This is a genomic window from Nodosilinea nodulosa PCC 7104, from assembly GCF_000309385.1.
In the GTDB taxonomy this organism is placed as follows: Bacteria; Cyanobacteriota; Cyanobacteriia; order Phormidesmidales; family Phormidesmidaceae; genus Nodosilinea; species Nodosilinea nodulosa.
Window position 1 is genome coordinate 5,035,938 of record NZ_JH976537.1, and the last position, 55,018, is coordinate 5,090,955.

The window sequence follows — 55,018 nt, forward strand, 5'->3', positions numbered from 1 at the left end:
TGCCATCTCGAGACTGACCATTATTTGGGCGGATGGGGGCTTTGATGGCCCTGCTTTCATGATGTGGGTGATGGATACCTGTCGTTTGGATTCTCCAAGTCGTGCTGCGACCTCAACAAACTAAAGGGTTCGTGCTGCTCAAGAAACGCTGGGTGGTGGAGCGTACCCTCGGTTGGCTGATGGGGTGCCGACGTTTGGTGCGAGATTATGAACTGCTACCCGAAACCTCAGAGACCCTCATCTACCTGGCCATGATCCGTATTATGGTCAGGCGGTTGGCATAATTTTTGACCCCTCAGATCTTTTAAAACGTCCTCTTATGTCAGTGCCATTCATCTATAGCTTCACCCGAAATCAGCCACATTCCAAACCGCCGTCATGATCGCACCCCAAGGCTTTGAGTTTCTCAAAGAAACCCCTAGGTCTAGTAACTGGGGGTTTCTTTGTACTATCCTCGTCAAAACATCAGAATAAATTATCTGATTGGCGAGGCTAAAATGATGCCAGGAGGCGGGCTTGAACCGCCGACACGAGGATTTTCAGTCCTCGACTCATCCTTGATGTGCAAGGGTTTCAGCCTTACAGTTACTTGTTTACCCCAAACTTACCCCAATAAATAAAAGTTCGGGTATCTTTCAAGCAATTTTGGCCAAGTTGGCTCAAGTAGAACATTTGTTCGACTGCTATGCTCACAACTTGCGGATCCACGCTCTCCTGCGGATAGTACAATTGCACTTTTTTATGGTTGCCCGAACTAACCCATTCAGTTCGGGCGGCGTTAGACAAGTAACGACGGCCATATATTTTCTCTCTAATGTCCATATCTCTGCCCTATTCCCCCCCTAGACTCAGACTCATCAACTGAGATGAGGAGGCTAGCAGGGCCATGACTCATGACCAGGGATTAGAGGACTTGCTTGCGAGTCCGATATTTTTGCAAGGTCTTTCGCCGCAGGAGGCTGAGATTTTCCAGGCAATGTGCGGGGAGCTGAGTGGCCTGGCCACCCAAATCGCCGGTTCCATTACGGCTCAATCTTCTTCAGGGGCACCTGTGGATCTGATGGCGTTTTCCAGAACATCTCCGCCGCTGTGGAGGATGAGACGGAGAAAGCATCTCTGTGGGAACAGTTCGAGGAGAAGATTCAGGGAGCACAAGTCACGTTGGCTGAAATTGGCCAACATCCGGTTTCCCTTGAGGAACTGGAAAGAGCAAAACATCAAGTTGGAGAATTGCTGCGACTGATTGACCAAATAGATCAGCCAGACACAGGGGTCGCTGAAGAGCATCCGTCTTCCTTCTGGAATAGGCTCTCGGGCCGGATTAAGGCAGTTCTCTTCTACAACCTGTTTTAGGGAGGAGCAATGAAACTGCTTCGGAAGCGCCTGACCCCGCTCTTTTACGGATTGGCACTGTGCTTGCCTTTGGGGCTCAAGCTGGGGGTTCCTGTGATAATCGTTCAAGGGGAGCGGCTGGGCCTGTTCGCCGATAGGTCAGGTGTCGATACTTCAGGCTCCGACTATACGGTTGATGAGGTTCACGGCTTTTTGTTAACAGCCCACCAACCGGGGCAACCGCCGGTTCAATTTCGACTCGTCGGACTGGCGGAGTCTGATGAGCGTTGGCAACGTGAAGCGACCGGGATTCTCTCGATGTTGCTGGAGGCTTCGCGAAATCAAGTCAAGGTCACATTACTCGATTCTGATCCAGCAGCAGCACTGCCGATCGCGCTCGTGCAACTCCCTACGGGCACCTATATCCAAGACATTGTGCTATCAGATGGCGTGGCTAAACTCGACTCAGCCACGCTTGGACAGATGCCGAGAGCAGCCGCAGCAGCCCTTCAACAGGCCCAAGCCTTTGCTCAAGGGCAGCACAAAAATATCTGGGCGAAAACAACCCTATCCAGTGGGCATCATGATTCAGACCCATACGTTTAACGTTTCCTCTAGCTGGCTGACGGCAACTCGAACCCTGAGTGTCGCCGTTTTACTGGCGCTGGGGCTCCGGACGTTTGTGGCGGAGACCCGCTTTATCCCCTCTGATTCCATGGTGCCGACATTGTCGGTGGGAGATCATCTCATCGTCGAAAAACTGAGCTACCACGTTCATCCCCCCCAGCGCGGGGATGTGGTGGTCTTCAAAGCACCTCCAGAATTGCTGGCGCAGAACCTCCACGATGACCTGATCAAGCGCATTATCGGCTTGCCAGGGGATGTGGTCGAGGTCAAGGCTGGGAAAGTCTTTGTCAATGGTAAAGCCTCCAAAGAATCCTACCTGGTGGCATCTCCAAATTATGGAATCGGGCCGATCACGGTGCCGGAGGGGAAGTACTTTGTTCTGGGCGACAACCGGAACCATAGCTATGACTCCCACTACTGGGGTTTTGTCCCGGCTGAGGACATCATCGGTCATGCGCTCTGGTGCTATTACCCGCTGACGCACTGGGGCAAGGTGGCGTCTTGAGGCCGTTCTGGGGTTGAGATCGGGAGCCAGAACCGGAATGTAGTTCCGATGCCCAATTCGCTCTCGACCTCGATATGCCCTCCCTGTAACTCCACCAGCCGCTGGGTGATGGCCAAGCCGATGCCACTGCTGCCCGCATTGACGTTGCGGGATCTGTCGCCCCGCCAGAACCGTTCAAACACCCGAGGCAGGTTTTCAGGGGCAATGCCCTCCCCGGTGTCGCTAACAGCTACCCAAAACTCATTGGCCTGAGTCCAAAGGTGAACGGTGACAGCGCCCGATGCGGCATGAGCGATCGCATTACTGACTAGATTGATCAAGATTTGCTTGACGCGATCGCGGTCGGCAAAGACCTCGGGCAGGTTATCCGAGCAATCCAGTTGAAGCTGACATTGGGCCAATACGGCCTGCTCACTGAGCATTTGGAGAACGTCACGCAGCACCGGTAAGGGCTGAAAGCTTTCCAGGTAAAGGGGAAGATGTCCGGCCTCGACTTTAGAGAGTTCCAGCATGTCCTGAATTAAGCGTTCCAGTCGCTCCATCTCGGTCAGCATTGGCTGAGTGATGTCAGGCGACACCGCTAAGCCATCCTCGAACATCTCCACGTAGCCGTAAATGACGGTCATCGGGGTGCGGAGTTCATGGACGAGATCCGCCATCAGTTCCTGTCGGCGTTCTTCAACCCCTTGAAGGCTAGCGATCAGGCTGTTGATGCCCAGGCTGAGCCGATGAATTTCGGGAATATGGCTAGCGGGAACCCTTGTGGCTAAGTCTCCAGCCGCCGCTTGGCGAACGGCCCATTCAATTTTGCCGAGGGGGCAAACAACCAATTGGCCAACTGTACAGCCCCAAGCCGTTAAAGCGAGGACTGTAATCACTACAGAGAATAGGGTGCCTTGATTGTTGACCCGGTGAAATCGAGTGAGAATATCTTGGTTTGAGAAGGCCTCCCGTTCGCGAATGCCTTTTTCCAGATCAATGCCTTGTTGAAGATGGTAAACCTCGCGGGTGAAGGCGAAGGATTTGTAGAAGTGAGAAATCGCTGTAATCAGGCCCACACTGAGCGCCCCGACCAGAATATGGGATAGCAACAGCCGCATCCGCAGGTTCAGCGATGGCCTGCGGACGCCAGGCTTACTGTGGGTCATGGCTGTCATTGAAGCTGTAGCCCACCCCAGACACGGTGCGGATGAACTGGGGCCGCTTGACTTCCAGGCTGAGCTTTTTGCGGATCCGCTTGATGTAGGAATCGACGGTACGCTCGTCCCCGAGGTAATCGATGCCCCACACCTGATCGAGCAGTTGAGTGCGGCTCCAGACCCGACCCGTGCTTTTGGCGAGCGTTACCAGCAAATCAAATTCCACAGCGCTCAAGGTGACTGACTGAGGCTGCTCAGGTTCCCACTTGGCCCAGACCTCGCGCTTAGCGGTGTCGATGAGGAAGTGGGGCGTCTCAATGGGATCGCATTCGGATGCCTGCTGCCGCATCTCGCGACGCAGCAAGGCGCGGATACGCACCAGCAGTTCACGGGGACTGAATGGCTTGGCCAGATAATCATCAACACCGGTTGAAAAACCGATAATTCGGTCCATTTCATCGGCTTTTGCGGTCAGCATCAAAATATAGGGATCTTTAGCGGCTTTAGACTGGCGAATGCGGGTGCAGACTTCTAACCCGTCCATTCCCGGCATTCGTAAATCGAGTAAAACGACATCGGGTTGATAGGTTTGAAAGGCTAACAGTCCTTGGGGACCATCGTGGGTGACGTGGCAGATATAACCATCAGATTCTACGCACGTCCGAATCATTGAAGCCACATTGACTTCATCCTCAATGACGAGAATTTGCATGGGTATTGAAGGTTGGTGTGAAGAGTAGTGTTGAAGCGAAACTGAGATCAGGCGCTGCCGCTGAGGCGATGAGATGGCATAGCACAGGAGCTCTCTGGGGCGATGGCCATCGCTCAGGGCATAGCGTCTAATTGGATCCTCACTTATTCTTTTGATCCCGTGAATATTCGGAGCCTAAACTTTTACAATTCGCAATAATTAGGCCGGTTTGGGTGTCACAGAATTGGCTGATCGTTTCCACGGATGAGTCATAACGGAGCTTTAGTCTCTTGAGTAAATCAGGTTCAAACCCTGATGGGTTATTCCTTCCACTCAATGAGAGAACTTCCATGACTTCACCATTTATCGCCCTAAATCCTGACTATACAAACGACAAAATTGGCGAGATTCCGTTGGCCTATTCGCTGCCTTTGAATGCTCACGCTACCGATACGCCACCGGCTTTGAAACAGCGCTGGAATCTATCGACGCTCGTTTCGGTGGCCTTCCGGCAACGGCTCAAGAAGTTGACCCCCTGGCTGCTTTCGGGCAGTGTTCTCAGTCTGGAGCTGATTTTGCACCAACCCGCCTTCATGCTGGGGGTAAGCCTGTTTGGCCTGGCTAGCATGACCGTGAAAGCCCTGCTGCGCAGCAATCCGGCGGTCCAAAAACTGTTCAAGCGGGTGGGGCTGAGCGCTCAATCCCTGCCGGTGCTCTCCATAGCCTTCGGCGGTGGGGTTTGGCTCAGTGCAGCAACGCCCAGCCAGGCGCTGTTCTTTCAGGCGGCAGAGCAGTTCTTCACCACTCAGTTTCCGGATGCAGCGACGGCTATTCCGATCGTCTTTGCTGTGCTGCGGGCGCTGTTTGTGCTCTACATCGGCGTCTCCTTAATCCGGGTGATCAACTCAGTGAGGAATGATGACGATTGGGTGCGAGCCGTTGCCTAGAAACTGGAACTCACCTGAGTTTCAGGGGATTAGGCGCAAGGTCTTTAGACCTTGACAACTGAATGGCCATGTAGGTGTAAGTCCTACCCCGTGGGTGCAACGGTGACAGCACTTCCCCCACTCGTGCGACTGGCTCTCAAGCGGGTGAAGCGGGGATGAACGGCAGCCCTTCCGAGAACCGTACTCGGCAATCTGTCTAGCAAAGAATCTATGGGTAGCGAAAGCGAAGATGCGTCAGAACCATCGTTACGTCAAGTGGGCTACGACGGTTAGCAGCCCAGGCCAAAACGGCAAGGCAAACGGGAACTGGCGATTCCAGTCTCGACCAGTCTGCACTTCCCATTAACCCGGTGGAGAGCATCGCCCTAAGGATTCAAACAATGGTCATTCGGAACGGAATAACCCGCTGAGGCGCTCTCTGGTTCACCCCAGAGTCGGCAGCCACGCTACAAGCCCTCAGCGGGCGGGATTGTATCAAAAGCAAAGGCCTGGGGTAATGCCCAGGATAGGCCAACAGATACACGATGAACTGATGGTAATGAATCAAGTCACAGTCCAAACGTCTAAGACTGGGGCCAACGTGCCCACAGTGGAATGGAAGACCCTCCCCTGGCGACAGCTAGAGGCGAAGGTGTTCAAGCTGCAAACGAGGATTTACCGAGCTGAACAGAATGGTGATGTGAAAACCGTTCACAAACTGCAAAAGACCCTGATGCGGTCATGGGCAGCTCGCTGCCTGGCGGTGCGTAAGGTCACCCAGGACAACCGGGGCAAGCAGACAGCCGGGATTGATGGCGTCAAATCCCTCACCCCAGCTCAACGCTTGCAACTGGCCCAAAACCTCTCCTTGAGCGACAAATCAGCCCCGGTTCGACGGGTGCTGATTCCCAAGCCAGGGAAAACGGAAAAACGGCCCCTCGGGATTCCGACTATGACCGAACGAGCCCGCCAGGCCCTGGTCAAACTAGCACTGGAACCCCAGTGGGAGGCCAAATTTGAGCCTCACTCCTACGGTTTCAGACCCGGTCGCTCAGCACAAGACGCCCTCAGGGCGATTCAACAGGCGACCCAGCAGAAAGCCAAATACGTGCTGGATGCGGATATCGCCAAGTGCTTCTATTGGACATCTTGATACTCCGTTCAAAAACGTAGCTTCTCGAGCTTTTCAGATAACAGATCCTGAAATTGAGTCAGCGTGTCAGGTGCATCCGGAAACAAATATAGCTTCGTCTCTGCATCGCGCGTGACAGCAATTTGGCCAGTATTAATACGATGGTAAATCCAATGGGGTGAGATTCTAAGACTGGCCGCAATCTGAGGAATCGTCAGGTAGCCGGGCACCTGACGGGGATGAGACTGACTACGTTTCCTGAAGATGCGGTGTCTGAGGCGGATCGTTCTGACCGTACTCATCAATAAAGTTGGGGCCAGAGGAGAGCGAAATCCTTCTTGAGTCGAATGGCACTGACATAAGAGAGCAGAAAAGGCTTCAAGCGCTTGATCTGTAAAGATCGAAGCGTCGAAGCCCAAAACCATGTCTCTATGATGCCGAATCGTGCGGATGTCCTCAAGGAGAAATACCAAAACAGTATCGGTCTACCCTTTGCCAAGGTTCTACCGGAAGCCGAAGTCCAGGCTGTAGTGGACGAACAAGGCATCGCCTATCGCCAAGTGCTCTACACCCCAATGGTAGTGCTGTGGAGTTGGATCTCCCAAGTTCTTGATGTCGATGGCAGTCTCAGCCATGCGGTCAAGCGGGTGGTGGCCTGGATGAGCCTGGCGGGCTTAGAGCCGCCGTCAGCCGATACCGGGGGGTACAGTAAAGCGCGTAAGCGCCTGAGCGAGTCCATTTTCCCACCCCTACTAAAGCGAGTGACGAGGGCGTTACAACGGAAAGTATCCCCGGAACAACGGTGGTGTGGTCGCCGAGTCAAGGCCTTTGATGCCACGACGGTCTTGATGAGTGATACCAAGGCCAATCAAGCGGCGTATCCCCAACACAGCAATCAGAAGACGGGCTGTGGCTTTCCGCTGTTGAAGCTTCAGGTGTGGTTTTGCGTGACTACGGGAGCGGTCTTGGAGGTAGCGATGGCTCCTTTTCGGGTGAGTGAGTGGCGCTTAGCCCGCCAACTTTACCAGACCCTGCGCCCAGAGGATGTGGTGGTGGCCGATTCGGCCTATGGCACCTATGTGGATCTGGCCTGGGTCGCGCTGACGGGAGCCGATGCCGTTTTTCGCAAGCACCATCAGCGCCGCTGCGATTTCAGGCGTGGCAAAAAGCTTGGGATTGGCGACCACATTGTCCGGTGGCAACGCCCCAAGCAATGCCCCGACGCCCTCTCGCCTGAGGAGTTTGAAGCCTTACCCGAGTCGATTGAGGTACGCGAAGTCTTTCTCTCCATTCAGACGCCTGGGTTTCGACCGACCAACATCGTAGTGGTGACCACCCTGATGGACGCCAAGCGGTATCGCAAAGCTAAATTGGCCGAACTCTATCACCTCCGCTGGCAGGCCACCGAAGTCAATCTCAGGCATCTCAAGACCACCTTAGCTATGGAGATGATTGCCGCCAAAACGCCCGCTATGGTGACCAAAAGCATTTGGGTTCATCTGTTGACCTACAATCTGCTGCGAACCCTCATGTGGGAGGCGACTGCCGACTCTGAGGTCGACGCGTTACGGCTCTCCCTTCAGGGCACTCGGCAACAATTTAATCACTTCCGACCCGAGTTTCTCCATCTCGCTCCATCCCAGCAACAGCGAGGCTACCAGGCCTTGTTAAGCGCTGTGCAAGAGCTGATTGTTCCCTTTCGCCCCAACCGTTCAGAACCCCGAGTCGTCAAACGTCGTCCCAAACCGTTCCCGAGAATGCAGGAACCCCGCTCAGTCCTGAAAGCTAAGCTGGTAGCTTGATAGGGCTTACGTCAGTGACATTCTTCTTGAGTCAACTGTTCCGCTATGGTTTCGTCATCCAAACCCTGTTGGCTGAGAGTGACAACCCGGCCATCTAGCTCCTGAGCATTACTGAGATCCGAGAGTGCCCCAACAGGAACCGGGAGATCTGCCGTTGTGGTCTCTCCCCCTTTCCAAATGATTCGGGTGCGCACCTGGTCTCGGGCAAGCCGATGAATCACGACTTTATCAATCAGGCACCGCAGCAGAGCTTTCTTTTGCACGCGGCTCAAGACGTCGCCTTGCCAAAGGCCAGGGAGCTTTTTCCCAATATCGAGAAAGGCAGTTTTCAAAGCAGGAGGAAGGCTGCGCTCGGGTTGTAGAACTTGGCGTTTGTCATACTTGTCTTCGGCTTGTTGCAGATCATGCAATGCGCCTTCCCACCGTCTTTCCAATTCTGCGGCCACCAGGCGATTGTCGGGGTCGACTTGGTTATACTGACGCTCGGCTAGCGCCACTTGATAGCGCAGCCGTTTTAACTGCTGCTGGTGACCGTGTTCGAGGCTATCTGAGGCCTTTTTTTGGGTCTCAAGGGCGGCTGAGTAAGCATCGAGTTCCAGAGGCGAAAGGGCGGCCAAAAAGGCTTCCACCACATAGTGGTCAATCGGATCTGCCGGAATGTATTGGCACACCAGCACCCGATATTGTTGTCGCAGATAATTGCAGATATATCGAGTGCCGGTCTTGTATTGGACGACCAGTTTATGACCACATTCTCCGCAATATACTAACCCATGCAACAACGCGGCACCCGGCCTGGGAATGCCCCGGCTTTTGTTGCGGTCATACTCCGCATAGTTCTCTTTTAGCTGAGCTTGAATCTGCTCGTAGACCTCCCAGCTAACGTAGGCGGGATATTTGTCGTTCACCCGAATCCTCCACTCCGGTTGGGGTAATTGTTTTTGTTTGGCTTGAGAAGAGGCCGGGCCGTCCCGGACGGTTCGACTTCGACCATAGACAAAGGCCCCGGCATAGGCCGGATTTTTGAGCATGGAGAGAATGGCCGCAATACTCGGATCACGCCAAGTAATGTCACCAAAGCGATTTTGGCGGGGAAGGCACAAGCCTTGGGCCCTGAAGGTGCAGACCACCTGGCTGGCGGCCTTCACCTTGAGAAAGGTGTCAAATACTAGCGTAATCCGGTCTTGGATTTCCTGGTTGGGGTGTTTATGAACCACACCCTGCTCATCGCGCACTAGCCCGACGGGTAACCGCAAGGCTAACTCCCCTCGCTGGGCTTTGTTGAGGATTCCAGCCCGCAGCCGAGAGCGAATCGTGTGCAACTCGAGTTCTGAAATTTGCCCTTTCAATCCCAGTAACAACCGTCCGTTGGCGCTGCCAGGGTCATACACGCCGTCGCGGTCGGCAATCAAACAGTTGCGGTATCCACATAAATCCAACAGCGGATACCAATCGGAGCAGTTGCGCGATAAGCGAGTCACGTCGTAGGAGAGGATAATGCCCACCTGCCCTAAGGTGACTTGAGCAATCAATTCCTTAAAGCCAGCACGATGCTCAGCGGTCGCAGCCGTCATGCCCAAGTCACTATCGATAATTTCGATTTGGGTATCAGCCCAGCCTAGATCAACGGCTCTTTGTCGTAGGGCATATTGGAGCTTCAGACTTTCTTGATTGCTCAAGATTTGATGGGGACTGGATTGGCGGATGTAGATGAGGGCCTTCAGCTTCAGGTGATAAGACGTCACTAGCTCGGAGGTGGTCATGGATAATGTCCTCAAAAATGGTCATGAGGTCTGTGATGATGGTGGCCTGCAGGGCTGGAGATAGGCGGCTCCAGACCTGATGAGGAGAAATCGACATCGGCGTCACCCTGGTGAACAACCGTGACCAATTCGGTCACGCTCTCTAGCGTGAGCTTAGTTCCCAGGGATTCGCGCCGCGCGGCGAGATGGGTTGCCGACAGCGGTATTCGCAATTGCATATGGTCTTGGTAGATCACCGATGCATACCCGATCGCTCTGGGTGCAGTGGAGACGGACAGCAGCGTAAACCGTCGCCCAAAGAGCGGATGCATCGGGTCAGTAATTTCAATCTCTGCCAGTCCTTCCGGTTCTGCCGATGGGTTCTTGACAGGGGTATTAACTAACGGTCTCGTTCGACCTGCTTGTCTATGGGCCAATAAAACGACTGTTTAGCCCAACTCTGCGCGGCCTATAGGCTCTAGGCCAAGGTCTTCTTTGCAGAGGCTTGCGTTTTGCAGGCCCGAAACATGCCACAAAAAACCGGGGCTGTGCCCCGGCTTTGGTAAAGTCTGCGCGATCTCGATTTAACAGCCCTCTGGCCCACAGAAACTGTGGCCGTACAGCACCTCGGCGCTACAGATATAGGCGATGCCCGCATAATCGTTGAAAAACTTCAGTGCGACCTGATCCGCAATCTTCTCGGCCATATCCCGATTTTCGGTGAGCACCTCGAACTTTATATTCGACTCGGTGTCGGAGACGGTGGGTTGTCCTGACGAACGGACATTGCGACTGCCTTTACCGCCAGTCTCCAGCACCGTATATCCAGTCGCCCCGGCTTCATCGATGATCTGGGCAATTTTTTTCAGCAGCAATTTCTCTGTGATGATAACGAGCTTGTTGGCTTGCTTGGCCATGTAGGTTGTCTCCTTACGTGTATATTCGTTGAATTTGAACCACTGGGTTACTGGGCCACGGAAGCGCGGTCAGACCCGCGTCGTCTGGGTTTAGCCCCCCGTCATCGCCTCGGCCAGACCGACAAAGAGTGGTATGCACAGTGCGATCGCAACCGGCGTGCCGACAGCTGTGGACGCGCCGATGTAGGCCGACGGGTTGGCCGACGGGATGCCCGCTCGCAGCGTGGGCGGCCCGGAGATGTCTGAACTAGAGGCGGCAATGATGGCCAGGAGCGCGACGCCACCAGGGCTAAATCCGGTGGCGTAGTGGGCAATCATGCCGAGGCCGAAGGCGATAAACCCGTGCAGAAATGGCGCGACAAAGGCGTACAGGGCGTACCACTGGGCCACCTGGCGCAGCTCGTTGAGACGCGCCCAGGCCTCCATGCCCATGACCAGCATCAGAATTGAAAGCAGACCACGGAAGAGGGGCTCGTAGAAGCTTTCAAAGACACTTTCAGGCCGAGTTAAAATGCCCAGGGCGAGACCGAGCAGCAGCGCCGATAGGGCAGACCCCTGAAGACTTTCTTTCACAATAGGCCAGATTTTGACCTTATCGCTTTCAGAACCGCTTGGCTTGCTGAGGACAGCGACACCCCCGCCCTGCTCACCGTGATACGCTTCTTTGCTCAGATACTCCTCATTTTTGCGATACTTTTCGCGCTTCTGCTTGTTGCTATAGATACTGGCCAGGACAATCGCTGTTACGAGCGCGGGGATGTCCATAAAGGGATAGAGGGCGCCGGCCCAGGCCTCGTATTGAACGCCTTGCCCTTCCAGTACCGTGATGCCAGCGGCGAGGGTAGAGCCACTCACGGCTCCGAACAGGCCTCCGGTCGCCAGGGCATCGACGGTTCTGATACCCCGCAGCTTGGCCAACGTGTAGCTCGCGATGAAGACAATTAGAATCCCTGTTACCACGGCGAACAGCGCGGGCAGCAGCATCTCTGCCAGATTGGCGTTGCGAATCGCAATGCCGCCGCTCAGGCCAACCTTGATCAGCAGCATGAAGACGATGAACTTATAGATCGCATCGGGAATGGCTAGCTCGCTACCGAGGGCGGCAATGACGATACCGCCAATCAGAAAGCCGAGCGTCGGGGACTGCAGCTGCGCCCCAAATTTTGTCAAGAACTCGGACAAGAAATCCACGTTTAATTCCTCCTCTATCAGGGTTTAGGGGTCAAGACGGCGAACACGCATAGACATGAATCTATCCAGACTTCAATCTCGATGCAAATAAGTCTATCCTGGAATCTATCCTGATTTACCCGGTGTTGGGCGCGCTGATAAAGCAATGCCAAATCTAAGTCATAAGTTTTTCTTTATGAATGCAGCTTTTTGTGCCCAAAAAAAAGCGGGAACCGGAGTTCCCGCCTGTGCTGTGTGAGAGGGTGTGAGGCGCAACGCGTGGGCCGAAGACCGTCGTCAGTCTTCGTAGATGCGGCACTCCGGAGCGTCGGGGTGGGCATCACAGTAGCGATCGAAGGCCGAAGGCTGAACCGCCTGACGGCAATGGGCAGTCGAGAGTTCTTCGACGGTTTCCCAGGCGATCGCAACGTCTATAGTTTTGGTGCCGTATAGGGTGGTCAGGCGGCGGGCATGCTCTAGGGCCACCTGCAACCGAGAGATCAGGGTGGGTTGGAGAGCGGTCTTGGGGGTCGATAGGGCAGTGGTCAAACTCATGGTGGATGGTTTCCTGTGCTGTAGTGGAACTGTTTTTAGCCTAATGATAATTTCGGCAAATAGCAATGGGTTTTACATATAGTCTTTTGTTATCTATCATCAGGTTTTCTTACCATTTACGGCCGGGCAAAGACGGGTGGAGAAGGCCGGGGGGAATGGTTCACGGCTGCCAGGGCGTAGCAGTATCAAGCCTTTGCCGCTGTGGCCGGGGCGGCAAAGGCACCGTGGGTCGTCCCAGTGGGGCGACCTGAGCCGGGTCAATCGATTTGCAGCGGCGCCACCATGTCTGAATTGGGGCGCGGCGGCGCTGCTGTGGTTGGTGTTTGGGGCAAGTTGTAGCCGACGATCGCCAGCATGAGGCCCAGGGCAAGCCCAGCGACAAACATCCAGCCGTGGGAGGGTTCGACGGTGCAAAGCAGGCGGCGATCGCGATCGTAGACATGAATCGCCCAGCCTTCCTGGGTGGTGTGGTGAAGTTTAGGCATGGCAACCTCGGGGTAGGGGAACGGGGCGGCTAAGGCCGCTGGGCCGCTGTCTGGTGATTGATGGCGGGCATACCGTCGGCGGCTATCAACTCGCCCCGCTGCACTGTGGCATAGATCAGCACCTGGTCGCCTGCTGGGGACTGCTCAACCACGGTGCACTCTAGGTAGGCCAGGGCGTCGATGAGAATGGCGCAGTCGTTGGCGGCCAGTCCAAAGGGCAGTTGGTCGAAGGCGTCGGTAGAGTACCCCTGGGTCGAAAAATGGCGGCGCACGGCCCGGCCCTCCTTGAGAATGTTCAGCACAAAGCCGCTGCCGGGGCGAAACTGGCTGGTTTCAGGGGCCTCCTGCGGCAGGGTCAGCATCAGGCCGGGGGGGCTAAAGCTGGCCTGGGCCACCCCGGCGGTGAGCAGCCCCGCGTGACGGCCCTGCTGCTGCGTGGTGACAACGCAGAGAGAGCCGATAATTTGGCCCAGGGCCTGGGCGGTGCGATCGCCTTGGGCAGCGGCGATCGCCGGTCTTACCCCCTGCCGCTTCTGGCGCTTGCGCAGGCGCTGGGCAAACTGGGTGGCCGCCGCCGCACAGGCTTCCAGGGCCGCTCCGTCGGGGCTAAAGCGCACCCGCAGCGGCTCAAAGCCAAAGGGATAGCTGGCATCCTTGAGCTTGCGCTCCAGCTGGTCGATCGCCTCGCCGCTCCAGCCGTAGGAGCCAAACACGCCCACCAGCTTCGTTTTGGGCACACTGGCCAAAATCAGGCCCAGGGCGGTTTGCACTTGCACCGGGGCATGGCCGCCCAGGGTGGGCGAGCCCAAAATAAAGCCGTCACACTGGTTGAGGGTATCCACCAGGCGGTTGGGGTCAGCCTGTTCGCAGTTGATCGCCTCCACGGCAACCTGGGCCGCGTGGAGAGCCTGGGCGATCGCATCGGCAAGCCGAGCCGTGTTGCCGTAGGCCGAGGCGTAGAGCAGCGCCACCCGCAGCGGCTGCTGGGCCTGGTGCTGGCACCACTGGCGATAGTCTTGCACCAGGCGGCTGAGGCTGTAGCGCACCAGGGGACCATGGCCCGGAGCCAGGGTTTTAATCGGCAGGGGCTCAATCAGGTCCAGGGCGGTTTCCACCTGTTTGGCCTGGGGGCTGTGCAGGCAGTCGAAATAGTAGCGGCGATCGCCCTCCAGCTGCCGCCACTGCTCGTCCCACAGGGCATCGTCACAGCGGTGGGCGCCAAACAGCTTGTCGCTGTAGAGAATCTGGCTGGCCGGGTCGTAGGTGCACAGCCCATCGGGCCAGCGGGGCGTGGGCACTCCCACAAAATCCAGCACGTGGCCCTGGCCCAGATCCAGGCTTTCCCCAGAGCGCACCGGGTAAAGGCGGTGGGCGCGATCGCCCAGGGCCAGCTTCAGGGTGTTGACCGCCGCCCGCGAACAGACAATCTGGGCCTGAGGGGCCAAATCCAGCAGCCGGGTCAGGGTCGCCAGTCGGTTGGCGTTGACGTGGCTGGTGACGATGTAGTCGATCTGCGCCAGATTCACCTGGCGCTGTAGTTCCGTCAAAAAGAGGTCGGTAAACGATTCGCCGGGGGGGTCGATCAGCGCCGTTTTATCGGCCCGAATCAGGTAGGCATTGGCGGTGGTGCCCCGCTGGCGGCTATATTCCACCTCAAACTTGAGGCGGTCCCAGGTGCGCGATCGCAGCACCTGCGACTGAGGCCCAATGGCGGCGACCTGCACATCGCGGGGATGGACAGTGGTGGGGAGAGGGGCTGAGGGGGTAGTCAAGGTCATGGGAAAAGCGTGGGTAGGGTGAGCGGGGTCAATTTTGGATTGGGGATTTTGGATTGGGGATTTTGGATTGGGGATTTCGGATTGATGGGTGATGCCAAATTTGAGTCGCCTAACCCCAATTTCAAACAGGCGGCTGGCGTAGGGGCACAGGCGAAGCCAAGCCAGAGGTTTTATGGCGTTTGCACGGTCCAACTAGGGCAACCAAGGCGGATTCAGTGTGGGACGTGATCAATCGAGAGGCGGCTTCACCGCAGCCCGTTCGGCCAGGTCTTGGGCAAAGCGAATGCGATGGCGACGGGAAACCTCCTGTTCGGGGTCAACGCCATCGAAGGTGGGCGGAATCCAGACCCGCACCACCAGCAGTCCGCCCAGCACCATCAAGAACGCACAGCTCGCCAGCACCTGGGTCCAGGGGGTATCGAGCACGCCGCGCACAATAATTTCTCGCAGCACCGACACAATTGATACCTCGACCGCCACCCCAATCGAGACTCGATGCTCTTGCAGGTAGATAATCAGCAGCCGAAACAGCTCGACCAAAATCAGCAAAAAGAGAATGTCAGAGGTCACCTCGGGAAAGTTGAGCGGCGGCAGCAGCGACAAAAACATTTCCCGCAGCTGCATCACCATGAAGCTAAACAGCCCGATACAGAGGGAAATCACAATCAGGTCTTGCACCAATTCCAGCAGACGAACCACATAAGTGCCGTTTAGCCAGGTGGCCCAGCGGGAGGATGTAGGGAGAGTTTGCATAGGGGGTGAGGGGATAGGGGGTGAGGGGGGAGAGGGGGGGTGGGGGAGATGAGGGGGGATGGGGGGAGATGAGGGGGGATGGGGGAGATGGGGGAGATGGGGAGGAGCAGGCCGTAGGGTGCATTAGGCCGTGGATAGCTCTGCGGATTGCCCTTAATTTAGGCCTTGGCCGTAATGCACCATTGGGGAATTTCGCTAGATAGCTCTGCGGATTGCCGTTAATTTGGGCCTTAGCCGTAATGCACTATTGGGGGATTTCGCCATTCCAAAATCAATAGTGGTTACTCGCCTTCCGGTGGTGCACTGCCGTCAGCCCATTGGGTTTCGCTACCCGTCCGGTCTTGGCGGTGCAGTAAATCATCCAGTGGTCGGCGGCTTCCATGCGGTGGTTGACGGTGCATTCCAGGTAGGCCAGGGCTTCGGCCAAAATGGGGGAGCCGTTGGTGGCGGCGTAGGTGGCCACGCCCTCAAAGCGATCGCCCCCTGGGGGAAAGCGCTTGAGAAAGTGCTTCATCAGCCGCTGGTAGTTGCCCTCTTCCAGCACGTTGAGCACAAAGGTGTCTCCCCAGTGCAGCAGCGATTCAATGGCGCGATCTTTGGCGACCGCGATCGCGATACCGGGAGGTTCAGTGCTGGCCTGAATCACCCAGGAGGCCAGCATGGCGCTGGTGACGTCGCCCTTGCGCGCGGTCAATATATAGAGTCCGGTGCTGAGTCGCCCCAGCGCCTGATCCAGACCCGAGTTGTGGGACTGACCCTGCTTTTGGGTGCGGTCCCGGTTGACCCACTGGCCCAGGTCGGTGCCTGCTTCTTCGCAGAGTTTGTCGGTGGCCTCGGTGGGAGTTGCTTTGATCAAAATTGGCTCAAAAGCCGATTCCAGGCCCAGCTCCTGAAATCGATTGCGCAGGGGAAAGATTGGCTCATCCTGGCCGCCGCCGGTTTCAAACAGCCCGATCGCCTGTTTGGGGTGGGCGGCGGCGAGAATGGTGCTGAGTATTGGCTCTAAACCGGGGGCGGTCTGGGGCGGCATACCCAAAACCAGGCCAGCGGCGGTGGACACCAGCTCCCGCACGGCGGGGATATCGGTATCGAGCAAATCTACTAGCTCTACGGCGGTGGCGGTTTTGAGCAACCCCTGGCCGAGGGCGTGGACAATGCGATCGCTGTGCCCGTATTCTCCAGCGTAAAAGATCGCCACAAAGGGTTCGGCCTGGGCCTGGGCCTCACTCCAGGTGCGGTAGCGCCCTGTCCAGTCAGCGATGTGGTGGCGCAGCAGCGGGCCGTGGCCGGTGGCAATCTGGCCAATGGCGAAGGGCTCTATCCGCTTCAGCGCCGCCAGCACCGAGCGGGCATTCGGCCCCATTAGACAGTCGTAGTACAGCTGAAAATCGGCCTCCAGCAGCGTGGGCATTTCATCGTAGAGGCTGTCGTCGCAGTAGTGCAGGCCAAACACATCGCAGGTGTAGAGCACCCCGGTGCTGCCGTCGTAGGTGAGCATGGTGTCGGGCCAGTGCAGGTTGGGGGCCGAAATAAACGTCAGCTCGTGGCCGTTGCCCAAATCCAGGCGATCGCCGCTTTTCACCATCTGGAACCCAAAGGGGCGGTGAAGCTGGTTCTGCAAAAACTGAATCGCCACCTTAGAGGCCACCACCGTGATCTGGGGGGCCAGGGCCAGCAGGTTGCCAATCAGGCCGCTGTGGTCGGGCTCGGTGTGGTTGACAATCAAATAGTCAATCTCGGCTGGATTCACCAACGCCTGAAGCTCCGCCAGGTACAGATCTTTGAACTTGCCGTGGGAGGTATCGATCAGCGCCGTCTTCTCGCCCCGAATTAGAAACGAGTTGTAGGTGGTGCCGTTTTGCAGCTCAAACTCAATGTCGAAGCGATCGCGATCCCAGTCCAGGCAGCGGATGGCGGTGGAGTCGGGGGCGATCGCCGCCGTTTGTAGGGTAAGGCGGTGGGCTGGGGCAGAGGCTAGTTCTAAAGTGGCCAGGGAAACCATCGAATATATCTATCCTCATTGAGACTTGAATGTATTTCAGTCAATGTTGAACGCAATCAGCTTGTTTGTAAAATGCCGATTTCAAAACCAAATGATTAGGAATTTATATACCTAAAATCCATTAGCATTTATTTTGCAAATGTATTGAGGCAACTCAGGGGTGGAGTAATGCCCGCTGCTCCCCACGGGCCATTGCCCTGTCGGAGCCGCTGCCCAAAGCACGCGATCCCGCGACTCTGGCAGGGCAGTCTCAGGCTAGCGAGGTTAAGATTGAAGCGTTACAGCCCATTGATTGAGGCATCGTTTGATTGACAACCCCGCATCGCGATGCCCATATCGTGATATCCGCTGAGGAGGATCTATGTCCGTAGTTACCCAGTCCCCCTATACCCGCGAGCAGATTAAAGTCTGGCTCCGGGGGCTGCTCACCATGGCCTGGGCAGACGGCAACTTCGATGAAGACGAAAAGGCGCTGATTGCCAAGATCACCGAAGACGAACTGGCTCCAGAGCTGGATTTTGAGCACTTTGAACCCGTTACCCCCGCCGAGGTGGCTCGGGTGCTGGGGAACGACCCCCATATGGCCGAAAACTTTCTGCGCATGGCGGTGATGGTGGCCCTGGCCGACGGCGTGTATTCCGTCGAAGAAGACGCCCAGCTCCAGGCGCTGTGTGAGGCCCTAAATCTGCAAGAAACGGTGCTCGCCTCGGTGCGATCGACCCTCTACAGCCTCAAGCCCGAGAATGCCGCCGTTGCCGCTGGCCTGCGTCCCCCCACCAACGGCAAGCTCGACCCGCTCAAGCCCGCCCGCGAATGGCTCGACCAGCTAGAGGTGCACGACCCGCGCCTGGCCCGCTTTGTGTGCAAGCTGATTCCGTCTCAGTGCCCCTTTGAGCGCGATGTGGTGCTGTTTAAGAAAAAGCTGATGCACATTCCGCCCATGTGCAAAATTAACCCGCTATACGATCAGCTGGTGGGCCTGCGGTTTCGCGCCCTGTCGTACCTGGCTGACGACTGCGGCGAAGATGTGACACCGCTGCTGTAGGGCGGTCTGCATGGTTGGGGTTAGAAAGTAGGGTGCACTCGCGGCCAAAGCACCTTCCAGAAATGTCCGACTCATTCCCGATCGCCGCAATGCACCGCTCTCGTTTAACGGATTTCTCACTGTACGGGTCTGGTGCATTGCTTCGCGAATGCACCCTACGGGACGCATGAAAATGGCATGGTAAGAGCAATCGCGGCCAATGCTCAATTTTGGCGCTGTACGTCGTTCTTGTGCCTTGCGATCGCTACAGCGACTCCGGTTCTTTGCCAGAGACCACGGGGGCGATCGCACTGAGCTTGAGTTCGGGATGGTCAGACTGAATCTGCTGACAATTCCACTCGTTTTTGAACAGCAGCACCGGGCGATCCCAGCTGTCTTTTACAGTGACGGTGTTAAACAGTCGCCCGACTTTTTCCAGCGCTTCCCAGCCGCCATCGACCCAGCGAGCGACGGAGTAGGGCAATGGCTCAATGCGGGTTTCGACGTTGTACTCGTGCTGCATGCGGTACTGCACCACCTCTAGCTGGAGCTGGCCCACAGCGGCGAGAATCGGGTCGCGCTTCGACTCGTCGGCGGAAAACATGATCTGCACCGCCCCCTCTTCGCGCAGCTCAGACACCCCCTTTTGAAACTGTTTGTACTTGGAGGGGTTGGGGTTCTTCAGGTAGGCAAAAATCTCGGGCGAAAAGCAGGGAATGCCGTCGTACTCCAGCCGCTTGCCCTGGTAGATGGTGTCGCCGATCGCGAACACGCCGGGGTTATTCAGGCCAATCACGTCGCCGGGGTAGGCTTCTTCGAGAGATTCGCGGCCCTGGCCGAACAGCTTTTGGGGATGCGATAGGCGCACCGACTTGCCGCTGCGGGCGTGGCTGACCACCATATCTTTCTCAAACTTGCCGGAGCACACCCGTACAAAGGCGATGCGGTCCCTGTGCTTGGGGTCCATATTCGCCTGGAGCTTAAACACAAACCCCGAAAAGTCTTCGTTGGTGGGGGGAATTTGGCCCAGGGTGCTGCTGCGGGCCGAGGGCTTGAGGGCGTAGTCGAGAAAGGCATCAAGAAATAGCTGGACGCCAAAGTTGGTCATGGCGCTGCCGAAAAACACCGGAGTTTGCTGCCCGGCGTGGACGGCCTCTAAATCGAGCGCTGGCCCCAGCTCTTCAATCACCTCCAGCTCTTCTTTGAACTGGTAGTAGAGGTCTTGGTCGAGCAGGTCTTCGATCGCCGGGTCGCCCAGGTCAATCACGGTGTCTTTGGCGGCGCGCTTGCCGTGGATGCTGCGCTCGAACAGGTGAATCTGGCGGTGGCGACGGTCGAATACGCCCTTGAAGCGATCGCCCATCCCAATCGGCCAGTTGACCGCGTAGGTTTGCAGCCCCAGCCGCTGCTCGATCTCATCCAGCAGCTCCAGGGGTTCCCGCGCCGGACGGTCCATCTTGTTGAAGAAGGTGAAGATAGGCAGGGCGCGCATGCGGCACACCTCAAACAGCTTCAGGGTTTGAGGTTCTAGACCTTTGGCGGCGTCTTCGAGCATGACGGCGTTGTCGGCGGCGGCCAGGGTGCGGTAGGTGTCTTCGCTAAAGTCCTGGTGGCCGGGGGTATCGAGCAGGTTGATGGTGTAGCCGCCGTAGGCAAATTGCAGCACCGTGGAGGTAATCGAAATGCCCCGCTGCTGCTCCAGCTCCATCCAGTCGGAGGTGGCGCTGCGCTGGGCTCGCTTGGCCTTCACCGCCCCGGCTTCCTGAATTGCGCCTCCGTAGAGCAGCAGCTTTTCGGTCAGCGTCGTTTTACCGGCGTCGGGGTGGGAAATGATGGCAAAATTGCGCCGCTGCTCGACCGCATCGGCGATGTCGGCGGAAATCTCGGCGGCGGTTGCGGCGGCGTCAGTCATGAACTCGCGATACTCGTAAAAATTGGTACTTCTCTCTATCTATTGTAGAGGGTGGCTCCAGCGAAGCGAAACCGGGCTGCCGGGTGCTGATCCTGGCTCCAGGCTTCGCCCTGCCTGCCCCCAGAGCGGTGCGGCTTTGAGAGAGGGGATTCTACAGCAGCCCCCGGTAGCGAATAAACAATAGCGCGATCGCCCAGGACCCCAGGGCCACCTTGAGCGCCACCAGCATATTCAGCAGCGGGATCACGCCGCCGCTCAGCAGCGTACCAAACTGGCCAGGGGGCAGCTCAACGCCGACCAGGGTCAGCACCGCCAGAAGAATGAAAATTAGCACCGAAACCTTTTCCCAGGCGGCGGCCCGCCAGCGCTCGTAGATCGCCTGCATCCACTCGGGCGAAGGGGCCGTAATGGCGATTAGACCGATCGCCGTGCCGCCCGCTACCCCGGCCGCAAAGCCGCCCCCGGGGCTGAGGTGGCCCCGAATCGCCAGTTCGATACCCACCAGAGCGGCGATGGTAGCGCCAAGCCGGGCCAGCACAATGGACGGCTGGTCGGTAAAGCTGTAGAAGGGAACCGAAGGGGTTTCGTCAGCCAGCAGGTACTTGGCCCCCATAACCGCAAGGCTAAACACTACGACTTCAAACAGAGTGTCGTAGAGGCGATTGCGAAAGATAATCCCCGATACCGCGTTGGGAATGCCGGTATCGGCGGCGATCGCATCTACCACCGCCAGTTCAGCGCTGGCCGTCGCCGGGTCGGGCAAAATCAGCATCTTGAAGAAAAAGAGTACCCCTGCCGTCAGGTAAACCCAGATCATCACTGTTCCTCCGTTAGGGTGGGGGCCTCGGGTAAGGGGCCGAGATCGTCGTCGCCATATAGCCTGGCCTCTGCGATCGCCCCCGGCAGTTCGGTCGCAAAAATGTCTGCCAGCCGCCGCACCCGCACCAGAATGCGGGGGGCCACCGCCTCAGCGGCGGGGCCAGGACGGTCCATCAGGCAGATGCCGTGCACCTCTTTGGCCGCCAGTCCCTGGCGCAGCGTCTGCTCATCGGCGTAGGGCACCAGCTCCAGCCGCAGCTGGTAGCGCTTCAGCATGGCCCGCAGGTAGTCGAGCATGGGCTGCCACTGCAGATTGTTTTTCGCCCCCTCGCCCTCCAGCACCCCCAGCCGCATCACCAGGGACGATCGCACCGCCACCACGTAGAGGGTAATCGCCAGCATGGTCCCCACCAGGGCTTCGGTCAGCGCCACGTCGGCTCCGCCCAGCATGGCATAGACCAGGGCCGCGATCGCCCCCAAAATGCCCCGCAGCACCAGCGCCTGGTAGGGGTTCTGCTGAAAAACCACCATCGCCGCCGACAGCGGCAGCAGCAGCATAATGGCGTAGACATAGCTGGCCATCATCGGGCTATCCGCCATGGCCCACCTGCCGGTCTTCACCCGCAACGCAGTAGGCCAGCACGTAGCCCAGCACCGTATTCCACACCGCCAGCGAAATTAAAGCCAGCACCAGCAGCGGCCACTCCTGGGGAATGCGCAGCAGCAGCCCCACCACGATCGCCATCGAACCCAGGGTGTCGGCCACCGACAGCCCGTGGAGTTTGTAGAGCACCGATCGCCGGCCCAGCAGGGGCCAGGTGCCCCAGTACCAAAACACCAGGCCCAGCCCAATGCAGATATAGCTAAGGATATTAATCATCACCCCTCCATTACATCGTTAACCCGCTTGACAATGTGGGCCAGCAGCATTAGCGCCGCATTGCCCACGCTGAGAATTAGCACGCCGACTACGCCGATCATCCAGTCATCCTGCAAAACAGCAATGACCAAAATCATCACGGAGGTTTTAGTGGCGATACTGGCAAAGGCCAGCATGCGCTGCCAAATATCCTCATCCTGAAGCGCTTCAATCATCGGAATTAGCAGCGCTCCAATCATTGCAATTAACACCAGAGTCATGGTGATTCTCTCCGCTGAATTCCATGCACCTCGTACCAGCCCTGCTCTCGGTAGCGCTGCACAATGGTTTTGGGGGTAAACGTAATCAGAAAAATATCCAGAAAAATCAGGCTGGGGGTACGGCGGGGTTTAGCTCGATCAACGGTAACAATTTCGTGATTGTGAGGCCAGATCATAATTTCAAACGCTTCTTTATAGGCTTGGGGAATCGCCACCACGACTTCCCACAGAGTGCGTAGCCAATCTTTGAGCCGCCCCGGGTTAGTTGCCCCCCGGGGCAGCAGGAGGGCCACGCCTACCCCAATCAAAATGTTGGCCCAGCTCAGATCGGCGGTCAGCAAAAACCAGATGGTCAACCGCAAAATTATGTTTAAGTATCCCGTCATGCCAGCACCATGCCAAACAAAACCATCAGCATTACGCTCATCACCCCAATCAAATGTTCAAACTCCTCTAAAACCTGGGGCAGCTTCACGACCAGCCGCTGAATAATGAGTCGGTAAACCAGCCAGCCCAGGGCAATAATAGCCAATGGCTTGACGATATTGGCCAGGCTGTAGGCGTCGTAGTAGGCCACATTGGCCACCACCAGCCCCGCCAGCAGCAGCAGCACCGCAGGCCAAAAGCCGGGCTTGGTCGCCTGGGTTGTCGCAGGAGCGTGGGGCAAAAAAATAAATTTAGCAAAGGAAATGGCGGTGCCCAGGGCGGCTACATTCATGGCAATGACCTGCCAGGGCAGCAGGTTTTTCATGGTTAGCACCTTGGCCCCAAAGCCCGACAGCAGGGGAAAGCCAGAAATCGAAAAGCTGGCAATTACCAGGGCAATCCAGATTGGGGTGGGAATGGGTTGCTCGTGGAGAGTCTTAAAACTGCGGCTGGGCAACGCGCCTGCGCTCAAAAACAGGGCCGCTTTGACCAGGCCGTGGGTGAGGGCATAAAAGCCGCCCACCTCGGGGGCCGCCAGCACAAACCCCATCTGCGATACCGTGTGAAAGGCCAGCATGCGCTTGGTGTCTTTTTCGAACATGGCGTAGGCTACCCCCAGCAGGGCGGTACCGGCCCCAAAAACACGCACAATCGGGTCGATGTCCTCCAGCATGAGGGCCAGACGCACCAGCGGAAACACCCCCGCTTTTACCACCACCCCCGACATCAGGGCCGAAACCGGGGTTTCTGACTCTGAGTGGGTGAGGGGCAGCCATAGCCCCGAGATAAAAATGCCGCCCTTGGTCAGCAGGCCCAGCAGGAGCAGCGCCAGGGCCTCGATGGGAGCCCCCTCCAGGGCCTCAAACGCAAAGGACTGGCGGGTTTGATACACCAGCGCGGCCCCCATCAGGTAGAACAGCATGGCGGTATTGCTGACAAATAGGTAGCGCAGAGCTACCCACAGACTGCGATGGCCTCTAGAGGCCGGTCCTTGACCATCGCTGCGCGGGTAGGCAATCAGCAAAAATGTGGCAATACCGATCACCTCTAGCGCCACGTAGAGGCTGATCAAATCGGCACAGATAAAGGCCGCATTGACGCTGCCGTGGAGAACGATCGCCTGGGTGTAGAAAAAGGTGGTTTTGCCGCTGTGCCAGCAGTAGAGAATGACGGCCGCCGTCACCAGAGCATTGGTGAGGATAAAAAAGGCGCTGAGGCTGTCGGCTACCAGCGTGACGCCAAAATTGTCGAGCAGGTGCCAGCTCAGGGGAGCGGGCTGGCCAAACAGCACCATAGCGTAGGCCATCGACACCAGGGTGACGACCAGCGCAAACATGCGGTGGTCTAAGACCCGCCCCCAGGGGCGATCGCTCTGGGGCAGCAGGTAAATGCTAAACCCCACCAAAAACGGCAGCGCGATCCAGAGCATGGTCCACAGCATCATGGCCGATACTCCTGCTCGATGGCGCGGGTTTCTAGCGTGGGGTTATCGCGGGCCAGCTTCATCACCGCCACCAGCATCAGCGCCTGAATCGAAAAGCCAATCACGATCGCCGTCAAGATCACCGCCTGAGGCACCGGGTCAGCGTAGTTTCCCGCCGTTCTGGGGGCCAGGATAGGCGTATACACCCCACCCTTAGCCGCCACCAGCACAAACAGGGCGATCACCCCGGTGCTCATCACGTCCATTGCGATGATTTTCATCACCAAATTTTCCTTTAGCAAAATGCCAAAGAAACCTAAAAGAATGGTGGCGTAAACACAGGCGTAGAGCATGGATCTAGAGAGAATAAGAACGTTTAGGGGCAAACGCCAGGTCAATCGAAAAGGCCAGCGGGCCAGGCGTAAAGCAGAGAGTTAATCCGATGATCAATTGGTCTTTATCTATGATTTCTATCAGACATTCTCTCTATATTTTTTATGAATGATTTCCATGAATAATATCTATGAGTAAAAGACGCTAGCTTTTGACAGTTTATCGGCCAGAAGTGCTGCTCCGTCGGGCCTTTGCCGCCCTGAACATCTAAATGGCACCTTCGCAAAGAGGCGGTTTTTCGGTTGACGTTGCTGTATCGGAGTCAGTCATAAACTCGCAACATTCGCAACATTGATTCTATTGTAAAGGGTGGCTCCAGCGAAACGAAATCGGGCTGCTGGACGCTGGGGTTGGCCGCATATTCTACCCTGCTCAAAAGCCCTAGCGTGAGTTTTAGAAAACTCGATCCTGTGTGGTGGGCGATATCACGCGATCGCATTTTTAGGTCGATCGCGGCTGTCAGCCAGGGGTTGGCCACCTGGAGCTAGTACTTGAAGGCTGAAATATACCGACTATTCCAGCTCACTTGGCTCCCCTGCCCCCCTGCTCCTTCGCGATTGACAACAGTCGTCACACTTGTGCCGCAGTCTACTAGGGCCTGCCAACCGCACGGCGCGATCGCTGACCGACAGCGCTATGGATTGCGCCCCTGAGATTTAGCTCTGGCCCAAATCGGTGCTGTAGCGCCAAAAATTCGCTACCCTAAACGGTCGTGTAGTGCGGGGCAGCGAAAGGAATGACGGCGATAGAACGGGTCGGCAACGTGATGGTGGGTCTGCTGCTAGGCGCGGCCCTGGCGGCGGGTGGTGGGCTGGGCCCAGCCCTGGCCAAAACCCCTGAAACGGGCAATGCTAGCGAAATTTACCTGAAGCAATCGCGATCGCAGTCCTACCGCTATGCTATGCTGGCGGGCTATTCGGCTGCCGAGCGCAAAGACTACAACACGGCGCTGATCAACTTTCGCCGGGCGCTGGCCTTTAGACCGGGCGATCGCTACGCCACCGCCGCCATTCGCAACATGGAAACCTACCTGGCTCAGGAGCATGCCGAGGCCGCCAAACAGGCCGAAATTGCCCAGCGCCAGGAAACTTTGGCCAGAGCCGTGGCCGCCAGCGACTGGGCCTGTGCCGCCGCCTCGGTCGATCGCCTGGTGGTGCTGGTGCCCCCCGATTCCGCCGCCCGCGCTCGCCTGATCGCCTACCGGGGCGAACTCACGGGCTTCATTCAGGCGCGGGCCAACTTAGACCAGTGGTCTACGGTGTGCCCTGGGGGCCAGACCTAGGGGCGTCGGAGAAGGTTCGAATTGGCAGGCTCCAGCTTCGATCTTGGGTTATTCTGCTGAAAAGCTCGGCCCTCGACGGTTCTCCCTATGCCCCACGATTTGCAACTTCTCGACGTCCGCCTGCCCGATCGCGACGGGCGATGGAATGTAGCCCTGAGTCAGGGAAAAATTGCGGCGATCGCCTCCTCCCCTCTTCCCCCAGACGGTGAACGTCTCGATGCCCAGGGCCAGCTGCTCATTCCTGGCCTGGTAGACGGGCACATTCACCTCGACAAGGCGCTGCTGCTCGATCGCCAACCAGCCCAGGCGGGCACCTTTGCCGAAGCCATGGCCGAAACTCTCCGACTCAAGCAGGGCTTCACCGTCGATGATATTCAAGCCCGCGCTCGCCAGGTGCTCGAAACCGCGATCGGCTTTGGTATCACCAACCTGCGCAGCCATGTGGAGGTTGACCCCACCGCCGGACTGCGGGCCATGGAAGCCCTGCTGCCCCTGCGCCAGGAATACGCCTGGGGCATTACTCTACAGCTGGCGGTGTTTGCCCAGGAGGGCATTACCCAACAGCCCGAAACCCTGCCGCTGTTACGTCAGGCCATGGCCATGGGGGGCGATGTAATCGGTTCGGCCCCCTATGTCGATACCGACCCCAAAGCCAACGTGCGGCACATCTTCGACATCGCCCAGGAGTTTGACTGCGATGTCGATTTTCACCTCGACTTTTTAGATGATGACGAGCCGCTGCTGCTGCCCTTTGTGATTGACGAAACCCAGCGTCGGGGCTGGCATGGCCGGGTGTGCCTGGGCCACATGACCAAGCTGGCCTGGCTGCCCCCAGAGGAGCTGGCAGACCTGGCCACCGCCCTGCGGGAAAGCCAAATTTCAGTTCTGGCCCTGCCCGCCTCGGACCTGTACATGATGGCCCGCCGGGAGACCCACAGCCAGCGCCGGGGGGTCGCCCCCATCCATCGCCTCGCGGCACAGGGGGTCAACGTGGGGGTGGCCACCAACAACATTCTCAATTTGTTTACCCCCTTTGGCGACGGCGATGTGCTGAAAATCTGCACCCTGCTGGCCCAGGTGCTGCAGATGGGCACCACCGCCAGCCACCGGCTCTGTTTGGCCATGGCCACCACCCAGGCAGCCCGAGCGATCGGCATTGCCGATGTGGGGCTGAATGTGGGCGATCGCGCCGACCTGGTGCTGCTGAGCGCCACCTCGGTCTCAGAGGCGGTAGGGGCTGCCCCCCAGGGGCGCACGGTGATCAAAGCTGGTCGAGTGGTGGCTCAAAGTCGGCTGGACCAACAGCTGTTTGCGCCCCGGAATGCAGTAGTTCAATAGTTAGAGGCAGGCCTGAACGGCGATGGTCAAAGACCCGCCAAAGGGGCGAACGCCAGCAAGGCATAATAACAAGTGGGTTTATCCCCATCTTTCGTTGTGCCCCCATCGCCTTCTGTATGAACTATCTGGTCGCCGTTTTAGACAACCGCATCAAAGCCGAAGAGGCCTACAGCGCCCTGGAGCAGGCCAGCCTGCCCTCAGAGGACATTGATATTTTGGGTAAAGGCTTCAAGAGCGCCGATGAGTACGGCCTCATCGACCCCGCCAACCAGGCCTGGAAACAAATTCGCCTGATGATGCTCTGGCTGGTGCCCTTTGGCTTCGTGGCCGGGTTTGTGTTCAACATCATCACCGGGCTAGACACCTTTGCCTTTGCGGGACGGCTGGGAAATCAGCTGATCGGCGGGCTGCTCGGGGCTGCATCGGGAGCCATGGGGGCGTTTTTCATTGGCGGCGGGGTCGGTTTTGCCGTCGGCGGCGGCGATGCCCTCTCCTACCGCAATCGGCTCAACGACGGCAAGTTTTTGGTGGTAGTGCGCGGCTCCGAGGCGGTCGTGCGCCAGGCTACCCCAATTCTGCGCCAGTTTCGTCCCGAGAATATCCAGGGTTATGCGGGCAAGGGGTGACCTGGTCTCGTCCAGTTCGTCAGCGCAGATAGCCAAACTAGCGGCCTAACCAGCGGTTCAGCGACCTAAAACCAGCTTCACTAGCCAGTCAGACAGGCTGGGCACCGTGAGGTGGTTGAAGTGCCGTTAATGCACTCGTAGCCCGACATGGGTTCAAACAGAGCATCGGGAGCCTGGGCAGTTTTGAGATCATCGGTGCGCTGGCCGCGAAAGGCAATGTGGGCCAGCGCAAAGCCGATCAACCCTGGGGATAACCGCTGGCTCCAGTCCAGCAGTCGGCCTACATCGCCCACGATAAAGTCTCGAATTGGGTGCTCAGCGGCATAGAGAATAGCATCGGAGACCAGGCGAGGGTCGTAGTAGGGGGAATGCCGGTGGGTTTGACGCCAATTTTGGTCCGGGCGTGGTTGTAGAAGGGGGTGTTGATCACGGCGGGCTTGATGCTAATGACGTTGATGGCTTGCCCCTCATGCTCTAGCTCCACCCGCAGGGATTCAAGAAAGCCCTCCAGCCAGTGCTTAGCGGTTGAGTAAGCGCTTTGCAGCGGCAGAGCCCGTCTCCTTTCCATGGAGGAAACGGCAATTAGCGATCCTTGACCCGTTTGTTTGAGATACGGCAGTACCACTTTTGCCCCATGGACCTGGCCCATGAGGGTAACATCCCTCACCCGTCGAAACTCTTTAATGGTCATGGTTTCGAAGGGGGCGACCATGCCAGCGGCGGGCGGCACAGTGAACCCAGGTGTCAATCCGGCCAAAGGTGGCATTGGCGGCCTTTGCGATCGCATTGACCTGCTCAAACTTAGCGACGTCGGCGGTAACGGCGATCGCCTCGCCCCCCCAGCTGCTGAATCTCTTTTACGAGTGAGGTTAGCTCATCCTGGTTGCGCGCCGCCACGGCAACTTTTGCATTACGTTTGGCCAATTCGAGCGCGGTACTGCGACCGATGCCGCTAGAGGCCCCCACAACAACGACGACCTGCTGATTGAGTGGCTTGAGCTGCATGGAAAGCCTTTAATCTTCTCCAGTTTTGGATGGACTGTTTAATGTTGAGCCGATGTTGGGGATGATGTTAGGGAGCGTGGGTTTCGCCCGACCCCACAATGCCAACCTTGTGGCGAAACATAAGTTCACCCCCGTACCAGCCGCTGGCCAGCAGCAGCGTTGCCACTACCCAGGACAAAACTAGTCCGGTTGGCAAAATACTAAATTCTGGGCTGGCCAAGCGAATAGCAAAATTTCCGATCGTCAACACGAGCACCGCTACGTTGAGCACCATATGCGCCCATCCGGCCCGACGGCTGCGCGCCCTAGGAATGCGGATAAAGTCAAACATACCAATCACGGCAGCGGCTACCCCCGATAGCAAACCCACGCCCAACAGCCACACTGAAGCCTGCGACCAGAATGCGCTCTTTGTTATCCAGTAGCCCAGGTCGGTACCCGCCACACCGCTGAGAAAAGCGATCGGAAAAATGACTATGATGGGATGAATTGGATGGCCCAAAATAGCGACAGAGCTAGTAATACCAGTGCCGTGATACTCTGTGGGCCGACTGTCAATAATGGGCGGAATGTTTGGATAAGGAACATTCATATCCTGATGGCCTTGTTGGGCTTCTCGTGTTTCCATAATGCCTCTTAGGTACAGCTATACTTCAGTACTGAATGGTTTATATTGTGAGGTCTTTGCGCTTCCGGGTACTCGGGCTTAGGGATGAAATTCTACCTGCGTCAGGCAACCCTAAAATTTGGGCTTAGACCTGGCGATCGACTGAGCCCATGATGATGTCAGCGCTGCCCAAAACTACGGTAATATCGGCAACTTTGACCCCCCTGAGCAAAAACGGCAAAATCTGTAGATTGACAAAATCTGGGGCTCGAATTTTCCATCGCCACGGAAACTCATTGCCATTGCCAATTAGAAAAATGCCCATTTCGCCTCTGCCGATTTTGACTCGGGCGTAGTGGTCTCCCTCAGGGATTTTGAAGGTAGGCGCTATTTTTTTGCCGATGAATTGGTAGTCAGCGCCATTCCACTTCGACTTGGGCCCTTCCGCCATCCGCTTGGCCTCCAGGTTTTCTAAGGGGCCGCCAAAAAGGCCGCCCAGGGCCTGCAGCACAATTTTGGCCGACTGCCGCATCTCGCGAATGCGCACAAATACGTTTTTGGAAAGCTCTTGGGTGACCTGGGGGCGATCGCTGGGGAAAGCCACCCGCTCATGATCCTGTAGGTAAGTGAGCTGATTCGGGTTACTGTTAGAGACCATTGCCCTATCTCTTGCACTAGCTTTTGGCACAAAACATCCTGCTCTTGGGGCTGTCGTGGAGGCTCTTAACTCAAGCCGACCCTATAATTTTATTTACGTAACTTATAGTCAAAACTGACCATAGATAGCGTTCTACGGCGCCCGTTTTACGGGCCTAACAAGGTCAAGCTAAGCTGATTTAGCCAAAAACAAAACTACTAGGTGTATAAGAGTCTAAGCGCTGCAAAAGCTAACCTCGTCTTCCCTGAGGCATATATAGATTCGATCATTTTGTGCCTAATCTACTGACACTCAAATCGAGGCGATTCTGATCGGGCGCAGCTAATTTTTAAGGCATGGCATTGCTGTGGCTGGTGGCCAAACTGCTCTTTGATGCGATCGCGCCGTCTTGAGTTGGCCCACCGATATCCGCAGTACCGAGCCGCTTCAAAATACCCGCCTGCACCGTTGCTTGGGCAGTACAAGCTAAACCAGCACCTTGGCTTCGTATTCGGGGAGGTCGGTGGTCAAAACCCCGCCATCAACCTCAACGTCATAGTCATTCCCCCATTCATGCCATGTGCCATCGTGGGGGAAATTAGTAATTTTATAGTCGGCGATGTACTGGTCCGAAAAGTTAACGACAACGACAACTCTAGAGCCCTCGTCGTTCCAGCGAACGAAAGCCAGCACGTTCGACTCCGAATCTTCAAAGAAAAACTCGACATTTTCGGTACGCAGGGCGTGGCTTTGCTTTCGCAGGTCAATCAGGCCTTTGTAGTGTTCAAACAGGTCGCGATTGCGATCGTTTGCTAGCAGAGTCCAGTCAATTTTATTTGGGTCTAGAGACTTGGGCTTGTAGGCCCCATACTCTTCCCCCATCCAGATTAAGGGCACACCCATCGATGTCATAACTAGAACTGCGCCCAGCTTCGCTCGCTTGAAGGCCGCATCATCGAATATTTCGTGGTTGCCTAACTGCACCATTAAATGATCGTGGTCGTGGTTGCTGAGGTAAGTAATAGCGTTAACCGCGCCTAAGTAGCCCGATCGCTTAGCATCAACTAGTTCTTTGATGCTGTCTGTATTGATGCCTTCTCCCCACAGCATAGGCACGAGATTGTGCAAAAAACCATCGCGCCAGCAGGCATCGAGAGGGCCATCTAAATTAGTTGCATCGGGAGACTCTGGAATAAGTTCGCCAATATTATAGAAGGGTTTGAGATGAGCATCTTGGGAATTTTGGCTGGCCAGTTCTTTGAGAAAGTCAAAGTGGCCCATTTGGCTCACCGCGTCAAATCGATAGCCGTCGATGTGGTACTCTGAAATCCAAAAGCGAACTACGTCTTTGACAAATTCTTGAGCTGGACAGAGATCGAGGTGCTCGTCGTAGTGGTCGTAGTCAAACTCTGGGCCCCAATTGTACTCGGCATCTTTAGGTTCGCGGCGATACCAGTAGGTGTAGTCGATTTTAGTGAGCGGAGCTTCAGAACCAGAGTGATTTAGGATGATGTCTAAAATGACGCGAATGCCTCGGGCATGGCACTCATCGACGAGATACTTCATGTCTTTAGAACTGCCATAGGCAGACTCGACCGCAAAATAATGGTGAGTGTTGTAGCCCCATCCCTGCTCGCCCGGAAATTCTTGAATGGGCATTAGCTCAATGGCGTTGATGCCTAATTCACAGAGATAGTCTAGCTTTTCGGTGATGTGCTCAAGTTTACCCCGGGGGTAGGGATCGTCTTCGCCCCCAGAGAAGTCGCTTACCAAAATTTCGTAAATAACAAGTTCATCATTTTGGGGTAAATCTTTGTCGTCGTGATTCCACACATAATCATCAACAATGGGTTCGCCATCTTTAATAAAAATAATAGTGTTTTGATGAATCTCATCGACGTGGTTGGCTCTAGGATCGATTACCTCAACCCACTCGTCGGGCTCTAGAAAAAAGCTTTTAGACTGCACCCGAAACTTATACTCGTAGCGCCCGTCCTCCAGATCTACGGAGGTGCGAAAATAGCCGTCCTTCCCCTTTTTCATGGTAATGTCTTGCCAATTGGAGAAGGAGCCAAACAAGATGGCACCTTCGTTGTAAGGCGCAAACAATCTGAACTCGACCGAACGGGTCATGGCCCATACCCTTTTTCACCTCCAGAACTATGGTGTCAAAATTGATTATTTTCACCTATCTTTAGGAAGAAACAAGGTAATTCAACCGTAAAAGGAGCTGCCCCTGGGGTTACATGAAAGCATCTCCCAGCATCATCGTTATTGGCAGCGGCATTGGCGGCCTGTGCTGTGGGGCGCTGCTGGCCCGCTACGGCTACCGCGTCACCGTCTGCGAAAGTCATACCATTGCGGGCGGGGCCGCCCACGGCTTTGAGCGCGGCGGCTACACCTTTGACTCAGGGCCATCGCTCTACTCGGGCATGTCCTACCGGGGTTCCACCAACCCCCTGCGCCACGTGCTCGATGCGGTGGGTGAGGGTGACAGCGTCGCCTGGGCCAACTACGACACCTGGGGCGTGCGCCTTCCCGAGGGCGATTTTGACACCACCGTAGGCAACGACCAGTTTGCCCAGGTGCTCCAAACCCTGCGGGGCGATGCCGCTGTGCGGGAGTGGCGTCATCTGCACAAGGCGATGGTGCCGTTGGGAAAAGCCGCTACGGCCCTGCCCCCCGCCGCCCTGCGGCTCGACCTGGGCGCCTTGCAAACCGTCGCCCCCTACGCCTGGAATCTGCTGCGCAATGCTCCCGCCTTAACTCAATCCAGTCAGCCCTTCAGCGCCGTACTCGATCGCACCATCCGCGACCCCTTTATTCGCCACTGGATGAACCTGCTGTGCTTTTTGCTGTCGGGCCTGCCCGCCGAGGGCACCAGCACCGCCGAAATGGCCTTTATGTTTGCCGAGTGGTACCGTCCCGGCGTCAGCCTCGACTACCCGATGGGGGGCAGTGCCGCCCTGGTCAACGCCCTGGAGCGCGGCCTGGAAAAATTTGGCGGCACCCTGCGGCTGGGCGCCCATGTCGAGCAGATTTTGGTGGCAGGGGGACGCGCTGCTGGTGTCACCCTCCGCTCTGGCGAAACCCTCAAAGCCAGCACCGTTATTGCCAACGCCTCCATCTGGGATACCCTCCGGCTGGTGCCCGAGGGCGCTCTGCCGAAGGCATTTGTAGCGAAACGCCAGGCCACCCCCGCGTGCCCCAGCTTTCTGCACCTGCACCTGGGCATCGATGGTGCAGGTCTGCCTGCCGATCTGGCCTGCCACTACATCACCGTCGAGGATTGGGCGGCGGGCATTGAGGCGCCCCAAAACCTGATCGTGATGTCGATTCCCACCGTGCTCGACCCGTCGCTAGCGCCGCCGGGCAAGCACACCGTTCATGTTTACACCCCGGCTACGGAACCCTACGCCCTGTGGCAAAGCCTCGATCGCCGCAGCGACGCCTACGCAAGCTTAAAAAAAGAGCGGGCACAACCGCTCTGGCAGGCCCTAGAGCGCATTATCCCCGATGTGCGCCAGCGGGTTGAGGTTGAGCTGGTGGGCACGCCCCTCACCCACGAGCGCTTTTTGCGCTGTCATCGGGGCAGCTACGGCCCCGCAATTTCGGCCCAGGACGGCCTGTTCCCAGGGCCAAAGACGCCATTAAAAGGGCTATTCTGCGTGGGTGGGTCTATATTTCCGGGCATTGGCCTGCCAGCGGTAGCCGCCTGCGGACTGATTACGGCCAATACCCTGACCTCGGTGGGCAGGCATCGTCAAATGCTCAAAGAAATAATGGGGTAGGCGCGATCGCACCCACCCCATCAAGGTTCTTTCAGCTATGCTCGAACAATCAGGCTTGACTAACGAACGACGGCACCGCGATACTTGAGACCGTCGGTGTGGGTCTCGGTGCGATCGCCAGTGGCCAGGTGGCGGGTAACCACAGCACCTCTATAGCGCCCGATCACTTCTTCTGAAACATGCAGATCAGAAGTAGCTACTTCGTAATTGATTCCACGGTACTTGAGTGACATAATCTCGCCTCGCTTTGTTGTCTTGAAGGGTACAGAGGCGCGTTCCTTCAGGGTGTTTCCCCTACTTCCGTCTCTTTGTAGAGAGATGAACGTTTTGTCTTTCTGTATTCATTGTTACCGTTCCCCCTCTTGCTGTCAAGGCAACTGTGTCAGGGATTGCTGATTTTCCCGGCCTGGGAAACTGGCCGGGGACACCCAAAAACAAGTCTCCAAAGCCCTATGCCCAGGGCTTTGGAGACATTCAGAGAGCGCCCGTGGGCGCCAGAGACCGAACAGCGTCAGCCGCTCAAGCCTGGGTTTCCTGGGTCTGGTCGCGCACCAGCGCACTCCAGTTGTCATCGGTCATGGCGGCGGCCAGGTTTGCTTCGGGCTGGGTGGCGCTGGTGGCCTGGGCCAGATCCAGCTCCTTAGACAGGGTGCCATCGGCCATGGCGCGACGCAGCTTCAGCTTTTTCTCTTCGTAGGCTTCCCGTTCGGCGGCAGACATGACCTGAGTGGCGGCTTCCCGTATGGTGCCGGCCCAGGTGCCATCTACATTGCCGGGTGGGGGGCTGGGCAGGGCGGCAATCCATTCGTCCCGCAGGGCCGCCATGGTCTCTCGCTTAGGGAACTGGAAGGGTTGCACCGTTACCAGGGCGCACACCGCTTCTCCTTTCTGGACGAGATGGCTGCGCAGAGACAGCGATACGTTGCGGGAGATGCCAATGAACTGCGGCTGGCGATCGCGATCGAGCACGGTATAGACCCCCGTCACCTTCGTCCCCTGGGTTTGCTCGCACCAGTCGGCAACGGGGAGGGGAGTGGGGCCAATGTCCGCCGGAACGGGGGCCGCAGTGTCGGCGGCATGCTCATCGGCGGCGCTGTACAGAAAGTCGTGAAGACTGCGATGTTCGGCAGGGACGTTCTGATGCTCGATCGCGTCTGTTTTTTCAGAGGTCAAAGGTTTAGCCATGTTGACGTCAAGGCCTTCATTATGCTCCGAAACCGTGCGATCGCGCCATGGCACCGTGGATGGGTCAAGGCCAGAGCCGATCTTTAACCGCTGCTCCCACCCGATCTACTAAATCCCCGGCGTCGGCATCAAACCACTGCACCGCCGCCCGATTGCGAAACCAGGTGCGCTGGCGTTTGGCAAACTGGCGCGTGTGCTGCACTATGTCGGCCTGGGCCGCCGCCAGGGAAATATCCCCCTGCACGTGGCGCAGCATTTCGGCGTAGCCCAGGGTCTGAAGGAGGGGCAGGGCGGGGCCGTACTTTTGGGCCAGATAGGCTACTTCAGCCACAAACCCGGCTTCGACCATAGCCTCGGTGCGTCGGGCAATGCGGCGCTCCAGGGCCAGGGCATCGCAGTCGAGGCCCAGGTACAGCACCGGATAGGGCGGCGGCGATGCCCCCTGGAGCGCCGACAGAGGCTGCCCGGTGACATAGTAGACCTCCAGGGCGCGCACGGTGCGAACCGGGTCGTGGGGATGAATACGCTCGGCAGCGGCGGGATCGAGGGCCTGAAGCAGGGCGTAGCAGTGGGGCTGGCCGAGATCGCTCAACTGCTGGCGCAGGGCAGGCTGGGGTGCCACTGGCGGAATTTGCAGCCCTTTTACCACCGCATCTATATAGAGTCCGGTGCCCCCCACCAGCAGCGGTAGCTGCTCTCCCTGACCGTGCAGCGCTCGAATTAATCCCTGCGCCTGCCGCTGGTACTGGGCCAGGGTGAGGGTTTCCGTCGGATCGCAAATGTCTATTAAATAGTGGGGCACCTGAGTCTGCTCAAACGCCGAAGGTTTTGCGGTGCCAATATCAAACTCTCGATATACTTGTCGGGAATCGGCGCTGAGAATGACCCCGCCCAGTCTCTGAGCGAGGGCGATCGCCAGGGATGACTTGCCCGTAGCGGTAGCACCGCCAATCACCAGTAAAAACGGTACAATTGAACTATCTATACTGCCCCCCCGAGGCGATAATTCTAGTTGAGAAAATTTTGGTGATTGCATCCCTGGTCCATTCTTCGTCTGAAGCTGCCTTAGAACCCGCTGTGGCTGCTTTGTGCTATAATCTTCTAGCGTTTTAGCCTGTCGGGTAGTCAGGCGGCTTTAAGCCCATTTTTGGAGCGTACAACATGACAACCGATTACGGTGCTGACCAGATTCAGGTGCTTGAGGGGCTTGAGCCGGTTCGCAAGCGTCCGGGTATGTACATTGGCAGCACTGGACCCCGTGGACTCCATCACCTAGTGTACGAGGTTGTTGATAACTCCGTAGACGAGGCGCTGGCGGGCCACTGCGATCGCATCGATATTTCCCTCAACGCCGATGGCTCGGTCTCCGTCACCGACAACGGGCGCGGCATTCCCACCGATATTCACCCCCGCACCGGCAAGTCGGCTCTCGAAACGGTGATGACCGTGCTCCACGCCGGGGGCAAGTTTGGCGGCGGCGGCTACAAGGTGTCCGGCGGCCTGCACGGCGTCGGTATTTCTGTCGTCAACGCCCTGTCCGAGTGGGTTGAAGTCACCGTATGGCGCGAGGGCAAGGAGCACAAGCAGCGTTTCGAGCGCGGCGTGCCCGTGGGGGAACTGGCGGTCGAGAAAATTGCTGAAAAGCGTCAGGGCACCTCGATCACCTTTTTGCCGGACACCGAGATTTTTCACAACGGTACTGAGTTCGACTACGACACCCTCTGCGGGCGACTGCGAGAGTTAGCCTACCTCAACGCGGGTATTCAGGTCATATTCACCGACTACCGCCTCGATGTCATCAAAGCTGACAAACCCAAGGTTTCCACCTACCACTACGCGGGTGGCATCATTGAGTACGTGCAGTACATCAACCACGACAAGCAGCCCATCCACGACGAGATTATCCACATCTCCTCTGAGCGCGACGGCGTACAGGTGGAGGCGGCGCTGCAGTGGTGTATCGACGCCTATTCCGACAACCTGCTGGGCTTTGCCAACAACATTCGCACCATCGACGGCGGCACCCACTTGGAGGGGCTAAAAGCGGTGCTGACCCGCACCCTCAACAACGTCAGCCGCAAGCGCAACAAGCGCAAAGACGGCGACTCCAACCTGGCCGGGGAAAACATCCGCGAGGGGCTGACGGCGATTATTTCGGTGAAGGTGCCCGACCCCGAGTTTGAGGGCCAGACCAAGACAAAGCTGGGCAACACCGAGGTGCGCGGTATCGTCGATTCCCTGGTGGGCGAGGCGCTGACCGAGTACCTCGACTTTCACCCCAACGTGGCCGACGCCATCCTAGAGAAGGCGATTCAGTCGTTCAATGCCGCTGAGGCGGCCCGGCGCGCCCGCGATCTGGTGCGCCGCAAGTCGGTGCTGGAGTCGTCTACCCTGCCCGGCAAGCTGGCCGACTGCAGCAGCCGCGACCCCAGCGAGTCGGAGATCTTTATTGTGGAGGGTGACTCGGCGGGCGGCAGCGCCAAGCAGGGACGCGATCGCCGCTTCCAGGCCATTCTCCCCCTGCGGGGCAAAATTCTCAACATTGAGAAAACCGAAGATTCTAAAATCTACAAAAACACCGAGATTCAGGCGCTGATCACCGCCCTGGGCATGGGCATTCGCGGCGAAGAGTTTAACCCGGCCCAGCTGCGCTATCACCGCATCTGTCTGATGACCGACGCCGACGTGGACGGGGCCCACATTCGCACCCTGCTGCTGACCTTTTTCTACCGCTACCAGCGCGATCTGGTCGACCAGGGCTATGTGTACATCGCCTGCCCGCCCCTGTATAAGGTGGAGCGAGGCCGCAACCACTGGTACTGCTACAACGAGCGCGAGCTGCAAAACCTGATCACCAACGAGTTTCCGGCCAACGCCAACTACACGGTGCAGCGGTTTAAGGGTCTGGGCGAAATGATGCCCCAGCAGCTGTGGGAAACCACCATGGATCCCGCCACCCGCACCATGAAGCGGGTGGAGATTGAAGATGCGGCCGAGGCCGATCGCATCTTTACGATTTTGATGGGCGATCGCGTTGCTCCCCGCCGCGAGTTCATTGAGACCTATGGCCCCCGTATGAAAATGGAAGACCTGGACATCTAAACCGCAAAACCTCACCCAGCCTCACCCTGAGCGTTCGCCCAGAATGCTCAGGGTGCTTGCAATGGCGCATCTACTCAAGCTAAGTGGCACGGCCCAGGCGGCGAAGCACCACGGCCTGGAGCCAAACCACCGCGATCGGAAAAACGGTTCCAAGCATGATCCACAGCCCCCCATCGTCGTAGTCAGAAGATCTGCACTTAGCCCAAAGCAAACCCAAACCAATCAGGCCCAGAAGCATCCCACTTCCTACCAATAGACCAACGAACAGCCCCCCTAACCAGCCCAAGATTTCTTGAATCAAACCGGGATTGGGGTGGTTGGTATCCAACCAAATCACAAAGAGGGCGGCGTAAGTAAAAAGAGTTCCAAGTCCCACAACACCAAGGGCAGACCAATCGTCAGACCCATATTGGCTAGCATAGGCATCGAGAGCTATAGCTGTCCTAAGCGTTGCCTGCAGCGTAATCGAGTTGAGCAAAAAGATTTTTAGGAATAGCACTAAAAAGTTTGTGCCATGCCAATTGTTCATCGGCTTCTGGAGCAGAGCAAGGACAAATGCCTGTAGCGCCATAAACAGCGCTAGGAACATCAGGCCCTCCATGGTTTATAGCGAGAGCCAGAGAGGTAGGACATTTCACAGATGACTCCTGTGCGATAGCTATACGCGATACGCGGCCTCAACCAGCTAAAAAAACAAGACACCGCCCATATAACGATGTCTTGTTTTTTGCGATCGCTAGCGGTCAGGCGTTGGGCAGTTATAGCTGTAGTCAGCCTGGTTAAGACATGTCTCCTATGAACGTTCAAACGTTTGAACGTTCATACGGTTTCTGGATGTCCTAACCAACGTAACTATGGCAGTTACTACCCATCCGCAGAACCCACCAGCTTCACTTTTTTAGCCAGGCCCAGCGTTTCCAGCAGGCGAATGGTCATCCAGGTCATATCCACTTCCCACCACTTGAGGCCGTGGCGGGCCGAGTACTGGTAGGCGTGGTGGTTATTGTGCCAGCCTTCGCCGTAGGTGAGCACAGCCACCCACCAGCAGTTGGTCGACTTGTCGTCGGTTTCGTAGCTGCGATAGCCAAACTTGTGGGTAGCGCTGTTTACAAGCCAGGTGCAGTGGTAGACCGCCACCAGGCGAACGAAAATTCCCCACAGCACAAACGGCCAGCCGCCCAGGGCGTAGAGCACAACCCCTAAGGCCACCTGGAGCAGCAGAAAATATTTTTCGCAGAAGAGATAAAACGAGTCATCTTTGATGTCGCGAATGAAGCGATCGACATCGTGCCGAGCCGGTACATCTCGCAGCATCCAGCCCATGTGGCTCCACCAAAAGCCTTTGTTAGAGTCGTGGTGGTCGAGGTTTTGGTCAGAGTAGGCGTGGTGGTGGCGGTGCAGGCCGACCCACATAATGGGGCCATGCTGGCAGGCCAGGGTGCCGCAAAAGACAAAGAAATACTCCAGCCACTTGGGCACCGTAAAGCTGCGGTGGGAAATCAGGCGGTGCCAGCCCAGGGTAATGCCCAGGCAGCCGGTAAACCAGTGCAGCAGCAGGGCCACACCAATCGCAGTCCAGGAAAAATTGCCCGGCAAGAAGGCCAGGGCAGCCACGCTGTGGACAGCAATCATAAACAGGAGAGTGACCCAGTCGCGAGACAAACGCTCAGTAGTTACAGCAGTCATGCAAAAATCTCAGAACTTTGGACAAAGGCCTAACAAAAATCTCGGGCAAGAATTTTGCGCAGGCAGAGTAAATGTAGGGGAGAATAAGTACCCCTGTTTCTTAACGAAAAAATTTAACCATTGCAACAATCAAACCCGATGATGCCACCAGAATCTTTACTTCTTCCGATTTTTTATGGAATTGACGCCCAGGTCAAGCAAAACCTGGAGCGGGTTCTGGCGGCCTTTCGGCGGCACCGGGTGGGTAGCCACCACTTCAGCAGCGTGTCGGGCTACGGCCACGATGACCTGGGGCGAGATACCTTCGATCGCGTGTTTGCCGACGTTATGGGGGCAGAGACCGCCCTGGCTCGATCGCAGTTTGTATCTGGTACCCACGCGATCGCCTGCGCCCTGTACGGTGTTCTGCGCCCTGGCGATGAAATGCTTGCGGTTGCGGGCACCCCCTACGACACCCTAGAAGAAGTCATTGGTTTACGCAGCACGGGCCAGGGGTCCTTAGCAGAGTTTGGGGTGTCCTATCGAGAGTTACCGTTGACCGCCGCCAATGCGATCGACTGGCACGCCCTGGCTAGTGCAGTCAGGCCCAACACCCGACTGGTACATATCCAGCGATCGTGTGGCTACAGTTGGCGGTCAACCCTTACCATACCCGAAATCGAAAAAATAGTACGTACGGTAAAAGATCAGAATCCCAACCTGGTCTGTTTTGTCGATAACTGCTACGGCGAATTTTTAGAAGACCGCGAGCCCACCGCCGTCGGGGCCGACTTAATCGCCGGGTCGCTGATTAAAAACCCCGGTGGTACCATCGCTCCCACGGGCGGCTATGTGGCAGGCCGAGCCGATCTGGTGGCCGCCGCCGCTTGTCGTCTCACCGCCCCCGGCATTGGGGCCAGCGGCGGGTCGAGCCTCAACCAAAACCGACTGCTGTACCAGGGGCTGTTTTTGGCCCCCCAAATGGTCGGCGAGGCGATGAAGGGCAACTTTCTGTTAGCCCATACGTTTAACGCCCTGGGCTATCCGGTTAACCCTCCCGCCGCCGCCGCCCAGCGCGACGTGATCCAGGCTATTCGGCTGGGCTCACCGGAAAAACTGATCGCCTTCTGTAAAGCCGTGCAGGCCCACTCGCCCATTGACGCTTACGTAGAACCCGTACCGGCCGCCATGCCCGGCTATGACAGCGAACTGGTGATGGCAGGCGGTACATTCATTGACGGCAGCACCTCCGAACTCTCCGCCGATGGCCCCCTGCGGGACCCCTACATTGCCTACTGCCAGGGCGGCACCCACTGGACCCACGTGGCTTTAGCGATGGAGGCCGCCGTAGAGGCGATCGGACCAGCTTAGGGGCTGGCAAGCTTAAATCTGTAGGTTGGTTGAAGCGCCAGCAGAACCCGACAAAGCTTACGGCTGTTGGGTTTCACTGCGTTCTATCCAACCTATAAGCTCCTCAGCTGACAACACTATCAACTACCAATAGAACAAACCCCCAATAAAACAAAAAGGAAAGGAGCGACGGATTTATCCGCCGCTCCCTTAAAGGAATGCCACCCGGGTAGTACCAGGGGCAATACCAGGCGATAAACCTAGCTGTGGCCGCCGCTGACCAGGGTGGTCAAAATGGGCAGATTGGCCGCCAGCAGGTAGGCAAAGGTGGCACCGCCGATGCCGCCAATCAAGAAGCCGCCCGCAAACTCGCTCCAGCCTTCATCGGTTTCGAGGCTGGCAGGAGGTGTAAAGGGGGTGGTGGTTTTGGTCACTTCGGTATTGACCCCGGCACCGGAGTAGATCGACAGACAGGCGGTCAAAATGACCACCAGCGCCGCCGCACTCAGCAGGCCGGCCAGCCCAGGGATTTCAGAATCGCGCAGGGGGCCAAGCACAGCAAAGGGACCGTAGAGCAGGTAGCCATGGGCCATGCCAATCTCCAGGCCGCGTCGCTGGGGAGAAAGCCCCCGGCGATAGGCGGGCAGATTGCCAATAAAGGCTTTAGAGAAGCCAGAGGAATTAATCGGCGTTTCCAGATTGCCGATCTGTGGATCCCCAGCGGGCTGAATCATTTCTGTCATAGGGGGTTTCTCCAACTCAAACAAAGTCACAGCAAGTTAAAGAGACGGTTTTCAGACGCCGTTAAGTCCCCAAAAACCATCTTCAAAGTGCCCTAAGGGCATCCTCACCAGCGTCCTGAAGGGGACTGTCCGGCGAGGCTTTTGCCTAAGGGTGCAGCAGTAAATCAGGAAAGAAACGGTTGAACTCAATCAAAATACCGGCGGTAATGACCATCCACACGGTGGCCAGCACCGGAGCAGAGGACAGATACCGAAGCAGGTTGTTGTCCATGGGCTAATTCTCCTGGGTCGTTGTTCTGGGAATGAGCAGTGGGAGTTACCTAGCGAGGAGATACGGTAATCTCGTCGTCTTTAGCAAACATCTCGCCGCTGGCAATGTCTTTGAAGGCCGTCAGAGGCCAGGCAAACCCGGCAAGAGAGCACTTGATAGCCAGGGGCACGTCAATAATGATCTCTTTGTCCTCGGGGCTCTTGGCACCGCGCACCGCGATGACATAGGCGCGACCGACCCAGCCAATCCAGCCAGCAATGTACAGAAACAGCAGGCTAGGAATCAAGAACTCTCCGGCATGGGCCAGATCGCCGTCCACGACCAGGTGAGGCAGACCGTCGCTGCCGCACAGCAGGCTAGAGCTACCGTAAAAGTCAAAGCGTGCCTTTGCCGATGCCGTGGTGGCACCAGCAGCCCGCTTCAGGAAAGCTTCGTTTTGGCCACAGGGGGTCAATCCTGCTACATTGTCGCCAGCCAGGCTAGCGGAGGCCGGGGGAGCAAACCCAAACCAGAGAAATACTACAAGCGCTACAGCAAAAAACCGTCGCATAAACCGTTCCTTTTAATTACCTAAGAAACTGGGGCGATTTGAACGTAAAGTTAAGTTTTTTGAACAAAAATTCACCCAACTTGGTCGCCATAATACCCCGCAGCCGAACCCCCGTAAAGCTAAGATCGGTGGGGTGTTTACATCTCTACAAATTACGGCTTGGCTTACATCAGTTCCTCCTCGGCGGCGATCCAATGGCGACAATCTTAGCTCTAGAAACCAGCTGTGACGAAACGGCGGTGGCGGTGGTGCGCGATCGCACTATTTTGAGCACCGTAGTCGCATCCCAGATCGACATCCACCAGCCCTACGGGGGCGTAGTGCCCGAGGTGGCTTCGCGGCACCACGTCGCTACCCTGGGCGATGGTCTGCGTCTTGCCCTAGATCGAGCCGAACTAGACTGGGCCGCCATTGATGCCGTTGCCGCTACCTGCGCTCCAGGCCTGGTAGGGGCGCTGCTGGTCGGGCTGACCGCCGGTAAAACCCTGGCTATGGTGCATCAAAAGCCTTTTCTGGGGGTGCACCATCTGGAGGGGCATATCTACGCTAACTATCTGGCCGAGCCCGATTTGCAGCCCCCTTACCTGTGCCTGCTGGTCTCTGGGGGACATACCAGCCTGATCTACGTCAAAGGCTGTGGCCAGTACCAGACCCTGGGCCAAACCCGCGACGATGCCGCAGGCGAAGCTTTTGATAAGGTAGCCCGACTGCTGGGGCTAGGCTATCCCGGCGGTCCCGCGATCGATAAATTAGCTCAGGCAGGTGATCCTACGGCCTTCCCCCTGCCCGAGGGCAATATTTCTCTGCCCGAGGGTGGTTTTCATCCCTATGATTCCAGCTTTAGCGGGCTGAAAACGGCAATGCTGCGACTGGTGGAAAAGCTCAGGGCCGAGGGCGTTGAGCCGCTGCCCGTAGCTGACCTGGCCGCTAGTTTTCAGGCCACCGTGGCCCGCAGTCTAACCCGGCGAGTGGTGGCCTGTGCCCAGGCCTACGGCTTGTCTACCGTGGCGGTGGGGGGTGGAGTAGCCGCCAACAGCGGCTTGCGTCAGCACCTCCAGCAGGCGGCTGAGGCCCACGGCCTGCGGGTAATCTTTCCTTCCCTCAGCCTGTGTACCGATAACGCCGCCATGATTGGCTGCGCCGCCGCCGATCACCTCAACTGTGGCCACCGCTCTAGTCTGGAGTTGGGGGCACAGTCGCGGCTTGACTTGGCCCGAGTGATGGAACTCTACACGTCCCACTCGGCGAGCCCATCGACAGAGCTTGACGCTACACTGGGAAGGCAGCCAACCATTACCCGATAGTGCTGCACAGCGCTAAGCGATTCTCTATTGTTCCTATTGACTTACCTTCAGCATCGCAGATGGGTTCTATGGTTCAGCTACAACGCCCTCGTCGCCATTCCCAGGTTTTTGGCCTGGGCGGTGTTGTTGTGGGGGCGCTGCTGGTCTTCGGATGTGGCCCCCAGGGGGCGACGGGCGAAGCTAGCTACGAAGCTCAGCTGGCCCAACACCTGGCCGCCACGGGTGCCGTCATGTATGGTGCCTATTGGTGTCCCCACTGCGCCGACCAAAAGGCCATGTTTAAGCATGCTGCCTATCAGCTGCCCTACATAGAGTGCGCAGCCGATGGTGAAAATGCCCAGCCAGAGCTGTGTCAGCAGAAGGGCATTAAGGGCTATCCCACCTGGGAAATTAGTGGTCAGCTGTATCCGGGGGTGAAACCCTTAGATGAGTTGGCTGACCTATCGGACTTTCCACCCCCTCCGTAGACCTTTTGATTGCCTGGGAGCGCCAGCAGGTGCTCCGTCAATGACCGTCCTCAAACCCCCATAGCCGTTGCAAAACCCTAGTTCCCACCCCCACGCCCACCTACACGAGGTTGATCCTGCCGCTGACAGCAGGGCGCATCCCCATGTGCACGATCCAGAGTCGCTGCGACGTATCGTCAATCGTCTGGCTCGCATTGAGGGCCATATTCGCGGCATTAAAACCATGGTGCAGGAGAGCCGCCCCTGTCCCGATGTGCTGGTGCAGGTGGCGGCGGTGCGGGGAGCGCTCGATCGCGTCGCCCGCATCATTCTCGATGAGCACCTGACCGAGTGTATTGGCCGCGCCGCCGAAGACGGCAATATTGAAGCCGAAATTGCCGAGCTGAAGGCCGCCCTCGATCGCTTCTTGCCCTAGACTGGGGGGCAAACCCCAGCCTTTTGGGCTGTCTAGATAACTTTTTGAGCCTTGGGCCTCGGTCTCGGGCATGGCCAATTAGGCCGATATAAATCGAGCGTGATCGTGCAGCAGACGCCGCTCAAATTGGCGCACCCAGTGGCTAAAGCGATCGCTGTCCTGGGCCGTATCAAAGACCAGCGATTGGCGCATGAGTAAGGCGATGTATTCCTCCTTGGTGCGCACCACAATGGCGGTCTGCTGCCCTAGCTCAATGCAAATATAGGAGAAGCCCTCTAGCTTAAGGGATGACATCAGCAGAGACTTTAGCCCCAGGGACTGAAATACCAGCTGCACCCAGCTAGTGCTCTCATTGTCAGGGGTCACGAAATATTCCTGGGGCAGGCCGCTGAAGTCAAAAATGGCGGCCCCAATAATGTTCTCTACCATTGCGTCCTGGGCCGGAAGAGAAGACGCGGGCTGCGTCGGTGTAGGTGCCTTAGCCGTAGTCATAGACCCATGGAAGTGACACAGAATGCTGAACAAAACAGGTCAAGGGCAGAGCCAACCTGTGGAAACACTCCAACAGGCCTAGCATACCCGGCTGGGGTAGAGAAATCATGGTTGACGGCAGGATCTAGGCCATCTAACCCCAGCTGACGACCCGCTGTGGGAAATTTGTGCTGGAGCGGAAGATACCCGGTAGGCGGCTTCAGCCCGTCCCGTCCAGCAACACCTGCACCGAACTTCAATCCTCCAGCCTGGCCGCCGCTACGGGGCTTTTCTGCCTCAGGAAATAGGTGCGCATGTGCCCTTTGCCCTTGACCCATACTTCGCCGCGCAGTTCGAGGGCATGGGTGTCTTTAAGGAACAGATAGGTGGCCTCGGTTACCTGAATGTGCTCGGCTATCCCGGCCGATTCCATCCGGCTGGCGGTGTTAACGGTGTCGCCCCAGAGGTCGTAGATAAATTTCTTGGTGCCGATTACTCCGGCAACCACTGGCCCAGTGTTGATGCCAATGCGCAGCCGAAAGCTCTGGCCGGTGCGATCGCTAAAGGACCGAGCCATAGCCTGCATGTCCAGGGCCATATCGGCCACGGCCTGGGCATGGTCGGCCCGCTCGTAGGGTATCCCCCCGACCACCATGTAGGCATCGCCAATGGTCTTAATTTTCTCCAGCCGGTGCCGCTCGGCCAGGTGGTCAAACTGGGAGAAAATATCGTTGAGCAGCGCCACTAGGGCCTGGGGGCTGAGGCTTTCAGAAAGCTGGGTGAACTCGACAATGTCGGCAAACAGCACCGTCACCTCGGCAAAGTGGTCGGCAATGGTGTTGCGCCCCTGCTTTAGGCGAGTGGCAATGGGCAGGGGCAAAATGTTCAGCAGCAGCTGCTCTGACTTCTCTTTTTCCTCCTGCAGCGCAGCGCGGGCCTGCTCTCGCTCGGCCACGACCCCCGCCAGCACCAGAACCGTAAACGCCAGCACACAGATAAAAGCCTGGAGCGGCTGCACGGCCTCAGCGGGGTTTTGGGTGGCCACCAAAAATGGCCCCACCCCCTGGATGACGCCCCAGGTGGCAATCACGGTGACGATTGCCGTACCCAACGCCGCCCCCAGCGGCCCCAGGCGCAGCGCCGCCCACATCACAATGGGAAACACCATATATTCCAGGGGATAGGGAGCCTGCTCCATGCGCCTGGGATCACAAAACAAAACCCAGCTGAGGGCCACCAGTACCCCCAGCCACAGCACAATTAGCGGCGGAGCGTAAAAACTGCGGAAGCGGCGTACTCCCGGCCTCCAGGTAATTATCAACGTGGTGATCACCACAACCCCGGTGACATTGCCAATCCACCAGCTAAACCAGGCTGAACCATAGTCGGCCCAGCCCATGGCGGTCATCAGGCAAAAGTAGGTGACCCCAAGGGTGGCGCTGAGGGTAGCGGGTATCACGGCTCCAAAACCAATCAAGGCTCCCACATCTTTGATGCGCTGCAGGGAGTTGATAAAGCCGACTCGACGCAGCAGCCACAGCCCCACTAGGGGCTGAAGCGTATTGTTGACGGCGGCCAGAATATCTCGATGCCAAACCTGATCGGGGGAGGTCAGGGTTGTCACCAGCGACCCCAGGGTCAGGCCTGGGGCCAGGGCGGCCCCGGCGATTAGGACCACGCCCTGGCTGTAGCCCGCTGGCGGCCAGATCGGCAGCACGGTTTTGGAGTAGCCAGCAAAATGAAAGCTCAGTTTGGCCACGATGACGTAGCCCAGGGCCACGGCCAAAATCGGCGGCCACCGCTGCCCCAGACGCTGAATCAACGATAGAACACGAGCCATTGATACCCCTTGGTGAAAACACAAATACCCTGGCCGTCCGGCCAAATTGTGCCGGAGTTCCCTGTCCCTAGCTGGCTCTGACGTGGGGATGGTGATTCTGATTAAATCAGCCGCAGGGCGAAACTCAGTCGCTCTACATCAAGTCTTAGTGTTGTCTGCTTGGAAAAAATCGGGCTGAGCGGTCTTAGCGATTCCGGTCCTCTGCTCTAAACTTCACGGGGAGAGGGCCAACTTCCGCACTGTTTTAGCTTCAGATGCTTCAAACCCCCTTCTTTCTCGCCTGGGGCTAGTATCCCCAAAAACATTAAGGAACCCGTAGATGCTGTTCAAAGGGCCGCTAAAAATCGTATGGTTTTCAAGGGACACCGCTCCACTACAGCGGCTTTCATCTAACTTTATTTGCGTTTGCAAGAGACTCAGCATTGTCTATGGCTTCCCCCACCATCGAATCGATTCTCCACGAAAATCGCCTGTTTCCCCCTGCCGACGGGTTTGCTCAAAACGCATCCATCAAAAGTCTGGAGGAGTATCGCGCTCTGGCTGAGCGGGCGGCGGCAGACCCGGCCAAGTTTTGGGCCGACCTGGCCAGTCAGGAACTGCACTGGTTCAAGCCCTGGGAGACGGTGCTGGACTGGCAGCCTCCCTTCGCCAAGTGGTTTGTGGGGGGCAAAATCAATATTTCCTACAACTGTTTAGACCGCCACCTGACCACCTGGCGGCGCAACAAAGCCGCCCTGATCTGGGAGGGGGAGCCGGGCGACAGCCGCACCCTCACCTACGCCCAGCTGCACCGGGAAGTGTGCCAGGTGGCCAACGTGCTGAAGGGGCTGGGGGTGCAGAAGGGCGATCGCGTCGGCATCTACATGCCGATGGTGCCCGAGGCGGCGATCGCGATGCTGGCCTGCGCCCGCATTGGTGCGCCCCACACCGTCATCTTTGGCGGCTTTAGCGCCGAAGCCCTCAAAGATCGCCTCAACGACGCCGAGGCCAAGGTGGTGATCACCGCCGATGGCGGCTTCCGCAAAGACAAAGTTATTCCCCTTAAGTCGGCGGTGGATCAGGCTCTGGAGGGCGGCGGCGTGCCCAGCGTCTCCAGCGTGCTGGTGGTCCAGCGCACTAAAGAAGACATCCCCATGGTGGAGGGGCGCGACCACTGGTGGCACGAGCTCCAGGCCACCGCCTCGGCCCACTGCCCCGCTGAGGAGATGGATGCCGAAGATCTGCTGTTCATTCTCTACACCAGCGGCACTACCGGCAAACCCAAGGGGGTGGTGCACACCACCGGGGGCTACAACCTCTACACCCACATGACCTTCCAGTGGGCCTTTGACATTAAAGACACCGATGTCTACTGGTGCACCGCCGACGTGGGCTGGATTACCGGCCACAGCTACATTGTCTACGGGCCGCTGTCGAACGGGGCCACCACGGTGATGTACGAGGGGGTGCCCCGGCCCTCCAACCCCGGCTGCTTTTGGGATGTGATTGAAAAGTACGGCGTCACCATTTTCTACACGGCCCCCACCGCCATTCGCGCCTTTATTAAAATGGGCGACGAGCTGCCCAAGGCCCGCGATCTGTCGTCGCTGCGGCTGTTGGGCACGGTGGGTGAACCGATCAACCCCGAAGCCTGGATGTGGTATCACCAAGTGATCGGCGGTGAGCGCTGCCCAATTGTCGATACCTGGTGGCAAACTGAGACCGGTGGCTTTATGATCACGCCGCTGCCGGGGGCAATTCCCACCAAGCCCGGCTCCGCGACCCTGCCCTTCCCCGGCATTTTGGCCGATGTAGTCGATCTCGACGGCAATCCCGTCGCCCCCGGCGAAGGCGGCTACCTGGTGATCAAGCACCCCTGGCCCAGCATGATGCGCACGGTCTACGGCGACGACGATCGTTTTCGCCGCACCTACTGGGAGCACATTGCCCCAGTCAATGGCCAGTACCTCTACTTTGCCGGCGACGGTGCCCGCAAGGATGCCGACGGCTACTTTTGGGTGATGGGCCGCGTTGACGATGTGATCAACGTATCGGGCCACCGACTGGGCACGATGGAGGTGGAGTCGGCCCTAGTGTCACACCCGGCAGTCGCCGAAGCCGCCGTGGTGGGCCGCAAAGACGAGATCAAGGGCGAAGACATTTTTGCCTTTGTGATTTTAGAAGGCCAGTACAGCCCCAGCGATGAGCTCAAGCAGCAGCTCAAGCAGCATGTGGTAAATGAAATTGGAGTAATTGCCCGGCCCGGCGAAATTCAGTTTGCCGACGCCCTGCCCAAGACGCGATCGGGCAAGATTATTCGCCGCTTTTTGCGCAACTTGGCCAGCGGCGAGGCGATCGCAGGGGATGCCTCCACCATGGAAGATCAGAGCGTGCTCGACCAGCTTCGCCAGATCTAGCGTTCGCTGCTGGAAACCCATAACTCTGCCCACCTAAGGCGCAGCAGGATCTCAAACGAGGTAGTGCTGCGCTTTTTTGTAGCCTTTGTAGGCCGCTATAGGGTTTCCTTTCGCAAAGCATTGAAGCGATTGACGAAGGCAGCAGCTAGCAATAGAACGCCCGCTCACCTCAAATTTTTCTAGATTTGAACCGGCAGCCCCAGGAGTATCTCCTGGGAGTGAGGTTTTGATCGGTTTTACCGGGTTGATTTACTCTAAGACCTCCGGCCTTTAAAGCTGTAGCCATAGTCACTTAGATTAGGACATCCAGAGACGTTTGAACGTTTGAACGTTTTGAGCGGAAATCTCTCAACCAGACTGGGTACAGCTATATTTCCAGACAATAGCCCTTAAGTACCGGCTCAGGCAAAATTTCTATAACCTAAGATACATGGCAATTGGTCCATAACAAGTTAAGAGCCATTGCAATGGCTCCGTCTGAAATAGGAGCGGCTGCGCAAATCCTGCTGGATTAAGCCCCTGACCTACAGAGCAACAAGCAGCGGCTGGGCTTCCAGGTGGGTTGACCCAGCAGCCCCGCCGTCGCCCAGCAAAGTTCTCTAAAGACAAGCGTTCTCGCTGGGGCGGCCACATTTTTCCCCTGGATACTGCGGCGCGGGCTGAGGCTTGAGTCGCTTCGATCTATTGGTCAACCGAGTGGAAATCTGCTGGCCTGCGATCGCTCTATTGACCCCGGCAAGACGACATTGTGGCGATTGTGGAGCCTAAAGGATGGGCTTTTCTGCCGCGATCGCGCCTGCGAGATAGCTAATAGGCGATCTGCAAAAAACCGTAAAAGCCGATCAAATTCATATATTTTTTAGGTGACAGCACTTAACCCCATGACTATAATTAATTGTGCGAGCAGGCAGATTTATTTGCTATTATTCATCTGCTATTCCTCAATGGCCGTTAACCTTATTCCTGGGTCAACCCACAGTTTTTGAGTATATAGCTTCCCGTCTTATCACAAGGATTTTCCCCGACAATGGCAGAAAAACCCAATCCCCTAACCGGTAAAGCACTGCTTCAAAAGGTTAAAGACCTTGCCAACCTAACCAAGCGCGAGACCGCTAAAGAATGCGGTTACTACACCCTCACTAAAGACAATCAGGTGCGGGTCAATCTATCTGGCTTTTATGATGCGCTGCTCGAGGCCAAAGGCATCAACCTTGATCCCGAAAGTAGCAAAGATGGCCGAGGTCGCGAACCCACCTATCGAGTGAGCGTCCACAAAAACGGTCAAATTGTTATTGGGGCTACCTATACTCAAGAAATGGGCCTCAAGTCCGGCGATGAGTTTGAAATTAAGCTGGGCTATAAGCACATTCACCTGAAGCAGCTTGACACTGACTCTGATGAAGATTAGTACGAAGTTACTACGCCAAATTTGCCGATAAATATGTCAGCAATCATCAATCTGGTGGTTTTTTTTTAAGCTGGATGGCCCTGGGTATTCCTACTAGCCTACTGGTTGCCCGCAGCGCTCAAATTCCGCTCACCTATCCGGTTGCCCCTCAGCACAAGCTACCCCTGCTGCTGCCCCTATACCTGCTGGTGCCGGTGGCGGTCGAAGTGCATCGCCGCCTGGAAATGAGACGCTGGTCAGACTACGGCATCCTCTGGAATCAGTCCTTTTGGCGATTGATGGCGGTGGGGTTTGGGGTCGCGGCTGGCGGCGTGGCGGCTTTAGTCGCACTACAGCTCGGCTTGGGCTGGCGATGCTGGCAGTCGCCCTCTCCGCAGGGCTCTGCCGATCGCCCGGTGAACCCCGATCGCTCGGCAAATGGGGATGTCGTTACTCCTTCGCCAGGGGTGGTGCTGGCCGCAGTGCTGCCCCTGGCCCTGTTTGTGGGCTGGATTGAGGAGCTGGTGTTTCGCGGCGTGCTGGTCAATGGGCTGGGGCAGATATGGCCGGTTGGGCTGATGGCGATCGCCGTCAGCCTAATTTTTGCCGCTTCTCACCTGCTGTGGGATGGCCCCGCCGGAGCGCCCCAGCTGCCGGGATTAGCGCTGATGGGCGCGGTACTGCTGCTGGCCCGCTGGGCGGCGGGGGGAAGTCTGGGGCTGGCCTGGGGCCTGCACGCTGGGTGGGTCTTTGCGATCGCGGCCATTGATGCCCTGGCCCTGCTCAAGCCGGGCAAAGATGGTCCAGTCTGGCTGATGGGGCGGCCCGATCAGCCGCTGACGGGGCTGCTGCCGCTGGCGCTGCTGGCGCTGACCGGGGCGGGGGTGTGGGCGTTTGGGTGAGGGAGGGGGAGGGGGAAGTGGAGGGGTGAGGGAGATGGGGGTGGAGAGTGCCTTTCTTTTGGTCCTTTAGGGTTCTGATTTTTTGAGGGTGACGAGGGTGATGGGGGTGAGCGGCTGCCAGCGGGTGAGGGAGCCCACCCGAACGCCGTGCTGCACCTGGATCTGGCGGAGCTTTACCTGCCAGGGCGATGGGCCAGTGGCGCTTTCATCGACCCAGCCCAAAACTGCCCCAGTATGCTCCAGGGTGGCGAGGGCCAGCACGATGTGCCCCTGGGGCCGCAGGCGGCGGCCACAGACCTCTAAAATCTCGCCCAGGCTGCCGCCGCTGCCGCCGACAAAGACGCGATCGGGATCGGGCAGCTGAGCCAGGGCATCCGGCGCGGCCCCGTAGACGGGGTGCAGGTTAGGGCTGCCCAGGCGGCGCTGGTTTTGCTGAATCAGGGCATAACCAGCGGTCGTTTTTTCGATCGCATAGACCCGAGCGGTGGGGCAAAGCCGACTGAGTTCTACGCTAACAGACCCCGTGCCCGCCCCCACATCCCAGATCACCTGGTCTGCCCTGGGGTCGAGATCGGCCAAAATCTGAATGCGAATGTCGCGCTTGGTGATCAGGCCGGGGCGATCGCCAAAGGTGGCAAAGGCGCGATCGGGCAGGCCAATCAGCGGCAGGGCGTGGGAATCAGGCGCATCCTCCTGCCGCTGGAGTACGACGACGTTAAGGCTGGCGAAGGTACTGGATATCGCGGCTTCAGGCGTAAACTCACGCACCTGCTCCCCGTCTGCCCCCAGGTTTTCGCACACCCACAGGCGGTAGGAGCAGGGTAGATCCAGGTTGAGCAGCAGCTGTGCCAGGGTCGCCGGGGAATGGGTGGGGTCTGTGAGCACCGCAATCAGTCCATCTCCCCGGCGCAGGGCCGCGATCAGCTCCACGGTCGATCGACCGTGGGCGCTGATCAGCGTGGCCCCCTGCCAGGGCAGCTTGAGGCGGCTAAAGGCCAGCTGCACCGCACTGAGGTGGGGGTGAAAGGTAAGATGTTCCGCCGGTAAATGGGCCAGCAACAGCCGCCCTAGGCCAAAGAAAAGCGGATCGCCGGAAGCCAGCACCACGATTATGCCGGGACTGCCCAGTTCAAGCCGCTGACGGAGGCGATCGAGGGTGGCCTTTAGATCGCCCAGGGGCCACCGTTCGCCGCGGCCTGGGGCAAAGTAGCTGAGCTGGCGATCGCTGCCCACCAGCACCGCCGCCTGGTCAATCAGCGCCCCAATCCTGGGGGATAGCCCGCCCCGCCCGTCTAGGCCCACGCCCACAACGTGGATTGGGGTCATGGCTGCTGCTCCCAGGCCAGCACCAGCAGCGCGTTGAGAATGGCGGCGGCCACCGCTGAGCCGCCCTTGCGCCCCTCTACCCGAATTTGAGGCACTGAGGCCTGGGCCAGCCGCCGCTTTGAATCTTCTACCGCCACAAACCCCACCGGAGCGCCAATCACCACGGCGGGCCTGACCTGGCCGCTCTCGATGCGATCGCACAGCGCCATCAGCGCCGTAGGCGCGTTGCCAACCACCACCAGCGCGTTGGGATACTCCTCCACATACCGTACCAGGCCCGTTTCGGTGCGGGTGCGCCCGGCCGCCGCCGGGTCTCCCACCGTCACTGCCGTCAGCAGCGGATTTTGGAAGGTGCGCTCCACCATACCCACGACCCCCTGGCGCACCATGGTCACATCTACAATAATTGGGCCGCGGCGGGAGAGGTGCTGAAGCGCAGCATCTATGGCCCCCCCAGCAAAACACACCAAATCTTTAAACTCAAAATCGGCGGTGCTGTGAATCACCCGCCTCACCACCGCATACTCCGTCGGGGTCAAGCTGTGGGTTCCAAATTCCTGGTCTATCAACGCAAAGCTTTCTTCTAAAATGGGGCTTTGCACCAGCTTCGCCATAGATTCAACTGCCCGTTTATAGCACGTCTCCCTCGCGAGGTTCCATCATCCCACGACGGCCCGCAGGGAGTTGAGGAAAATAGGGAGTTGAGAAAACTAAGGATAGTTCATCTCCCCCCCTCTCGCCCAATCTTCCCCCTCTCACCCAATCTTTCCCCCTCTCCCCCCTCTTCCCCCACCCCCGCCTATGCCCGCCCACTACTTCTGGGGTGACGACGAGTTCGCCCTTCAAAATGCGGTTAAAGCCCTGCGCCAGAGCACCCTTGATGAGGCCTGGGCCAGCTTCAACTACGACGTCATTCCTGCCGATGTCGTCAACGGCCCGACCCTGGCCCTCAACCAGGCGATGACGCCCCCCTTTGGCCAGGGTCAGCGGCTGGTGTGGCTACAAAATACCGGCCTGGGCCAGCGCTGCCCAGAGGAATTGCTCAGCGAGTTTGAACGCACCCTGCCCCAGCTGCCCGAGACCACGGTGCTGCTGCTGACCAGCACCGCGAAGCCCGACGGACGGGCCAAATTCACTAAATTTTTCAAAACCCAAGGGGAGATCCGCGAGTTTGCCACTATCCCTCCCTGGAAGACTGACCAAATTCGCCAGCAGGTGGTGAGTGCAGCCCAGGCCAAGGGGGTAGCCCTGGAGTCATCTACCATAGACCTACTGGCGGCGGCGGTGGGCAGCGACACCCGCCAGCTCTATCTGGAGCTAGAAAAGCTGGCCCTTTACTGGGGCGCTAACCCCCAGCCCATCCCCCCTGCTGTAGCCGCCGAGCTGGTGACGGTATCGACCCAAACCAGCCTAAAGCTGGCCCAGGCCCTCCAGCAGGGCGATACGTCCACCGCTCTGGGCCTGGTGAATGACTTGCTCGATCGCAATGAGCCAGCCTTGCGCATTGTGGCCACGCTGGTCAGCCAGTTTCGCCTGTGGCTCTGGCTCAAGGCGCTAATTCAGGCCGGGGTGCAGAGCGATGCCGAGATCGCCGCCGCCGCCGAAGTTGCCAATCCCAAGCGCATCTATTTTTTAAAGCAGGAGGTGCGATCGCTAAGCCTAACC

General features: G+C 57.7%; 51 protein-coding genes, 4 pseudogenes and 1 riboswitch (1 of these 56 running past the window's edge). Of the genes and pseudogenes, 21 read left to right on the top strand and 34 right to left on the bottom strand.

Annotation, left to right across the window (positions count from 1 at the left end; all coding sequences use genetic code 11):
* The 4 genes and pseudogenes from LEPTO7104_RS35005 to lepB form a co-directional block, all read left to right on the top strand.
* Positions 1 to 284 (top strand): annotated as a pseudogene (locus LEPTO7104_RS35005) (transposase); the annotation flags it as partial.
* An 805-nt stretch (positions 285 to 1,089) separates the two neighbouring features.
* Positions 1,090 to 1,353 carry a hypothetical protein gene (locus tag LEPTO7104_RS0123325; RefSeq protein ID WP_017301006.1) on the top strand — a complete coding sequence of 88 codons (264 nt, stop codon included), beginning with the start codon at positions 1,090 to 1,092 and terminating at the stop codon, positions 1,351 to 1,353.
* A gap of 9 nt (positions 1,354 to 1,362) precedes the next feature.
* Positions 1,363 to 1,938, top strand: a complete 576-nt coding sequence (locus LEPTO7104_RS0123330; protein ID WP_017301007.1) for a hypothetical protein — start codon at positions 1,363 to 1,365, stop codon at positions 1,936 to 1,938.
* A complete protein-coding gene (lepB, locus tag LEPTO7104_RS38595; protein WP_026073010.1) occupies positions 1,916 to 2,464 on the top strand; it encodes a signal peptidase I in 549 nt (182 codons plus the stop codon). Before LEPTO7104_RS0123330 ends, lepB begins: the two co-directional genes overlap by 23 nt.
* Here lepB and LEPTO7104_RS35010 read toward each other — a convergent pair.
* Both LEPTO7104_RS35010 and LEPTO7104_RS0123345 read right to left on the bottom strand, forming a co-directional pair.
* Entirely contained in the window at positions 2,428 to 3,612 is a 1,185-nt protein-coding gene (locus LEPTO7104_RS35010) for a sensor histidine kinase (protein WP_071527301.1), read from the bottom strand. The two genes, lepB and LEPTO7104_RS35010, sit on opposite strands and share 37 nt — an antisense overlap.
* On the bottom strand, positions 3,599 to 4,315 hold the full coding sequence (locus LEPTO7104_RS0123345) for a response regulator transcription factor (RefSeq protein WP_017301010.1): 717 nt from the start codon (positions 4,313 to 4,315) through the stop codon (positions 3,599 to 3,601). Before LEPTO7104_RS0123345 ends, LEPTO7104_RS35010 begins: the two co-directional genes overlap by 14 nt.
* 329 nt (positions 4,316 to 4,644) lie before the next feature.
* Between LEPTO7104_RS0123345 and LEPTO7104_RS37300 the strand changes: the two genes are divergently transcribed.
* From LEPTO7104_RS37300 to LEPTO7104_RS0123365, 3 genes and pseudogenes are all read left to right on the top strand, one after another.
* Positions 4,645 to 5,241: a hypothetical protein gene (locus LEPTO7104_RS37300; protein WP_017301011.1), complete on the top strand. Its 597-nt coding sequence runs from the start codon at positions 4,645 to 4,647 to the stop codon at positions 5,239 to 5,241.
* A gap of 538 nt (positions 5,242 to 5,779) precedes the next feature.
* Positions 5,780 to 6,358: pseudogene (locus tag LEPTO7104_RS0123355) on the top strand (reverse transcriptase N-terminal domain-containing protein); the annotation flags it as partial.
* Between the two features lie 425 nt (positions 6,359 to 6,783).
* Positions 6,784 to 8,154, top strand: coding sequence for an IS4 family transposase (locus LEPTO7104_RS0123365; protein ID WP_083886984.1), 1,371 nt, complete (start codon positions 6,784 to 6,786; stop codon positions 8,152 to 8,154).
* A gap of 11 nt (positions 8,155 to 8,165) precedes the next feature.
* Here LEPTO7104_RS0123365 and LEPTO7104_RS35020 read toward each other — a convergent pair whose 3' ends face one another.
* From LEPTO7104_RS35020 to LEPTO7104_RS0123405, 8 genes are all read right to left on the bottom strand, one after another.
* Positions 8,166 to 9,917, bottom strand: coding sequence for a recombinase family protein (locus LEPTO7104_RS35020; RefSeq protein ID WP_017301014.1), 1,752 nt, complete (start codon positions 9,915 to 9,917; stop codon positions 8,166 to 8,168).
* Positions 9,918 to 10,480: 563 nt separating this feature from the next.
* Positions 10,481 to 10,813 carry a P-II family nitrogen regulator gene (locus LEPTO7104_RS0123375; RefSeq protein WP_017301015.1) on the bottom strand — a complete coding sequence of 111 codons (333 nt, stop codon included), beginning with the start codon at positions 10,811 to 10,813 and terminating at the stop codon, positions 10,481 to 10,483.
* A gap of 90 nt (positions 10,814 to 10,903) precedes the next feature.
* Entirely contained in the window at positions 10,904 to 12,004 is a 1,101-nt protein-coding gene (locus tag LEPTO7104_RS0123380; protein WP_017301016.1) for a sodium-dependent bicarbonate transport family permease, read from the bottom strand.
* A 276-nt stretch (positions 12,005 to 12,280) separates the two neighbouring features.
* Positions 12,281 to 12,538, bottom strand: coding sequence for a Calvin cycle protein CP12 (locus LEPTO7104_RS35025; RefSeq protein ID WP_017301017.1), 258 nt, complete (start codon positions 12,536 to 12,538; stop codon positions 12,281 to 12,283).
* 257 nt (positions 12,539 to 12,795) lie between these two features.
* Positions 12,796 to 13,023, bottom strand: a complete 228-nt coding sequence (locus tag LEPTO7104_RS0123390; RefSeq protein WP_017301018.1) for a hypothetical protein — start codon at positions 13,021 to 13,023, stop codon at positions 12,796 to 12,798.
* Between the two features lie 29 nt (positions 13,024 to 13,052).
* Positions 13,053 to 14,801 (bottom strand): diflavin flavoprotein, encoded by a 1,749-nt coding sequence (locus tag LEPTO7104_RS0123395; RefSeq protein ID WP_026073011.1) that lies wholly within the window; start codon positions 14,799 to 14,801, stop codon positions 13,053 to 13,055.
* A 228-nt stretch (positions 14,802 to 15,029) separates the two neighbouring features.
* On the bottom strand, positions 15,030 to 15,554 hold the full coding sequence (locus LEPTO7104_RS0123400) for a phosphate-starvation-inducible PsiE family protein (protein ID WP_017301020.1): 525 nt from the start codon (positions 15,552 to 15,554) through the stop codon (positions 15,030 to 15,032).
* 271 nt (positions 15,555 to 15,825) lie between these two features.
* Positions 15,826 to 17,556 carry a diflavin flavoprotein gene (locus tag LEPTO7104_RS0123405; protein WP_017301021.1) on the bottom strand — a complete coding sequence of 577 codons (1,731 nt, stop codon included), beginning with the start codon at positions 17,554 to 17,556 and terminating at the stop codon, positions 15,826 to 15,828.
* Between the two features lie 361 nt (positions 17,557 to 17,917).
* Here LEPTO7104_RS0123405 and LEPTO7104_RS0123410 point away from each other — a divergent pair, with 361 nt between their 5' ends.
* Positions 17,918 to 18,601 carry a DUF533 domain-containing protein gene (locus tag LEPTO7104_RS0123410; RefSeq protein WP_017301022.1) on the top strand — a complete coding sequence of 228 codons (684 nt, stop codon included), beginning with the start codon at positions 17,918 to 17,920 and terminating at the stop codon, positions 18,599 to 18,601.
* 244 nt (positions 18,602 to 18,845) lie between these two features.
* Here LEPTO7104_RS0123410 and prfC read toward each other — a convergent pair whose 3' ends face one another.
* The 8 genes from prfC to LEPTO7104_RS0123450 all read right to left on the bottom strand — a co-directional run bounded on the left by prfC (position 18,846) and on the right by LEPTO7104_RS0123450 (position 24,653).
* Positions 18,846 to 20,492: a peptide chain release factor 3 gene (prfC, locus tag LEPTO7104_RS0123415; RefSeq protein ID WP_017301023.1), complete on the bottom strand. Its 1,647-nt coding sequence runs from the start codon at positions 20,490 to 20,492 to the stop codon at positions 18,846 to 18,848.
* Between the two features lie 151 nt (positions 20,493 to 20,643).
* Positions 20,644 to 21,309, bottom strand: coding sequence for a Na(+)/H(+) antiporter subunit B (locus LEPTO7104_RS0123420; protein WP_017301024.1), 666 nt, complete (start codon positions 21,307 to 21,309; stop codon positions 20,644 to 20,646).
* Positions 21,309 to 21,896 (bottom strand): DUF4040 domain-containing protein, encoded by a 588-nt coding sequence (locus tag LEPTO7104_RS35030; protein WP_083887193.1) that lies wholly within the window; start codon positions 21,894 to 21,896, stop codon positions 21,309 to 21,311. Before LEPTO7104_RS35030 ends, LEPTO7104_RS0123420 begins: the two co-directional genes overlap by 1 nt.
* 4 nt (positions 21,897 to 21,900) lie before the next feature.
* Positions 21,901 to 22,191, bottom strand: a complete 291-nt coding sequence (locus tag LEPTO7104_RS0123430) for a monovalent cation/H(+) antiporter subunit G (RefSeq protein ID WP_017301026.1) — start codon at positions 22,189 to 22,191, stop codon at positions 21,901 to 21,903.
* Positions 22,191 to 22,451 carry a hypothetical protein gene (locus LEPTO7104_RS0123435; protein WP_017301027.1) on the bottom strand — a complete coding sequence of 87 codons (261 nt, stop codon included), beginning with the start codon at positions 22,449 to 22,451 and terminating at the stop codon, positions 22,191 to 22,193. The genes LEPTO7104_RS0123430 and LEPTO7104_RS0123435 overlap by 1 nt, the downstream gene beginning before the upstream one ends.
* Positions 22,448 to 22,837 (bottom strand): Na+/H+ antiporter subunit E, encoded by a 390-nt coding sequence (locus tag LEPTO7104_RS0123440; protein ID WP_017301028.1) that lies wholly within the window; start codon positions 22,835 to 22,837, stop codon positions 22,448 to 22,450. The genes LEPTO7104_RS0123435 and LEPTO7104_RS0123440 overlap by 4 nt, the downstream gene beginning before the upstream one ends.
* On the bottom strand, positions 22,834 to 24,321 hold the full coding sequence (locus tag LEPTO7104_RS0123445; RefSeq protein ID WP_017301029.1) for a cation:proton antiporter: 1,488 nt from the start codon (positions 24,319 to 24,321) through the stop codon (positions 22,834 to 22,836). The genes LEPTO7104_RS0123440 and LEPTO7104_RS0123445 overlap by 4 nt, the downstream gene beginning before the upstream one ends.
* Positions 24,318 to 24,653, bottom strand: coding sequence for a cation:proton antiporter subunit C (locus tag LEPTO7104_RS0123450; RefSeq protein WP_017301030.1), 336 nt, complete (start codon positions 24,651 to 24,653; stop codon positions 24,318 to 24,320). The genes LEPTO7104_RS0123445 and LEPTO7104_RS0123450 overlap by 4 nt, the downstream gene beginning before the upstream one ends.
* Before the next feature lie 776 nt (positions 24,654 to 25,429).
* Between LEPTO7104_RS0123450 and LEPTO7104_RS0123455 the strand changes: the two genes are divergently transcribed.
* The 3 genes from LEPTO7104_RS0123455 to LEPTO7104_RS0123465 all read left to right on the top strand — a co-directional run bounded on the left by LEPTO7104_RS0123455 (position 25,430) and on the right by LEPTO7104_RS0123465 (position 27,939).
* Complete coding sequence (locus tag LEPTO7104_RS0123455; protein ID WP_017301031.1) at positions 25,430 to 25,975, top strand: hypothetical protein; 546 nt, start codon at positions 25,430 to 25,432, stop codon at positions 25,973 to 25,975.
* 87 nt (positions 25,976 to 26,062) lie between these two features.
* A complete protein-coding gene (locus LEPTO7104_RS35035; protein ID WP_017301032.1) occupies positions 26,063 to 27,313 on the top strand; it encodes an amidohydrolase family protein in 1,251 nt (416 codons plus the stop codon).
* 116 nt (positions 27,314 to 27,429) lie between these two features.
* A complete protein-coding gene (locus LEPTO7104_RS0123465) occupies positions 27,430 to 27,939 on the top strand; it encodes a hypothetical protein (protein WP_017301033.1) in 510 nt (169 codons plus the stop codon).
* A 57-nt stretch (positions 27,940 to 27,996) separates the two neighbouring features.
* Here LEPTO7104_RS0123465 and LEPTO7104_RS43740 read toward each other — a convergent pair.
* The 4 genes and pseudogenes from LEPTO7104_RS43740 to LEPTO7104_RS0123485 form a co-directional block, all read right to left on the bottom strand.
* Positions 27,997 to 28,944, bottom strand: a pseudogene (locus LEPTO7104_RS43740) (SDR family oxidoreductase).
* Positions 28,945 to 29,011: 67 nt separating this feature from the next.
* The gene (locus LEPTO7104_RS0123475; protein WP_026073012.1) at positions 29,012 to 29,572 is read right to left on the bottom strand and encodes a DUF2231 domain-containing protein; all 561 of its coding nucleotides are present in this window, start codon (positions 29,570 to 29,572) and stop codon (positions 29,012 to 29,014) included.
* 124 nt (positions 29,573 to 29,696) lie between these two features.
* Positions 29,697 to 30,098 (bottom strand): annotated as a pseudogene (locus LEPTO7104_RS0123480) (NADH-quinone oxidoreductase subunit D-related protein); the annotation flags it as partial.
* A gap of 576 nt (positions 30,099 to 30,674) precedes the next feature.
* Positions 30,675 to 32,321: an alpha-amylase family glycosyl hydrolase gene (locus tag LEPTO7104_RS0123485; protein ID WP_017301037.1), complete on the bottom strand. Its 1,647-nt coding sequence runs from the start codon at positions 32,319 to 32,321 to the stop codon at positions 30,675 to 30,677.
* 113 nt (positions 32,322 to 32,434) lie between these two features.
* Here LEPTO7104_RS0123485 and LEPTO7104_RS0123490 point away from each other — a divergent pair, with 113 nt between their 5' ends.
* The gene (locus tag LEPTO7104_RS0123490) at positions 32,435 to 33,979 is read left to right on the top strand and encodes a phytoene desaturase family protein (RefSeq protein WP_017301038.1); all 1,545 of its coding nucleotides are present in this window, start codon (positions 32,435 to 32,437) and stop codon (positions 33,977 to 33,979) included.
* Between the two features lie 59 nt (positions 33,980 to 34,038).
* On the opposite strand, the gene LEPTO7104_RS38600 is transcribed toward LEPTO7104_RS0123490, so the two are convergent.
* The 3 genes from LEPTO7104_RS38600 to miaA all read right to left on the bottom strand — a co-directional run bounded on the left by LEPTO7104_RS38600 (position 34,039) and on the right by miaA (position 36,200).
* Positions 34,039 to 34,212 carry a DUF4278 domain-containing protein gene (locus LEPTO7104_RS38600; protein WP_083887120.1) on the bottom strand — a complete coding sequence of 58 codons (174 nt, stop codon included), beginning with the start codon at positions 34,210 to 34,212 and terminating at the stop codon, positions 34,039 to 34,041.
* Between the two features lie 36 nt (positions 34,213 to 34,248).
* Positions 34,249 to 34,306, bottom strand: a riboswitch (Glutamine riboswitch).
* A gap of 192 nt (positions 34,307 to 34,498) precedes the next feature.
* Positions 34,499 to 35,164 (bottom strand): GIY-YIG nuclease family protein, encoded by a 666-nt coding sequence (locus tag LEPTO7104_RS0123495; protein WP_051158625.1) that lies wholly within the window; start codon positions 35,162 to 35,164, stop codon positions 34,499 to 34,501.
* A 64-nt stretch (positions 35,165 to 35,228) separates the two neighbouring features.
* Positions 35,229 to 36,200, bottom strand: coding sequence for a tRNA (adenosine(37)-N6)-dimethylallyltransferase MiaA (gene miaA / locus LEPTO7104_RS0123500; RefSeq protein WP_083887121.1), 972 nt, complete (start codon positions 36,198 to 36,200; stop codon positions 35,229 to 35,231).
* A 125-nt stretch (positions 36,201 to 36,325) separates the two neighbouring features.
* On the opposite strand from miaA, the gene gyrB reads away from it, so the two are divergent.
* Positions 36,326 to 38,266, top strand: a complete 1,941-nt coding sequence (gene gyrB / locus LEPTO7104_RS0123505; protein ID WP_017301041.1) for a DNA topoisomerase (ATP-hydrolyzing) subunit B — start codon at positions 36,326 to 36,328, stop codon at positions 38,264 to 38,266.
* A 79-nt stretch (positions 38,267 to 38,345) separates the two neighbouring features.
* On the opposite strand, the gene LEPTO7104_RS0123510 is transcribed toward gyrB, so the two are convergent.
* Positions 38,346 to 38,855, bottom strand: coding sequence for a hypothetical protein (locus tag LEPTO7104_RS0123510; protein WP_155523743.1), 510 nt, complete (start codon positions 38,853 to 38,855; stop codon positions 38,346 to 38,348).
* Positions 38,856 to 39,130: 275 nt separating this feature from the next.
* On the bottom strand, positions 39,131 to 39,952 hold the full coding sequence (locus LEPTO7104_RS0123515) for an acyl-CoA desaturase (RefSeq protein WP_026073014.1): 822 nt from the start codon (positions 39,950 to 39,952) through the stop codon (positions 39,131 to 39,133).
* A gap of 138 nt (positions 39,953 to 40,090) precedes the next feature.
* On the opposite strand from LEPTO7104_RS0123515, the gene LEPTO7104_RS0123520 reads away from it, so the two are divergent.
* Entirely contained in the window at positions 40,091 to 41,302 is a 1,212-nt protein-coding gene (locus LEPTO7104_RS0123520) for a methionine gamma-lyase family protein (protein WP_017301044.1), read from the top strand.
* A gap of 239 nt (positions 41,303 to 41,541) precedes the next feature.
* On the opposite strand, the gene LEPTO7104_RS0123525 is transcribed toward LEPTO7104_RS0123520, so the two are convergent.
* The 3 genes from LEPTO7104_RS0123525 to LEPTO7104_RS0123535 all read right to left on the bottom strand — a co-directional run bounded on the left by LEPTO7104_RS0123525 (position 41,542) and on the right by LEPTO7104_RS0123535 (position 42,845).
* Positions 41,542 to 42,024, bottom strand: a complete 483-nt coding sequence (locus LEPTO7104_RS0123525; RefSeq protein ID WP_017301045.1) for a photosystem I reaction center subunit XI — start codon at positions 42,022 to 42,024, stop codon at positions 41,542 to 41,544.
* Positions 42,025 to 42,169: 145 nt separating this feature from the next.
* Entirely contained in the window at positions 42,170 to 42,295 is a 126-nt protein-coding gene (gene psaJ / locus LEPTO7104_RS0123530; protein ID WP_017301046.1) for a photosystem I reaction center subunit IX, read from the bottom strand.
* A 49-nt stretch (positions 42,296 to 42,344) separates the two neighbouring features.
* Complete coding sequence (locus tag LEPTO7104_RS0123535; protein WP_017301047.1) at positions 42,345 to 42,845, bottom strand: hypothetical protein; 501 nt, start codon at positions 42,843 to 42,845, stop codon at positions 42,345 to 42,347.
* 194 nt (positions 42,846 to 43,039) lie between these two features.
* Here LEPTO7104_RS0123535 and tsaD point away from each other — a divergent pair, with 194 nt between their 5' ends.
* From tsaD to LEPTO7104_RS0123550, 3 genes are all read left to right on the top strand, one after another.
* On the top strand, positions 43,040 to 44,149 hold the full coding sequence (gene tsaD, locus LEPTO7104_RS35045; RefSeq protein WP_017301048.1) for a tRNA (adenosine(37)-N6)-threonylcarbamoyltransferase complex transferase subunit TsaD: 1,110 nt from the start codon (positions 43,040 to 43,042) through the stop codon (positions 44,147 to 44,149).
* A gap of 68 nt (positions 44,150 to 44,217) precedes the next feature.
* Positions 44,218 to 44,616, top strand: coding sequence for a thioredoxin domain-containing protein (locus tag LEPTO7104_RS0123545; RefSeq protein WP_026073015.1), 399 nt, complete (start codon positions 44,218 to 44,220; stop codon positions 44,614 to 44,616).
* Between the two features lie 67 nt (positions 44,617 to 44,683).
* A complete protein-coding gene (locus LEPTO7104_RS0123550; protein ID WP_051158532.1) occupies positions 44,684 to 45,031 on the top strand; it encodes a metal-sensing transcriptional repressor in 348 nt (115 codons plus the stop codon).
* 78 nt (positions 45,032 to 45,109) lie between these two features.
* Here LEPTO7104_RS0123550 and LEPTO7104_RS0123555 read toward each other — a convergent pair whose 3' ends face one another.
* Together LEPTO7104_RS0123555 and LEPTO7104_RS0123560 are read right to left on the bottom strand one after the other, a co-directional pair.
* Entirely contained in the window at positions 45,110 to 45,523 is a 414-nt protein-coding gene (locus LEPTO7104_RS0123555) for a hypothetical protein (RefSeq protein WP_155523745.1), read from the bottom strand.
* Positions 45,524 to 45,758: 235 nt separating this feature from the next.
* Positions 45,759 to 47,342 carry an adenylate/guanylate cyclase domain-containing protein gene (locus LEPTO7104_RS0123560; RefSeq protein WP_083887122.1) on the bottom strand — a complete coding sequence of 528 codons (1,584 nt, stop codon included), beginning with the start codon at positions 47,340 to 47,342 and terminating at the stop codon, positions 45,759 to 45,761.
* Positions 47,343 to 47,770: 428 nt separating this feature from the next.
* Here LEPTO7104_RS0123560 and acs point away from each other — a divergent pair, with 428 nt between their 5' ends.
* The 3 genes from acs (at position 47,771) to LEPTO7104_RS35050 (ending at position 52,027) form a co-directional block, all read left to right on the top strand.
* A complete protein-coding gene (acs, locus tag LEPTO7104_RS0123565) occupies positions 47,771 to 49,738 on the top strand; it encodes an acetate--CoA ligase (RefSeq protein WP_017301052.1) in 1,968 nt (655 codons plus the stop codon).
* Between the two features lie 1,027 nt (positions 49,739 to 50,765).
* On the top strand, positions 50,766 to 51,146 hold the full coding sequence (locus tag LEPTO7104_RS0123570) for an AbrB family transcriptional regulator (RefSeq protein WP_017301053.1): 381 nt from the start codon (positions 50,766 to 50,768) through the stop codon (positions 51,144 to 51,146).
* A 74-nt stretch (positions 51,147 to 51,220) separates the two neighbouring features.
* Entirely contained in the window at positions 51,221 to 52,027 is an 807-nt protein-coding gene (locus tag LEPTO7104_RS35050; RefSeq protein ID WP_017301054.1) for a CPBP family intramembrane glutamic endopeptidase, read from the top strand.
* Between the two features lie 66 nt (positions 52,028 to 52,093).
* Here the strand turns inward: LEPTO7104_RS35050 and cbiE are convergent, their stop codons facing one another.
* Both cbiE and LEPTO7104_RS0123585 read right to left on the bottom strand, forming a co-directional pair.
* Positions 52,094 to 53,353, bottom strand: coding sequence for a precorrin-6y C5,15-methyltransferase (decarboxylating) subunit CbiE (gene cbiE, locus LEPTO7104_RS0123580; RefSeq protein ID WP_017301055.1), 1,260 nt, complete (start codon positions 53,351 to 53,353; stop codon positions 52,094 to 52,096).
* Complete coding sequence (locus LEPTO7104_RS0123585) at positions 53,350 to 53,967, bottom strand: precorrin-8X methylmutase (protein ID WP_017301056.1); 618 nt, start codon at positions 53,965 to 53,967, stop codon at positions 53,350 to 53,352. Before LEPTO7104_RS0123585 ends, cbiE begins: the two co-directional genes overlap by 4 nt.
* Positions 53,968 to 54,154: 187 nt before the next feature.
* Here LEPTO7104_RS0123585 and holA point away from each other — a divergent pair, with 187 nt between their 5' ends.
* Positions 54,155 to 55,018 carry the 5' portion of a DNA polymerase III subunit delta gene (gene holA, locus LEPTO7104_RS0123590; RefSeq protein ID WP_017301057.1) on the top strand. 129 nt of this gene lie beyond the right edge of the window, so only the first 864 of its 993 coding nucleotides appear in the window; the start codon lies at positions 54,155 to 54,157; the stop codon falls past the right edge of the window.

Excerpts from the sequence above, each read along its gene's own strand:
- LEPTO7104_RS0123330 (WP_017301007.1), top strand. The coding sequence starts at position 1,363 with ATGAAACTGCTTCGGAAGCGCCTGACCCCGCTCTTTTACGGATTGGCA.
- lepB (WP_026073010.1), top strand. The coding sequence starts at position 1,916 with ATGATTCAGACCCATACGTTTAACGTTTCCTCTAGCTGGCTGACGGCA.
- LEPTO7104_RS35010 (WP_071527301.1), bottom strand. The coding sequence starts at position 3,612 with ATGACCCACAGTAAGCCTGGCGTCCGCAGGCCATCGCTGAACCTGCGG.
- LEPTO7104_RS0123345 (WP_017301010.1), bottom strand. The coding sequence starts at position 4,315 with ATGCAAATTCTCGTCATTGAGGATGAAGTCAATGTGGCTTCAATGATT.
- LEPTO7104_RS37300 (WP_017301011.1), top strand. The coding sequence starts at position 4,645 with ATGACTTCACCATTTATCGCCCTAAATCCTGACTATACAAACGACAAA.
- LEPTO7104_RS0123365 (WP_083886984.1), top strand. The coding sequence starts at position 6,784 with ATGATGCCGAATCGTGCGGATGTCCTCAAGGAGAAATACCAAAACAGT.
- LEPTO7104_RS35020 (WP_017301014.1), bottom strand. The coding sequence starts at position 9,917 with ATGACCACCTCCGAGCTAGTGACGTCTTATCACCTGAAGCTGAAGGCC.
- LEPTO7104_RS0123375 (WP_017301015.1), bottom strand. The coding sequence starts at position 10,813 with ATGGCCAAGCAAGCCAACAAGCTCGTTATCATCACAGAGAAATTGCTG.
- LEPTO7104_RS35025 (WP_017301017.1), bottom strand. The coding sequence starts at position 12,538 with ATGAGTTTGACCACTGCCCTATCGACCCCCAAGACCGCTCTCCAACCC.
- LEPTO7104_RS0123390 (WP_017301018.1), bottom strand. The coding sequence starts at position 13,023 with ATGCCTAAACTTCACCACACCACCCAGGAAGGCTGGGCGATTCATGTC.
- LEPTO7104_RS0123395 (WP_026073011.1), bottom strand. The coding sequence starts at position 14,801 with ATGACCTTGACTACCCCCTCAGCCCCTCTCCCCACCACTGTCCATCCC.
- LEPTO7104_RS0123400 (WP_017301020.1), bottom strand. The coding sequence starts at position 15,554 with ATGCAAACTCTCCCTACATCCTCCCGCTGGGCCACCTGGCTAAACGGC.
- LEPTO7104_RS0123405 (WP_017301021.1), bottom strand. The coding sequence starts at position 17,556 with ATGGTTTCCCTGGCCACTTTAGAACTAGCCTCTGCCCCAGCCCACCGC.
- LEPTO7104_RS0123410 (WP_017301022.1), top strand. The coding sequence starts at position 17,918 with ATGTCCGTAGTTACCCAGTCCCCCTATACCCGCGAGCAGATTAAAGTC.
- prfC (WP_017301023.1), bottom strand. The coding sequence starts at position 20,492 with ATGACTGACGCCGCCGCAACCGCCGCCGAGATTTCCGCCGACATCGCC.
- LEPTO7104_RS0123420 (WP_017301024.1), bottom strand. The coding sequence starts at position 21,309 with ATGATCTGGGTTTACCTGACGGCAGGGGTACTCTTTTTCTTCAAGATG.
- LEPTO7104_RS35030 (WP_083887193.1), bottom strand. The coding sequence starts at position 21,896 with ATGATGGCCAGCTATGTCTACGCCATTATGCTGCTGCTGCCGCTGTCG.
- LEPTO7104_RS0123430 (WP_017301026.1), bottom strand. The coding sequence starts at position 22,191 with ATGATTAATATCCTTAGCTATATCTGCATTGGGCTGGGCCTGGTGTTT.
- LEPTO7104_RS0123435 (WP_017301027.1), bottom strand. The coding sequence starts at position 22,451 with ATGACTCTGGTGTTAATTGCAATGATTGGAGCGCTGCTAATTCCGATG.
- LEPTO7104_RS0123440 (WP_017301028.1), bottom strand. The coding sequence starts at position 22,837 with ATGACGGGATACTTAAACATAATTTTGCGGTTGACCATCTGGTTTTTG.
- LEPTO7104_RS0123445 (WP_017301029.1), bottom strand. The coding sequence starts at position 24,321 with ATGATGCTGTGGACCATGCTCTGGATCGCGCTGCCGTTTTTGGTGGGG.
- LEPTO7104_RS0123450 (WP_017301030.1), bottom strand. The coding sequence starts at position 24,653 with ATGCTCTACGCCTGTGTTTACGCCACCATTCTTTTAGGTTTCTTTGGC.
- LEPTO7104_RS0123455 (WP_017301031.1), top strand. The coding sequence starts at position 25,430 with ATGACGGCGATAGAACGGGTCGGCAACGTGATGGTGGGTCTGCTGCTA.
- LEPTO7104_RS35035 (WP_017301032.1), top strand. The coding sequence starts at position 26,063 with ATGCCCCACGATTTGCAACTTCTCGACGTCCGCCTGCCCGATCGCGAC.
- LEPTO7104_RS0123465 (WP_017301033.1), top strand. The coding sequence starts at position 27,430 with ATGAACTATCTGGTCGCCGTTTTAGACAACCGCATCAAAGCCGAAGAG.
- LEPTO7104_RS0123475 (WP_026073012.1), bottom strand. The coding sequence starts at position 29,572 with ATGGAAACACGAGAAGCCCAACAAGGCCATCAGGATATGAATGTTCCT.
- LEPTO7104_RS0123485 (WP_017301037.1), bottom strand. The coding sequence starts at position 32,321 with ATGACCCGTTCGGTCGAGTTCAGATTGTTTGCGCCTTACAACGAAGGT.
- LEPTO7104_RS0123490 (WP_017301038.1), top strand. The coding sequence starts at position 32,435 with ATGAAAGCATCTCCCAGCATCATCGTTATTGGCAGCGGCATTGGCGGC.
- LEPTO7104_RS38600 (WP_083887120.1), bottom strand. The coding sequence starts at position 34,212 with ATGTCACTCAAGTACCGTGGAATCAATTACGAAGTAGCTACTTCTGAT.
- LEPTO7104_RS0123495 (WP_051158625.1), bottom strand. The coding sequence starts at position 35,164 with ATGGCTAAACCTTTGACCTCTGAAAAAACAGACGCGATCGAGCATCAG.
- miaA (WP_083887121.1), bottom strand. The coding sequence starts at position 36,200 with ATGCAATCACCAAAATTTTCTCAACTAGAATTATCGCCTCGGGGGGGC.
- gyrB (WP_017301041.1), top strand. The coding sequence starts at position 36,326 with ATGACAACCGATTACGGTGCTGACCAGATTCAGGTGCTTGAGGGGCTT.
- LEPTO7104_RS0123510 (WP_155523743.1), bottom strand. The coding sequence starts at position 38,855 with ATGTTCCTAGCGCTGTTTATGGCGCTACAGGCATTTGTCCTTGCTCTG.
- LEPTO7104_RS0123515 (WP_026073014.1), bottom strand. The coding sequence starts at position 39,952 with ATGACTGCTGTAACTACTGAGCGTTTGTCTCGCGACTGGGTCACTCTC.
- LEPTO7104_RS0123520 (WP_017301044.1), top strand. The coding sequence starts at position 40,091 with ATGATGCCACCAGAATCTTTACTTCTTCCGATTTTTTATGGAATTGAC.
- LEPTO7104_RS0123525 (WP_017301045.1), bottom strand. The coding sequence starts at position 42,024 with ATGACAGAAATGATTCAGCCCGCTGGGGATCCACAGATCGGCAATCTG.
- psaJ (WP_017301046.1), bottom strand. The coding sequence starts at position 42,295 with ATGGACAACAACCTGCTTCGGTATCTGTCCTCTGCTCCGGTGCTGGCC.
- LEPTO7104_RS0123535 (WP_017301047.1), bottom strand. The coding sequence starts at position 42,845 with ATGCGACGGTTTTTTGCTGTAGCGCTTGTAGTATTTCTCTGGTTTGGG.
- tsaD (WP_017301048.1), top strand. The coding sequence starts at position 43,040 with ATGGCGACAATCTTAGCTCTAGAAACCAGCTGTGACGAAACGGCGGTG.
- LEPTO7104_RS0123545 (WP_026073015.1), top strand. The coding sequence starts at position 44,218 with ATGGTTCAGCTACAACGCCCTCGTCGCCATTCCCAGGTTTTTGGCCTG.
- LEPTO7104_RS0123555 (WP_155523745.1), bottom strand. The coding sequence starts at position 45,523 with ATGACTACGGCTAAGGCACCTACACCGACGCAGCCCGCGTCTTCTCTT.
- LEPTO7104_RS0123560 (WP_083887122.1), bottom strand. The coding sequence starts at position 47,342 with ATGGCTCGTGTTCTATCGTTGATTCAGCGTCTGGGGCAGCGGTGGCCG.
- acs (WP_017301052.1), top strand. The coding sequence starts at position 47,771 with ATGGCTTCCCCCACCATCGAATCGATTCTCCACGAAAATCGCCTGTTT.
- LEPTO7104_RS0123570 (WP_017301053.1), top strand. The coding sequence starts at position 50,766 with ATGGCAGAAAAACCCAATCCCCTAACCGGTAAAGCACTGCTTCAAAAG.
- LEPTO7104_RS35050 (WP_017301054.1), top strand. The coding sequence starts at position 51,221 with ATGGCCCTGGGTATTCCTACTAGCCTACTGGTTGCCCGCAGCGCTCAA.
- cbiE (WP_017301055.1), bottom strand. The coding sequence starts at position 53,353 with ATGACCCCAATCCACGTTGTGGGCGTGGGCCTAGACGGGCGGGGCGGG.
- LEPTO7104_RS0123585 (WP_017301056.1), bottom strand. The coding sequence starts at position 53,967 with ATGGCGAAGCTGGTGCAAAGCCCCATTTTAGAAGAAAGCTTTGCGTTG.